Origin of the sequence: Pseudomonas sp. GD04091, assembly GCF_029836165.1 — a bacterium.
Lineage (GTDB): Bacteria > Pseudomonadota > Gammaproteobacteria > Pseudomonadales > Pseudomonadaceae > Aquipseudomonas.
In genome coordinates, this window is sequence record NZ_JAOEBG010000007.1 from 169172 (window position 1) to 226842 (window position 57671).

The window sequence follows — 57671 nt, forward strand, 5'->3', positions numbered from 1 at the left end:
GGCGCTGGAACTACGGCTTCGCTATCATGGCCGGCCTGCTGGCACGGCAGCGGGCTGGTCGAGGATTTGCTGATCTCTCAGTCGAAGTCCGAACGACCGGGTTGTTGCTATGCCACGATTCTTCTGACATGTATGAGAGTGACGATCTGCCGCTACTCCGTGATGCGCTTGAGCAGGTCGTCATTTTGACAGCCTGGGATCGAGAGAATTTTGCGCGGCTGTGGATTGAGCCGTCGCTCGCTGCAGGCAATTCGCACGTATCCGGGCTCTACATGCTGGCGCATGACGAGCACTGGCAGCCGACTGGAGCTGCGCTCGCTTCAGAATGGCTCGTTAATTTTCCCAGTGTCCCCTTGAATGTAGAAGAGCAACTAGTCGATTGCCTAACGCATTCAGGCGCACTTGCATCCTTGGCATCGGTCGCCGCAGCACGCCATAGCATGGTCTTTCGCAATATCGAGCACCTATACACCTGGCTTGCAGTCGACGTTTTGGCCCGTTTTGCTATGGTGCTCCCCGACCTCTCAGGTATCGGTGTCGATCATCCGGAGTTCATTTGGGCTCTGCGCGATCGCTTTCAGTTGGGCGGCCATGGAGCCATGCTTCGTGTCAGCATTGCGCAGGCGAAATGGATTGTTTCGCAGTTTCGTGCGCAATGGCCTTATACGGTTCTTCATGGCAGTGGCTCCGGCGATAAAAATTCCTATCATGCGACAGACTTCCTGCGCGCGATGATCAACCGCATCGCCGACGATACCAGTGCCGAAGCTAGCGAGGCGATGAAGGCACTAGTTACTGAGCCGTCTGACACCTATAGCGACCAAATTCGACACATGGCGGCAGAGCAACGCCAGAAGCGCGCAGAGGAAGACTTCGCACCACTTCTTCCCAGCAATTTGGCCGCCTTGTTGACCGAAAGGCCACCGTCCAACGCGGACGACCTAAAGTCCCTCGTACTCGAAGAGCTTGCGATCGCGCAAAAGATTCTGAGCGGTGACGACCTAGATCAGGTTCGTGATTTCTGGGGCGAATCCGGCGTGCCCTACGACGAGAATCGCTGCCGCGACCGTTTAGCCGCGCTGATCGGGCCTGAACTACAGCGATATGGTATCCAGCGCATTACCGAAGCCGATATGCCCAATACGAAGCGAGCGGACCTCGCCTTTGCATGCAGTCAGCTGCAGCTTCCGATGGAGGTTAAGGGGCAGTGGCACCCCGAAGTATGGCAGGCGGCTACCGAGCAGCTTGATCTCAAATATCTAATCGACTGGCGATCAGAGCAACGCGGAATCTATTGTGTGTTTTGGTTCGGCGATTTGCCGTCCAAGTCGGGGAGGCGGCTGCAGGCACCTCCAGAAGGAGTCAACGCGCCGACGTCAGCCGATGAGATGCGCAAGCTGTTGATCGAACTAATTCCAGAAGCACGGCGTGCAATGATTGATGTTGTAGTGCTCGACCTTACTGCCGGTAAGCCCAAGGTCAAATCATAGGCTCATGCCCTGGGCCGAGGCTGATAGAAGCACTGATTTGGCAACCTTGGGCAAACTAACGTTCTTGCTCACTTAGCCACGTATGAGGATAGCGGGCACAAACTGATCTGGTCGCGCAACAAGGGTGATTGAGTCGCCCTAGCGCGCCACCACATGTGGTGGGGCACTCGCTATGCGATAAACTGCGCCCAACCGGTTTTTTCTGCGATGGCCTCACCTGGAGTCACGCTCGGGGGCAATCGCCAAGTCCCTGTTCAGCTTCAAAAGCTGACATTCGCGCCGATTGAGCAAATCAGGCAGTCGATGGGGCCTAGTGTGCACCAGCGATACCATGCCAGCTGAACAGCAGCGATGTGCAGGAGGTATGCGTCAGGTCTATCGCTTCCATTTTGAGCAATATATGTAGTTGTAGGCCTTGACCGCCCAATAGTACGTCTCGGGAGCGTTCTCTTTCTGCAGTGCAAAGATCAATAGTCTAGTTACCTTTCCCCTTGAACTAGCTAGGTATGCTACCTCGACCGTAAGGAGCTGAATTCCCTCAGCTCCTGCGTGCTGACTGCCTCTTAGGAGTATACTGAGATACTCCCCAAATTTTTGAACTGACGCATATAAAATTCTTTATCTTTGAGGCACTTTTCTAGGGTGTCGAAGGACTGGGCTAAACGTTTAGCGTTGGCAATAATTGAATTGTTTTCTTGGTCCAATGCCTCGTAGATCATTCTGGCAGCATTTATAGGTGTGTTTCGCCGAGAAAAATATATTGCCAACATGCCGAAGCATGCAGCATAAAGCGGGTTCACTGGCCACATATGGGATATTATGGTTTGATTGCCAGCAGCTAATGAGGCAGCAATGCCCCTTGAGTAAGGGTTGCAACTTATCTCCGTTGCCGCTCCATCGCAAATATTCAATATTATGTTCCTGTTTGTACTTTTGCTATGTCGGCACAACCATAGCTTTCCGACATTAACCGTTGAGCCTTCATTGAAGAAGATTTCATCTTCAATAGCCTTGCCCCAGTGGTTGTACTCACCATGCGCCGATATATATATTACGTCGTGTTGCTCTGATGCAAGAATATTTATAAAGAAATCTTCTTGAGGGTCTACATAGATCTCTGCCTTTTTGCCAAATTCCGCAACAATAAATTCATGTTCTAACGTATAAGTGTGTGTGTGGGTTGAAAGAAAGAAAACGAAACGTTTGTCGTCCGGGTCATCCAAGACTTCTTGGTGGCTGACGGATATGAGTGGAGCATTGTTTCCTAGGCTGAATAAGGCTGATTGCAAAGGGAAATTATGAGAAGGGAGAATCGTGAGAGAGTGAAATTCTCCATACAAAGAGTCATTCAGACCAAAGTGAGCAATTACAGCTCCTCTAAGCTCACTCAAATCATCGTCAACGGGCGGGGCTCCGCCTCGGTCAGTATCGATGAATACACCATTGTCATCGAACTCCCCAAGAAGAGTAACATATGTGTTGGTTCCCCGGTTGCACGCGTTTATTAACTCGCGGTAACGCTCGTAGTTTCCGGTCTCTTCAAATACGACTTGGCCTGAACTTGACAAAATCATAAGTTTATTACCGTTTGGCAGTAGGTAGCCATGACCTACGCTAGAAACACCTGGTCCTGTCAAGTTCTTAAACGAGGACACTAAAGAAAATAGAGCATTATAATTATTCTCTTCGTAGAGTTTCCCTAATAAAGGCTTCAAGAATTCGCAATTACCTTTTTGAACTCTTTCGCGCATTTGAGTGCCGCTCAAATAACGCTTTAATTCACTTAAGACGCCATGTTCCGATTTGATGTGGCAGTAATAATGTATAAGAGTTAAGGCAGCATTTGCTCCAGTGTAATGCCGACGGTTTTTATAGGTTCGTTTAATAGAAGGAAGGAAGTCAGGCTGCCCCATGTTAGATACGGTGCAAAGAAATAGGTCTCTTAGTCTTTTGGAGCGCCCGTGCTTCAAGTGGATTCCTTTCAAGTTATCTAAATATTCTGGGTAGTGCTCTTGCCCATAAAAGTAATCCCAGGCTACTAGCTGACACATGGCGTCAACAACTGTCGGCTCATTTTTAATCCTAGCCAAACGAATTATTGCAGTGGCGCTGCTCCATGTGTCGCGTGCCACCTCTGGCATCGCACCCAAGCTCCGAAAGTACGAATATATTACCGCTACCCATTTTACAAAAACTTCTGATTCAGCCAGAAAATAACTGATGATGGGTTCTTGAAAAATTATCTGGGCGTGATGTGGCGAAACGTCTACTCGCCCCCCAGAATATTCTTGACCACTGAAAAAGCCAAATACGTGCGTGCCAACTCCTTGCATATCATTGCTATAGCAGGAGTTTACGGTGTCATAAATTTTTTGAATGTAAAACTCGGGTGTATTGAATAGCACCATGAACGTATGCTCGGTAATTTTCGCTGGAAACTAAGTATGCCAGTCACTCGCGACAGCTGGCGTGCTTTAGCGCATTGAGGGATCGTAGCAAATGGCATCTAGCATCGCGGCTCTACCCATCCAAAGCTGCTGCTCGAACCCTTCGCTGGGCATTTCTTCCTGCCACCAAGGCATCAGCTGCATCGGCGCCACGACTCGATCCCAGTAGTTGTGCAGGTTGAATGTCGAAAAAGACGTTGCGAACACATCAGCCAGTTGCCGCTTATTGGGATTGCAGATACAGACGAAGTAGTCCGGTCTTTTAATCGCCAGCAGGCGGGTGCCAAAGCCAATCCACGTGGCCCTAGCCGTAGGGATACGCTGAAAAATTTCTACGAATGCCTCGTAGTGCCGGCGTTTGACAGGGCCCACTAGCGGGATTTTATCGAGGGCTTGTGATAGGAGAGGGGCGTGTTCTCTGAGTACTCTCTTGAAGCTGCCGTGGGCGCTCATCTGGCCAAAGTATCCCCAGTCCACGCCATTAAGCTCGGTAGGCTGCAGAAGTCCTGTTACGCACTGTTGCTCCGTGACGGTGAAATCCTGAAGGGTGCGGACGCTTGCGAACAGTTGTCTCGCCCTGGCGAGGAGCTCAAGTCGCATATCCTTGGCATCGTCCTTCCTCACTAGCTGAACAAACTGCTTCCACTCCGTCCCATTTAGATCATTGAGGAGTGAGGAGGAGGCAATGTGTCTGGGTTTTTTGACCCAAGTGAAGTTGTCGAGGCCATCAAGAGCGTCCTGGTTGAGCTTTTTGTTGGCCGTGTAGGACTCAATGAGCGGATCGTTTATGTCTAAGGCTCGGGCCGCCTGCTGCTTGATGAACGTGAAGAACGATTGGAGGTTGGGGTTGAGATGGTCACCGCTGAGGAAGACGCCGGCCTCGATGTTTTTGTTCAAGCCAGCATTGGTGCAGTTGGCGCTGCCCACGTAAATGGTGACCTTCTTCTCATGACGGAAGGCGTAAAGCTTGGCGTGAAACAGAGGACCGGAGTCGGGCAGCAGAACCTTGGCCTGGGGGATGTCGACGCACATCTGCAAGCAGGCTGGATCAGTGATGTACATGTGAGTGCCGATGACGAGGCTCTCAAGCTTCGCCTTGGCTTTAATCGCCGCCTGAAACGCTTCATTGGGTGTAATCCATGCGCTGGCCCAAGCAAATGACTGGCACTGAACTATGAGCTGTTGGAGCTTTGCCCCGGTCTCTTTGGAGCCAACAACAGAGGTGATTTCGACAGGCATCGTAGGGCGTTCCTTGCGGACTATGTGCAGCGGTAAGTTAACCGCATTCATGCCAACTGCATCGAGGGAAAAATAAAAAATGTGGTAGCAGGGTTGGGTTCGCCTAGGGCCATCTCGTAATTATCGTCGTCTAGACGTGCCGGCACACAGCACCGGGACAGTCCCGGAATGGTTGATCCGAGAAATAATGCGGTCATCGCTGGTACGGAGGCGGCTAGGGAGGAGCCCAGTAGAGTTTTGCTAGCTCGGCTCCGTTGATGATGAGTTTTTTGATTGCTTCTAGCACTACCTAGGCTTCGGTAGAAGCCAATTAGGAGTGTTAGCTTGCATTAGAGAAAGCCTGCTTTTGGCTGTCTTCTGACCTTCGTTTAGCGGTTGAACTGCCAGGTTTTTCCTAAACGATGAGTGAGTAATTGCATGGTCAGCAAATAGTAATAGCGCGTCGATTCAGTGTGCTGGTTTAGGTAGTTATTCAAAACCCACGCAAGGTGTTTTCTCTGCCAAGTCCATGGATTGTCGCGTTGCCAGCGCTCAGCGATCGCTGTTTGGATAGCCTTCGCCTGACGTAGGTGGCGTTGGCGGGTGGTGTACGATCCGGTCAGGACACCCGCTAGGAACAGCTCCATATCGAATGGCTTGCTCATGCTCGGCCACCGATGTACGCCGATACAACGTCGATACGGCCGTGTCCGAGCTCATAGCTGATTTGTAAGCGTGCCTCTCGATCAAGGCGTGGATTGAGGCGCCAGCATCTGCCACCGTTGATGGGCGCGAGATGATGGGTGATTTGCTCATAGCGTTCGCAAGCATAGGCTGCCCGCAATTCGTGGAAGCCTTTGAGGTTGTGCGTATGGAGGATATCTCGTGCGGGACGGACGATCCCCTGCACGAAATCGAGGTAGCTTTCGTTCGGTGCCAGCAGGTTGCGGCAACCATCGGGCGAAACCTGTTCGGCAACCCTCAGAGCTTTTCGAATATGATGATCTACCACAATCCAACGGGGTGCAGAGGCACCGAAACGACCGCCTTTGGTGCCGTCCTGTATGTTGATCCTGCCGAAATCTTTAGCTTCACTGATCATCCGCGGCAAGTCAGCCAAGATGGCCTCACGCAAGCGCATGCCGGTGGCTCGCGCCAACAGAATGATCGCGGCGGAACGTTGCTGATGATGGCGGCAAAGCGCATTGGCGATCTGCTGAACCTGTTCGCGGTCTTGGCCTTGCGGCACCGAGTGGCGAACCCCGGTGCGCTGCATGCCCAGTGCCTTGCTCGGGCTGGGCAATTTCACGCACTGATCACCGCGAAGCGCAGCCATTGTCCTGTTAACGCTGGATAGCCGGTTTTGTGCGGTGCTGACGGCGAGATCACCGCGCCTAACCATGTCGCGCAGATACGCCGCGTAGTCGGCCAACACCTTTCGATCAATCTGCCGCGCATCATTGATATCGGGCCCCTGGTCGGAGCGGCACCACTTCACGAAAGCCAGCCACCGGTCACAGTGCGCCTTGACTGTGCCGTAGTGGCCACCGCAAAACATGTCTTTCAGCGCCTGCGGCCCTGCATAGCTCAATTGCCTGCCGTAGCCGAAATTACGACCATCGCGTCTACCTACCAATGCCATATGAATCACCTCATCTTCTGCTCTCCAGTCCTCGCCCCACGTCATCCCGCCAAGAATGCTGAGTGTTATCAGGGATCAAGGCCCCTGCGACCTGTGGGGAATGTCCTCTTCGCGGGACTGGCGGCTCCTTACGTCCGGGAGCGAGGACATCTCATGATCTGGCCTCCTGAGCACCGTTACCGGTGGGCGGGTGGAGGCTGCATTGGCTGACGAGACCAGTGCCGCGAGATCCTGAGCCGGGAGCAATGCGATGACCGGGGCATACCTGACTGTCAGTCAGGTGCAGTCCATTCCTTGGTCTGCGGCACCATCATCTACAGCGCTGTTGCTGGTGACATCGGCGTTTGTCACGCCGATTGTCACGAGGGGGAATGCCGCAAAGCCTTGTGCGATCAGGGTTGCAGCAGTGGTAGAAGTGCCCGTCTCTTTCCGAAGAAAGAGACGGGCACAGGTCGGCACAAGATTCGGCCAATCGGATAGGTTGCTGCAGGGCAGCGAGGTACGGTGTAGCTGGCGCACGAGCGCCATATGTGTAAGAGCATCCATCACATGGGTAGTGACCGGGCGAGCTGCCGGATGCGAATCGCCCTTGGGGAGAACCACCGCAGGAGCGGCGTGACCTTTAAGGTTCGGGTCACCTGGGGTGCTGTCATCGACAGCCTTTGCACGACCAGTTCTACGCCTGTGGATAAACCCGGTCAAGGGCCGAAATTCAGCGCTCTTGGGGACGTGAAAAGCGGTTATACATTGGTGGAATTCGGTGGTAAATCCCGGACAACATCGTGGCTTTTAGGTCTTCAAAGTGAGGTCCATCCAAACAGGGCGGCTTTGCAGCCCTGTTTGGATGGACCCGCGCTGACAAGCGGATAAACGAGGCTGCTTTCCCTGAATCTTGAACGTTCAGTTGCTGTCGCCGCCGTTACTGCGCCTGTATAGCGCTAGCGGATCGGCACCACGTTCTTGTCTCTGACTTGGCCATACGCTGAGGCAAGCAAGCTACCGGTCGCGGCTTTCTGTATGTACTCACTCCACCAAGCCATCATCGGTCGCCGACGTTCAATGTAGTCGGCTCGGTTGTAGGCGCTGCGCACCTCATCCTTGTCGACATGCGCCAGTGCGACCTCAATGAGTTCCGGGTCCCAGCCATGCTCATTCAAGATGGTGCTGGCCATCGAGCGCATGCCGTGACTGACCAACCGATCCTGGAAGCCCATGCGTTTCAACGCCATGTTGGCGGTCTGGCTGTTGGCATGGGTACGCGGATTTCTGTCAGCCGGAAAGACGTATTCGCGATGGCCGCTGTGAGTCTTCAGTGATTCCAGCAGCGCGACAGCGTGATCACTCAACGGGATGCTGTGAGGGCGGCGCTTCTTCATCCGCTCCGGTGGGATAGTCCAGACACGCCTTTCAAAATCGATGTCTGCCCAGCGAGTGGTCGCCGCCTCGGCGGGGCGAGTCATCGTGTGCAACTGCCATTCAATCAGGCAGCGGGTGGTGCGTTTGATGCTGGCGTTCGCGATCTCCAGCATGAGCTCCGGGAGCTCTTCGGGCGGAAGTGCAGCCATGTTTTCTTTCTTGGGCTTCTTGAATACTGCCCTGATGCCGGTGAGCGGGTTGGCGAAGATCAGGCCGGAGTTTACTCCGTAGGTCATGATCTCGTTTAGCCGCTGGCTAAGACGCTTGACCGTCTCCAGGCTGCCTTTCGCTTCGATTGGGCGAAGCAATGCGATCACCATTGGCGCGGTGATTTTCACCAGTGGTGTCGTTCTCAAGTCGGGGAACACATGCAGCGTGAGCGACCGCCAGATGTCCTCGGCGTAGGCTGGGGTGACCGAGTCTTTCTTGAGCTCGAACCAAGCGGTGGCCACGTTCTCGAAGGTGTGTTCCGTTTCTGCGCGCTTGGCTTCATTCAGCGTGTTGCGCTGCACCTTCGGATCGATGCCCTGTGCGAGCAGCTCGCGTGCATCGACTGCCATCTTACGTGCATTCGCCAGCGACAGTTCGGGATAGGTCCCGAAGCCGATGTTGATGCGCTTCTTGGTCACCGGTTCGCGATAGTTGAAATTCCACAGCAACGAGCCGTTGCTGCGTACGCGGAGCTGCAAACCGTCACCGTCAGTGAGGACATAATCCTTGGACGCGGGTTTGACTCCCTTGAGCTGTCGATTGGAGAGGCGGAGGTTTTGAGCAGGCATGAGATTGTCCTCAAGCACTGATTCGGTATTCCAAAGATTAGCACCGGGTGAGCTGGAATACCGCCTGGAATACCCGAATGGCTGGAACTCAAAAACTTTTGAAAGACCGCAAAAGCGCTGGAGGCCGCGTATTTACTTGCTTCCAGGCACAAAAAAAGACGTCCGTGGACGTCTTTGATTGATCATTTGGTGGAGCCGGGGGGATTTGAACCCCCGTCCGCCAGTACTCCGCTGTCGGTACTACATGCTTAGCCGTGTCTACTGAGTTAATCCGCAGCCGCCCGACGGGCAGGGTGCTTTGGACGAGTTGGGTAAGTTTTAGTCGCTTCGCCCCCAACGTGCTGCACGACGATCCTGTTCTGTATGACAATCATTTCGGGTTTACAGGCATCCCCTGATGATTGCTGGAGCCGAAGCTACCAGGAGAGCGGGCTCAGCTGCTTACGCAGCGAGAGCGTAGCCCTCGTAGTTTTCGTCATTGGCAACTATAGAAAGTTGCAACAGTGGATTTACGAGTTCTGTTACCAACTCGGCATGCACCTAGAGTTTCGCTACCGGCGTCGAATCCTAATCGGCCCCACACTCAGCTCTAGCTGGCGTCCCTTTTACAGGATGCGAGGTGGAGTATACGCCTTTGCGCGGGCGACGTCGACAGGCGGGCCGCCCGCGCCAGGCTCAGGCACCGCTGCCGCCGGCCGAACCGCCGCCTTTCTCGGTCTTTTGCAGGCGCTCGAGCACCTTGCTGGTGATGGCGATGCATTCCTTGGTGTCGCCCGAGGCCTGGGCGGCCTTGGCCTTGTCGACGTGCTCGGTGATGGCTTTATCCAGGCCTTCTGAGGTGGCGCCGGCGGTGGCCATGGCATCGTCGATCTTCTGCAGGTTGATGGCGCATAGGTCGTCGGCGGCGAACACAGGCGAGGCCAGCAGGGTCGCGGCCGCGAACAGGGCGGATAGCGCAGTGCCTTTCATGGGAGTCTCCTTGTGCAGGCCTCTGGAGGGTGGGCCTGAATGGTGGACGGTCGACAGCGGGCGAGGGTTCAATCGGTGTGATGGGAGGCAAAGCGCCATATCGCCAGGCAAGCCCGCTCCCACGGGTGGCCCTGGGGACTCTCTTAGTCATCATCGTCGCGAGAATAGCGCGACCGTTTGAAAAGCAGCCGGTAGCCTACGAGCACCAACAGCGTTCCCCAGTCCCCGCCATCGAGATGCCACACCTGTTGTTCGCGCAACTGAGTACAGGTGGTGATACCTGTAGCGGTGAGCACAACGTAAAGCACGCATCTGATGGTTCTTGATTTGAAGGCCCAGTCGAGCAAGACGCCCGTGATCATCAAGCAAGTGAGGAAGTAGAGTGTCGTCATGGCGTGCCTGGTTAAATTATGAGGAGCATGGAGGACGTTTGTGGGCCTATGCCGCCATTAACCCGGGCATAAAGGGAAACCAGTACATCACCGGCATGAAACGTGGGGAGCCTGCTTTTGGCCAACTGGCTGGCCGTGGTACCGGCTGCGCCTCCGGCAAGCAATCCGGCAGCAAAACCTGCAGGGCCACCGACGAGTGTCGTTACCGCTTGGCCTACTGATGCACCCAGGAGATTCAAGATGTCGTGGCGCTGCTCATTCAACAGATCGCCCTGCAAGCGACTGAGTGGCCGCGACACGGCGACCCGCATATGGCACGGCAGTTTGCCGGGCAGCATCCTGTCGTAGAGCTCCGCCACTTTTTCGACGACCTGATAATGCCCTTTGTGCACGAACGGCAAGCTCAGGGTTCGCAGGTGACAGCATTGCTCGGGTGCAATCACGAACGCGTGCACGTCGAACGCAATGCCGTACGAGGCAATGACGTGATAGGTCTTGTCGACTTGCATGGGCGCGTCCCTTCGCCGGCCTGTGGGGCCTTGATCCGTGAGGCATCGAACGATGCCATTGGAGGGGATGCGCGGCTATTCAGCTCGGGCTGAATGATCGGTACGAAACGTCTGGAGGCGGTTCGCCGGCAAGCTGGTTCCTACAGTCTGCCGCGATCTGGCAGGAACCCGCCTGCTGGCGCCATGTCATGCCTTGCGCGGTCGGGTCACCCTATCTACCAGGTACACCAACCCGTGATAGTCGATCCCGCTATGGCTCGACAAGCCGATCTCGCAGGTACGGCTGGTGGAGATCCCTTCGCTGCAATACTGCACCGCATCCTTGAGCGTGCGCAGCGAGTGGGCGTTGAGCTCCGGCGTGGTGAAACCCTTGTCGCCGGCGAAGCCGCAGCAGTGGATGCCTTCGGGGATCACCACCTGCTTGCTGCAGCGCCGCGCCAGGTCGATCAGGGCCTGGCTCTCGCCCAGGTGCTGGGTGCTGCAGGTCACGTGGACGGCCACGGGGGCGTCCTGGGGGGTGAACTCCAGTTTGTCGACCAGGTGGGTGCGGATGAAACGCACTGGGTCGTACAGGTCCAGCCGTGTCTCGGCCAGGTCCTGCACCAGGCGCAGGGTGCACGGGCTGGTGTCGCAGTAGATCGGGTCGAGGCCGCCGCGGCTGGCGTGCAGCAGCGCGGTGATCAGTTCCTGACGCTTGTGCTCGGCCTGTTCGGCGTAGCCTTTGGAGGCGAACGGCTGGCCGCAGCACAGGCTGTCGGCGTTATCGGGGAACACGACCTGGTAGCCGGCTTTCTCCAGCAGGGCACGCGTCTTGTCCAGCAGCGAGCTCTGCTCGCGGTCGGCGTAGGCCGGGCCCATCACCCGCGAGACGCAGGCGGCGAGGTAGACAACGCGCGGGCGGGTGTCGTCGTGCGCCGCCGCAAGCGCGATGGCGCGCAGCGGCTGGGGCATGGCTGGGGTCCATTGTGGCAGTCGGCCGTTGCTGGCCTTGCGCAGGCCGGCGCTCAGGCGGCTCAGACGTGGGGCGCCGAGCAGCTTGCGCGCGCCGTTGGCGGCGGCCAGGGTCAGGCGGGCGCCGCGCAGGGTGGCGTGGAAATGCTCGGCCAGCCAATCGGCGGCCTTGGTGTGCTCGGCGGCCTGGCCGCGCAGCTTCTTCACCAGCTCGCCGGTGTTGATGCCCACCGGGCAGCGCTGGGCGCACAGGCCGGTGGCGGCGCAGGTGTCGATGCCCTGGTACTGGTAGGTCTGCAGCAGTTCGCGGGTGTCGATGCCGGCGCGCTTCTTCGCCTGGATGTCGCGCCACATGACGATGCGCTGGCGTGGGCTGAGGGTGAGGCCCTTGGACGGGCACACCGGCTCGCAGAAGCCGCACTCGATGCACTTGTCGACGATCTCGTCGGCGGCCGGCAGCGGCTTGAGGTGCTTCAGGTGGATGTCCGGATCGGTGCTCAGCACCACGTCGGGGTTGAGGATGCCGTTGGGATCGAGCAGGCGCTTGAGCTTCCACATCAGCTGGTAGGCGTCCTTGCCCCATTCGAGCTCGACGAAGGGCGCCATGTTGCGCCCGGTGCCGTGCTCGGCCTTGAGCGAGCCGCCGAACTCCACCGCCACCAGCTGCGCCACGTCGTCCATGAAGGCCTGGTAGCGCGCCACTTCCTCGGCGCTGTTGAAGCCCTGGGTGAAGACGAAGTGCAGGTTGCCTTCCAGGGCGTGGCCGAAAATGATCGCTTCGTCGTAGCGGTGCTTGTCGAACAGCTGGATCAGGCGGTTGACGCCCTCGGCCAGTTGCTCGATGGGGAAGGTGACGTCCTCGATGATCACCGTGGTGCCGGTCTGGCGCACGGCGCCGACGGCGGGGAAGGTGTCCTTGCGGATTTTCCACAGCTGGTTGTACACCGCCGGGTCTTCGCTGAACTCGACCTTCTGTTCCAGTGGGTAGTCGGCAATCGACGCCATCACCTGTTGCAGCTGCTCGTGCAGCAGGCTCTGGCTGGCGGCGCGGCATTCGATCAGCAGGGCGCAGGCGTTGGCCGACAGGTCCTTGACCCAGGCCGGCATGCCAGGCATGGCCTGCACCGAGCGCAGGCTGCGGCGGTCGAGCAGTTCCACGGCCGATACCGGCTGGCGCTTGAGCACGGTCACGGCGCGGCAGCAGCTCTCCACGCTGGGGAACACCAGCAGCGCGCTGGCCTTGTGCGGATGGTCGGGCACGGTGTCGTAGGTGACCGCGCTGATGAAACCGAGGGTGCCTTCGGAGCCGACCAGCAGGTGCTGCAGGATGTCGAGCGGCTGGTCGTAGTCCACCAGGGTGTTGAGCGACAGGCCGGTGGTATTTTTCAGCCGGTACTTGTGCCGGATACGCTCAGCCAGCTCGGTGTTGGCGCGGGTCTCGCGGCCCAGGCGGGCGAGTTCGTCGAGCAGGCTGGCGTGGCTCTGCTCGAAGGCGGCGACGCTGGCCGGGTCCTCGCTGTCCAGGCGCGTGCCGTCGGCCAGCACCAGGCGCAGGCCGGCGAGGGTGTGATAGGTGTTCTGCGCGGTGCCGCAGCACATGCCGCTGGCGTTGTTGGCGACGATGCCGCCGATCTTGCAAGCGTTGATCGAGGCCGGGTCCGGGCCGATCTTGCGCCCGTAGGGGGCCAGCCAGGCGTTGGCCTGGGCACCGATCACGCCGGGCTGCAGGCGGATCTGCTCGCCTTGGCCGCGGATCTCCCGGCCATTCCAGTTGTCGCCGAGCACGATCAGCACCGAGTCGCTGATGGCCTGGCCGGACAGGCTGGTGCCGGCGGCGCGGAAGGTCACCGGCACACGGTCGCGCTGGGCCAGCTGGATCAGTGCGACCACTTCGTCCTCGGACTCGACGCGCACCACCAGCTTGGGAATCAGCCGGTAGAAGCTGGCGTCGGTGCCAAAGGCCAGGGTCGAGGTCGGGTCGTCGAAACGGCGTTCGGCGGGAATCAGGCGCTCGGCATCACGCAGGAACGCGGCGGGCAGGCTCATGCAGTCTCCTCGCGGGGCCGCGGCGTCTGGTGCGCGGCGTGCCCCGGACAATCAGGCGGTGGCGGGCGCTCAGGCGCCCAGTTCGCGGACCAGCGAGTCGCGGGTGATCTCGCTGATGGACTTGGCGCCGGTCAGCACCATGGCCACGCGCATTTCTTTCTCGAACAGTTCCAGCAGGTTCTTCACGCCCGCCTCGCCGTGGGTGGCCAGGGCGTAGAGGAAGGCGCGGCCGATCAGCACGGTGTCGGCGCCCAGGGCGATCATGCGCACCACGTCGAGGCCGTTGCGGATGCCCGAGTCGGCGAGGATCTTGATGTCGCCCTTCACCGCGTCGGCGATCGCCGGCAGGGCGCGGGCGCTGGAGAGCACGCCGTCGAGCTGGCGGCCGCCGTGATTGGAGACGACGATGCCGTCGGCGCCGAACTTGACCGCGTCGCGGGCGTCGTCGGCGTCGAGAATGCCCTTGATGATCATCGGGCCATCCCAGAATTCGCGAATCCACTCCAGGTCTTTCCAGGAAATGGACGGGTCGAAGTTGGCGCCGAGCCAGCCGATGTAGTCGGCAAGGCCGGTGGGGTTGCCACGGTACCTGGAAATGTTGCCCAGATCGTGGGGGCGGCCGAGCAGGCCGACGTCCAGCGCCCACTGTGGGTGAGTCATGGCTTGCCACACACGGCGCAGCGGCGCGTTCGGGCCGCTCATGCCGGCGTGGGCGTCGCGGTAGCGGGCGCCGGGCACGGGCATGTCGACGGTGAACACCAGGGTCTTCACGCCAGCGGCCTTGGCGCGCTCCAGGGCGTTGCGCATGAAACCGCGGTCTTTGAGCACGTAGAGCTGGAACCACATGGGCCGGTCGATGGCCGGGGCCACTTCCTCGATCGGGCACACCGACACGGTGGACATGGTGAACGGAATGCCATGGGCCGCCGCCGCGCGCGCCGCCTGCACTTCGCCACGGCGGGCATACATGCCGGTCAGGCCGACCGGGGCCAGGGCCACGGGCATGCTCAGGGTCTCGTCGAACAGCCGGGTCTCGAGGCTCAGGTCGGACATGTTCTTCAGCACGCGCTGGCGCAGGGCGATGCCGGCCAGGTCCGAGACGTTGTGGCGCAGGGTGTGCTCGGCGTAGGCGCCACCGTCGGCGTAGTGGAAGAGGAAGGGGGGCAGCTTGCGTTGGGCCGCGGCGCGATAGTCGGTGGAGGCGGAAATGATCATGGATTCTCGCAGCGTGGATTGAAGGTGATGCCGGGCGCCTGCTGGCGCCCGGCCCCTTTCACTTTAGTGATGAACCAGCATGCCGGTGAGCCAGTAGGCCTGGACCAGGGTGATCAGGCCGACGATGGTGGCGAAGAACAGGCTGTGCTTGACGGTGAAGCGGAACAGGTCGGATTCCTTGCCAACCAGGCCGGTGGCGGCGCAGGCCACGGCGATCGACTGCGGCGAGATCATCTTGCCGGTCACGCCGCCGCTGGTGTTGGCGGCCACCAGCAGGGTGTCGCTGACGCCGATCTGGTGCGCGGTGGTGGCCTGCAGCGAGCTGAACAGGGCGTTGGACGAGGTGTCGGAGCCGGTCAGGAACACGCCCAGCCAACCCAGGAACGGCGAGAAGAACGGGAACGCCGCACCGGTGCCGGCCAGCACCAGGGCCATGGTCGAGGACATGCCCGAGTAGTTGGTGACGAAGGCGAAGGCCAGCACCATGCCGATCGACAGGATCGGCCAGCGCAGTTCCCAGAAGGTTTCCTTGAAAGTGGTCAGACCAGTTTTGAAATTGATCTTGAGCACGGCCATGGAGATCAGCGCCGAGAGGAAGATCGCGGTGCCGGTGGCGGAGATCGGGTCGAGCTTGAATACCGCCGGCATGGCGGTCGGCGCGGTGACGATCGGCGCGGTCTTGATCACCAGCTGGTCGAGGTGCGGGATGGCGAAGTTGAACACGAAGTTGTACATCGCGCCGCCCGGGGCGAAGGCTGCCTTGAACGGTTTGAGGGTCCAGATGGTGACCAGCACGGTCAGGATCAGGAACGGCGACCAGGCCTTGAAGATTTCGCCGAAGCTGTACGGGCTCGGCTGGCTGCCACCCGACTGCACGACGGCGGCGCCGACGCTGCCCTTGGCTTCGGCGAACGCGCGCTTGGGCTGCCAGACTTTCAGGAACAGGGTCAGGGCGATCAGGCTGGCCAGGGCCGAGGTGATGTCTGGCAGCTCCGGGCCGATGAAGTTCGAGGTGAAGTACTGGGTGACGGCGAAGCTCAGGCCGGCGACCAGGGCGGCTGGCCAGGTCTCCTTCACGCCGCGCACGCCGTCCATCATGAACACCAGCCAGAACGGCACGAACAGCGACAGCAGTGGCAACTGGCGGCCGGTCATGGCGCCGATGTGGAAGGCGTCGATGCCGGTCACCTGCCCGGCGACGATGATCGGGATGCCCAGGGCGCCGAAGGCTACCGGCGCGGTGTTGGCGATCAGGCACAGGCCGGCGGCGTACAGCGGATTGAAGCCCAGGCCCACCAGCAGCGCGGCGGTGATGGCCACGGGGGCGCCGAAGCCGGCCGCGCCTTCGAGGAAGGCGCCGAAGCAGAAGCCGATCAGCAGCACTTGCAGGCGCTGGTCGTCGGTGATCGACAGCACCGAGCTGCGGATCACTTCGAACTGGCCGCTCTTGACCGTGAGTTTGTAGAGGAACACCGCGGCGACGATGATCCAGGCAATCGGCCACAGGCCGTAGAGGAAGCCATAACCCGCGGCGGCCAGCGCCATGTCGACAGGCATCTGGAAGGCGAAGATCGCCACCAGGATCGACAGGGCCAGGGTGATGCTGCCGGCGACGTGGCCTTTGAGGCGGAACACGGCGAGGGCGAGGAAGAAGAACACGATGGGGATGACCGCCGCCAGCGCGGACAGGCCGAGGCTACCAAGTGGGGTATAGAGTTGTTGCCAGGTTTGCATATGGGGTGGCCCCTAATTGTTGTTGGTCAAGGCACTGGCATTGGATAATTGGTAAGACCAATTTACAATGGCTGGTCGCTAGGTTAAAAGCGCCGTTGCGGGTGTGTCAATTTGTCCTGTGGAAAACTTTGCTCGGATGCCGATGAGCGGACGACCGGTGAGCAACGAAAATCGCTGGCCGATGGCTGTCGATACAGGCCGCTTAGGCGCAGAATAGGCGCCCCCGGATCCACATCCCGGGGTTCGTGGAGAGCATGTGATGGTTTTTGATCAGGTCCGCCAGCGGCGCCTGTCCGACGACATCGTCGATCGGTTGGAAGGGATGATTCTCGAAGGCACGCTCACGTCTGGGCAGCGCTTGCCGGCCGAGCGCGCATTGGCCGAGCAGTTCGGCGTGTCCCGGCCGTCGTTGCGCGAGGCGATCCAGAAACTGGTGGCCAAGGGGCTGCTGGTCAGTCGCCAGGGCGGCGGCAACTACGTGGCCGAGTCGCTTGGCTCGACCTTCAGCGATCCGCTGCTCAAGCTGCTCGAGGGCAGTCCCGAGGCGCAGCGCGACCTGCTGGAGTTCCGTCATACGCTGGAGGCGTCCTGTGCCTACTATGCGGCCCAGCGCGCCACCGGGCCGGACCGTGAGCGGCTGAAAGTGGCCTTCGATGCCTTGCAGGATTGCTACAACCGTGTCGACGAAGTCAGCCGGGCGGAAGAGGGCGCGGCCGATGCGCGCTTCCACCTGGCGATTGCCGAGGCCAGTCACAACGCGGTGTTGCTGCATACGATCCGTGGCTTGTTCGACCTGCTCAAGCGCAACGTGGTGACCAACATTGGCGGTATGTACCGGCAGCGCAGCGAGACGCGCGACATGCTGATCAGTCAGCACCGTGAGCTGTACGAAGCGATTGTCGAGGGGCGTGCCGAAGAGGCCAGGGAAGTGTCCAGCCGGCACATTCTGTATGTGCAGGAGGTGCTGGAAGAAGCGCAGCAGGAGGCCCAGCGGGTGGCGCGGGCAGAGCGGCGCAGCGGGCGCTGAGAACGGCTTCATTCGTGGGAGCGGGCTTGCTCCGCGATGGCGATTGCAGGGCCAATCGTGTTGGCCCGCCTGACGCTATCGTGGGGCAAGCCCGCTCCCGCGGGCTGCAAAGGGCAGGGTCTTACTCTTCCTTGCCCTTGTTGCGCATGGTGCGCTGCAGCTCGCGGTTGGAGTCGCGTTCGCGCACGGTGTCGCGCTTGTCGAACTCCTTCTTGCCCTTGCCGAGCGCGATTTCGCACTTGATCAGGTGCTTGCTCCAGTACAGCGACATCGCCACGCAGGTATAACCCTTCTGCGCCACGGCCGCTTCCAGGCGCTCGAGCTCGCGCTTGTTCAGCAGCAGCTTGCGCGTGCGGATCGGGTCGGCGATGACGTGGGTGCTGGCAGTGGTCAGCGGCGTGATATGACTGCCGAACAGCCAGGCTTCGCCATCCTTGAGCAGCACGTAGCTGTCGGTCAGGTGCGCCTTGCCGGCCCGCAGGCTCTTTACTTCCCAGCCGGACAGGACCAGCCCGGCCTCGAACTTGTGTTCGATGAAGTAATCGTGTCGCGCTTTCTTGTTCTGCGCGATGGTCCCGGTCGGATGTTTCTTTTGCTTAGCCATAGGGGCGGCATTATAGGGAGAGTCAGCGTCCTCGGCTATGGGGTTCAGGTGCGCTTGAGCCTGTTGGGTGAATCCCGGACAATGCAAGCCTCGTTCTGCCTTGCGCAACCGTTTCCGAGGCGCTGAGAGGCGCTGCCGCCCAGTTTGGAAGTGACACCTGGATGACTACCCATATTCAACGCTCCGCCCTGCTGCCGTACCCGGCCCAGGCGCTCTACGACCTGGTCAACGATGTGGCCAGCTACCCGGAGTTCCTGCCCTGGTGCTCGGCGTCCACGGTGCTCGAGGCCAGCGACACGCACATGCGTGCCCGGCTTGAAGTGGCCAAGGGCGGCATGAGCCAGCAGTTCGTCACGCGCAATGTGCTGGTGCCGGGGCAGTCGATCGAGATGAATCTGGAGGAAGGGCCGTTCTCCCAGCTGCATGGGCTGTGGGTCTTCAAGCCGCTGGGCGACAAGGCCTGCAAGATCAGCCTTGACCTGTCCTTCGACTACGCGGGGGCGTTGGTGCGTGCCACCTTGGGGCCGCTGTTCAACCAGGCGGCCAATACCATGGTCGATGCATTCTGCCAGCGCGCCAAGCAGCTCTATACTTAAGCCGCGCACGAGCAGGGCCTGGTAGTCGATCGGCGAAACAGGCGCCCATTAAAAAGCCCGGACCATGTCCGGGCTTTTTCGTTGTCGCGCCGTGCTTATTGCGGCGAGGTTTCCAGCGGGGCCGGCGTCGGCACCGGAGTGGTCTCGATGTTGTCGATTTCTTTTTGCAGGGTGTCTTCCAGCGAGCCTGGCTTGGCCGGTTTTTCCGGTTGGGTCGGCTGTTTGTCCGGGCTGACGGTGGTGTCGCCGCTGCCACCGAGGATTTCCTGGTCGCGGCTGACGCCCGGCATGAAGTCGCCGGACAGGCTGACCAGTTGGTCGCTTTCGTTGAAGAAGATGCTCATGCGCTCTTGCTGGCGCTGGCCGCCACCGGGCTGCAGGCTGTACAGGTAATCCCAGCGATTGGTGTGGAAGGTATCCTGGATCAGCGGGTTGCCCATGATAAACCTTACTTGCCGGCGGGTCATTCCGGGGCGCAATTGGTCTATCATGTCCTGCGTGACGACATTGCCCTGCTGGATGTCGATTTTGTAAACCCCGGGAAACGAGCAACCGGCGAGTGCGAGCAGTCCCACGAAGGTGAGGCTGGTTAGCAAGAGCTTGGTGTTTTGCATCGGTGGGCGACTTCCACTATCTTGGCTGGACAACGTAAACCCCGATCATACCCGTATTAAGAGAAGCTGCGAAGCAGCATCGGCGAGAAAGCTGACCATGGTTGAAAATAGCGAATTGCGCAAAGCGGGCCTCAAGGTAACCCTGCCTCGAGTCAAGATTCTTCAGATGCTCGACTCCACCGAGCAGCGTCACATGAGCGCCGAGGATGTCTACAAGGCGCTGATGGAGGCTGGCGAGGATGTCGGTCTGGCAACCGTGTATCGCGTACTGACCCAGTTCGAAGCGGCGGGTCTGGTGGTTCGCCACAACTTCGACGGCGGTCATGCGGTGTTCGAGCTGGCTGACGGCGGCCACCACGACCATATGGTCAACGTGGAGACCAGTGAAGTCATCGAGTTCATGGATGCCGAGATCGAGCGACGCCAGAAAGAGATCGTGGCCGAGCATGGCTACGAGCTGGTGGACCACAATCTGGTCCTGTATGTGCGTAAGAAGAAGTAACGATTTCGATCGTTATTGATGACAAAGGCGACCCTCGGGTCGCCTTTGTGTTTTCTGCCCCGCTCCCACAGGTGCAGCGCGTGGGCTTGCCTCGGTGTCAGGCCTTGCTGCTGACCACCATCTTGCGCGCATGGGCCAGCGATTCCTTGGTGAGATCGATCCCACCCAGCATGCGCGCCACTTCCTCGACCCGCTCGCGCTTGCCCAGGCTGGCGACAGCGGTGTGAGTGGTGTCGCTGTTGCGTACCTTGTGCACGAACAGGTGGTGGTGCCCTTGGGCCGCCACTTGCGGCAGGTGGGTCACGGTCAGCACCTGGCCGCGCTCGCCCAGGCGGCGGAGCAATTGGCCGACGATTTCTGCCGTGGGGCCGCCGATGCCGACGTCCACTTCGTCGAACACCAGGGTGGGGATGCGCGAGGTCTGGGCGGTGATCACCTGGATCGCCAGGCTGATGCGTGACAGTTCTCCGCCCGACGCGACCTTGGCCAGGCCCTTGAGTGGCTGGCCGGGGTTGGCGCTGACCAGCAGTTCGACCTGCTCCAGCCCGTGGGGTGACAGTTCAGCATTTTCGAAGGGGGTGAGTTCGATGCAGAACCGCCCGCCGGGCATGCCCAGGCGCTGGATCTCCTGCTCGACAGCGCTGGCCAGCTGTTTCGCTGCCTGCTGGCGCAGTGCGCTCAGCTCGCGGGCTTTCTCTTTATAGTGCTGGGCGTATGCGGCCAGCTCCTCGCCCAGTCGCTCGATCGACTCGTCACTGGCGTTCAGCCCTTCGAGTTCCTCCATCAGGCGTTGCTGCAGGAGTGGCAGTTCCGTGGGGTGCACGCGGTGCTTGCGGGCGAGGGTGTAGATGGTATCGAGGCGCTCCTCGAGCGCTTGCAGGCGCATGGGGTCGGCGTCGAAATGATCGAGGAAGCGGTTCAGCTCGCCCACGGCCTCTTCTACCTGGATTTGCGCGCTGGCAATCAGATTGACGGCCTCGTCCAGCGCCTTGGGGGCGTTGCTGACGGCGGTGAGGCGGTTGAGGCTGACGGTCAGGGCGCTGAGCACGTTGCCAGAGTCGCTTTCGCTGCACTGCTCGATGACCTGGCGGCAGATGCCGAACAGGGCTTCGGCATTGGTCAGGTTCTTGTGTTCCTGCTCCAGGTGCTCCAGCTCATGCTCGCCCAGGCCCAGGTTGTCCAGCTCTTCCAGCTGGTAGCTGAGCAGCTGGTGGCGCGCCCGTTGTTCGTCACCGGAGTTGCGCAGCCTGTCCAGCTCCAGGCGGGTCTGGTTCCAGCGCTTGGCGGCGAGTTGCACCTGGCGGGCCAGGTCGACGGCGCCGGCGTACTCGTCCACCAGGCGGCGATGGGTGTCGATCTTGAGCAGCGACTGGTGCTCATGCTGGCTGTGAATGTCGATCAGCAGCTCGCCCAGCGCCTTGAGATCGCCAAGCGGGCAGGGGGTGCCGTTGATGTAGCCGCGGCTGCGGCCTTCGGCGGTGATCACTCGGCGCAGGATGCACGGGCCGTCGCTTTCCAGGTCGCGCTCGGCGAGCCAGGCGTGCGCCTCGGGGATGTCGATCAGGTCGAAGGTGGCGAGGATATCGGCCTTGTCCGTGCCTGGGCGCACCACGCCACTGTCGGCGCGATCGCCAAGGGCCAGGCCCAGGGCGTCGAGCATGATCGACTTGCCGGCCCCGGTCTCGCCGGTGATGACGGACATGCCGCGGGCGATCTCGAGGTCGAGGTGTTCGACGATGGCGTAGTTGTGAATGGACAGGTGCACCAGCATGGGTCGGCTCCCGGAGGGTCGTGTCTGGATATTTATACAGTGCTTTTCGACGTGCTGACAATGCCCGGCCGATGAATGTGGAAACGCCCTTGCCCCTTGAACCTGGATTTTCCGGCCCCATATAGCCGGCAAGACATGGCGAGCCTGGCTCGTACGACAGAAATTGCGGAGGAGAAACCTAATGGCTGACGAACAGCTGGATGAGAAGAACCTGAATTCCGAAGAAGTTGGCGCAGCGAATGCCGATGCCCGCGTCCTGGAGCTCGAGGAGCAGCTGGCCGCCGCCAAGGACCAGTCCCTGCGCGCCGCCGCCGACCTGCAGAATATTCGCCGTCGCGCCGAACAGGATGTCGAGAAGGCCCACAAGTTCGCCCTGGAGAAGTTCGCCGGCGACCTGCTGCCGATCATCGACAGCCTGGAGCGTGGCCTGGAGCTGTCCAGCGCCGACGACGAGACCATCAAGCCGATGCGCGAAGGCATCGAGCTGACCCTGAAGATGTTCCACGACACCCTCAAGCGCTACAACCTCGAGGCCCTGGAGCCGCACGGCGAGCCGTTCAACGCCGAGCACCACCAGGCCATGGCCATGCAGGAGAGCGCCGATATCGAGCCCAACAGCGTGCTCAAGGTGTTCCAGAAGGGCTACCTGCTCAACGGTCGTCTGCTGCGCCCCGCGATGGTGGTGGTCAGCAAGGCGCCTTCGGCACCTCAGCCTTCCATTGATGAAAAGGCTTGAAATCCTTCCGGGCATCCCCATCTAGGTGTCAAGCACTCAAGTATTACCGCAGTTGGCCAATGTAGCCGCTGCCACCCAATTCAAGTTTCGGGAGAGTTAACATGGGCAAAATCATCGGTATCGACCTGGGGACCACCAACTCCTGCGTCTCCGTGCTGGAAAACGGCACCGCCAAGGTCATCGAGAACGCCGAAGGCGCGCGTACCACCCCTTCGATCGTGGCCTACGCCAACGACGGTGAAATCCTGGTCGGCCAGTCGGCCAAGCGCCAGGCTGTCACCAACCCGCACAACACCCTGTTCGCGGTGAAGCGCCTGATCGGTCGCCGCTTCGAAGAAGACGTCGTGCAGAAAGACATCAAGCTGGTGCCGTACAAGATCGTCAAGGCCGGCAACGGTGACGCCTGGGTCGAGGCTGCCGGCAAGGAAATGGCTCCGCCGCAGATCAGCGCCGAAGTCCTGAAGAAGATGAAGAAGACCGCCGAAGACTACCTCGGCGAGCCGGTCACCGAAGCGGTCATCACCGTTCCGGCCTACTTCAACGACAGTCAGCGTCAGGCTACCAAGGACGCCGGCCGCATCGCTGGCCTGGAAGTAAAACGTATCATCAACGAACCGACCGCCGCCGCGCTGGCCTACGGCATGGACAAGGGCAAGGGCGACCACACCGTGATCGTCTATGACCTGGGTGGTGGTACTTTCGACGTTTCGGTCATCGAAATCGCCGAAGTCGACGGTGAGCACCAGTTCGAAGTACTGGCCACCAACGGTGACACCTTCCTGGGTGGCGAAGACTTCGACATGCGCCTGATCGACTACCTCGTCGACGAGTTCAAGAAAGAGTCCGGCATGGACCTGAAGAACGATCCCCTGGCCCTGCAGCGTCTGAAAGAGGCCGCGGAGAAGGCCAAGATCGAGCTGTCCTCCGCCCAGTCGACCGACGTCAACCTGCCGTACATCACTGCGGACGCGACCGGTCCTAAGCACCTGAACGTCAAGATTTCCCGCGCCAAGCTGGAGTCGCTGGTCGAGGACCTGGTCAACCGTACCATCGAGCCTTGCCGCATCGCCCTGAAGGACGCCGGCATCGACGCCAGCAAGATCGACGACGTGATCCTGGTCGGTGGCCAGACCCGTATGCCGATGGTGCAGAAAGCCGTTGCCGACTTCTTCGGTAAAGAAGCGCGCAAGGACGTCAACCCGGACGAAGCCGTCGCCATGGGCGCCGCCATCCAGGGCGCCGTTCTGGCCGGTGACGTGAAGGACGTACTGCTGCTGGACGTCAGCCCGCTGACCCTGGGCATCGAAACCATGGGTGGCGTGATGACCGCGCTGATCGAGAAGAACACCACCATCCCGACCAAGAAGTCGCAGGTGTTCTCGACCGCCGACGACAACCAGGGCGCCGTGACCATCCACGTGCTGCAGGGCGAGCGCAAGCAAGCTTCGCAGAACAAGTCGCTGGGCAAGTTCGACCTGGCCGACATTCCGCCGGCACCGCGCGGCGTACCGCAGATCGAAGTGACCTTCGACATCGACGCCAACGGCATCCTGCACGTCGGCGCGAAGGACAAGGCCACTGGCAAGGCGCAGTCGATCGTGATCAAGGCCAACTCCGGCCTGTCCGACGAAGAGATCGAGAAAATGGTGCGTGACGCCGAGGCCAACGCCGAGGAAGACCGCAAGTTCGAAGAGCTGGCCGCCGCCCGCAACCAGGGTGACGCGCTGGTTCACTCGACCCGCAAGATGGTCAATGAGGCCGGTGACAAGGTCACCGCTGAAGAGAAGACCGCCATCGAGGCTGCCGTGGTTGCCCTGGAAGCCGCTGTCAAAGGCGACGACAAGGCTGCCATCGAGGCCAAGGTCGAAGAGCTGTCCAAGGTCTCGGCTCCGGTTGCCCAGAAGATGTACGCCGAGCAAGCCGAGCCGGCCCAGGGTGGCGCGCAACAGCAGCAGGCCGAGCCAGAAGCCAAGCACGATGACGTGGTTGACGCCGAGTTCGAAGAAGTGAAAGGCGACGACAAGAAGTAATCGTTGCGTGTTGTCGGCCAGTTCACCGCCATTTGGCGGTGAACTGGTAGGATGTCGCCGCGCGGGGGCTTGCTCCCGCGTTGGCGTATCTGGAATTCGAGAATTTTTTACAGCACCTGTCGGGCTCAAGTGTGACTGGCAGGCAGGTGTTGATGGCGCGGCGCGGATGCCGGACGCCCAACAAGGTGCAAATGACCTATGTCCAAGCGTGATTATTATGAGGTCCTGGGTGTCGAGCGCGGCGCCAGTGAAGCTGACCTGAAAAAGGCTTATCGCCGGTTGGCGATGAAGTACCACCCGGACCGCAACCCGGGCGACAAAGAGTCGGAAGACAAGTTCAAGGAGGCCAACGAGGCCTACGAAGTGCTGTCCGATGCCAGCAAGCGCGCGGCATTCGACCAGTACGGCCATGCCGGCGTCGACCCGAGCATGGGCGGCGGCGGTGCCGGCTTCGGTGGCGCCAACTTCTCCGACATCTTCGGTGACGTGTTCAGCGACTTCTTTGGTGGCGGGCGTGGCGGTGGTCGTGGTGGTGCCCAGCGCGGCAGCGACCTGCGCTACACCCTCGAGCTCAATCTCGAAGAGGCGGTGCGTGGCACCACGGTCAACATTCGCGTTCCCACGCTGGTCAACTGCAAGCCTTGCGATGGCTCCGGTGCCAAGAAGGGCTCGACGCCATCGACCTGTCCGACCTGTGGCGGTATCGGTCAGGTGCGTATGCAGCAGGGCTTCTTCGCCGTGCAGCAGACCTGCCCGCGCTGCCATGGCCAGGGCAAGATCATTACCGATCCCTGCACCTCGTGCCACGGCGAAGGCCGTGTCGAGGAGTACAAGACACTGTCGGTCAAGGTGCCGGCGGGCGTCGATACCGGTGATCGCATTCGCCTGTCGGGCGAAGGCGAGGCGGGCGCCCATGGCGGCCCGACCGGTGACCTGTACGTGGTTGTCAGCGTGCGCGAGCACCCGATCTTCCAGCGTGACGGCAAGCACCTGTATTGCGAGGTGCCGATCAGCTACACCGATGCCGCCCTGGGTGGCGAGCTGGAAGTGCCGACCCTCGATGGTCGGGTGAAGCTGAAGATCCCCGAAGGCACCCAGACCGGCAAGCAGTTCCGTCTGCGCGGCAAGGGTGTGGCTCCGGTGCGTGGTGGTGCTGCGGGCGATCTGCTGTGCCGCGTGGCCGTGGAAACGCCGGTCAATCTGAGCCGCCGCCAGCGCGAGCTGCTCGAAGAGCTGCGTGACTCGCTGGAAGGCGACAGTTCCCATTCGCCCAAGGCCAGTGGCTGGTTCGAGGGTATGAAGCGCTTCTTCGGCGATCTCTGAGAAGGAACAGGCTATGCGACGTATTGCGGTAATGGGCGCGGCGGGGCGGATGGGCAAGACCCTCGTCGAGGCCGTGCAGCAGCAGGCGCCCCAGACGGGCCTGACGGCGGCGATCGATCGTCCTGACAGTTCGCTGGTCGGGGCCGATGCCGGCGAGCTGGCGGCCCTGGGGCGCATCGGCGTGCCGATCTCCGACGACCTGGCCAAGGTTGTCGACGAGTTCGACGTGCTGATCGATTTCACTCATCCGTCGGTGACCCTGAAGAACCTGGCGTTCTGCCGCAAGGCGGGCAAGGCCATGGTCATCGGAACCACGGGCTTCACGCCGGAAGAGAAGGAGCTGCTGGCCGAGGCGGGCAAGGAGATTCCGATCGTCTTCGCCGCCAACTTCAGCGTGGGCGTGAATCTCAGCCTCAAGCTGCTGGACATGGCGGCCCGGGTGCTGGGCGATGATGTGGATATCGAGATCATCGAGGCCCATCACCGGCACAAGGTCGATGCGCCGTCGGGCACTGCGCTGCGCATGGGTGAAGTGGTCGCCAATGCGCTGGGGCGCGACCTGCAGGAAGTGGCGGTCTATGGTCGCGAAGGCCAGACCGGTGCGCGTGATCGCAAGACCATCGGTTTCGCCACCGTGCGTGCCGGTGATGTGGTCGGCGACCACACGGTGCTGTTCGCCGCCGAGGGCGAGCGCCTGGAGATCACCCACAAGGCCTCGAGCCGCATGACCTTCGCCAAGGGCGCGGTGCGTGCCGCGCTGTGGCTGGATGGGCGCGAGCCGGGGCTGTACGACATGCAGGATGTGCTGGAGCTGCGTTGATCTGTTCGATCAGTGTTGGCTTCTTCGCGGGCAAGCCCGCTCCCACAGGTAGAGCATGGCTTTCGGGCATGGTGCGGTCCCTGTGGGGGCGGGATTGTCGGCGAGGCAGGTGCCGTCGATGTCTACCTGTCGCAATCCTGGGTTTTGGAGACACATTCCCGGTAGACCAAAAACGCATTTTTCTGTAAGCTACAGCTTTAGTGTGTCCACTAAAAGCGCGCAGACTAATTCAGCATAAAAGCGGGGTGACGTGTCCATACGTCATTCCGCTTTTTTGCAACCTGCGATCGCCCTTTCAGGCTTGATTTACGGGAGGTCTTCTTGACTAAGCCAGCCATACTCGCCCTTGCCGATGGCAGCATTTTTCGCGGTGAAGCCATTGGAGCCGACGGTCAGACCGTTGGTGAGGTCGTGTTCAATACTGCAATGACCGGCTACCAGGAAATTCTCACAGACCCTTCCTACGCCCAGCAAATCGTTACCCTGACTTACCCGCACATCGGCAACACCGGCACCACCGCCGAAGACGCCGAATCGAATCGCGTCTGGTCCGCGGGCCTGGTGATTCGCGATCTGCCGCTGCTGGCCAGCAACTGGCGCAACACCCAGTCCCTGCCTGAATACCTGAAAGCCAACAATGTCGTCGCCATCGCCGGTATCGATACCCGTCGCCTGACCCGCATCCTGCGTGAGAAGGGCGCCCAGAACGGCTGCATCCTGGCGGGCGATGACATCAGCGAAGAAGCCGCCATCGCCGCGGCCCGCGCCTTCCCAGGCCTGAAGGGCATGGACCTGGCCAAGGTCGTCTCCACCAAGGAGCGCTACGAGTGGCGTTCCAGCGTGTGGGAGCTGAAGACCGACAGCCACCCGACCATCGATGCCGCCGACCTGCCGTACCATGTCGTGGCCTTCGACTACGGCGTCAAGCTGAACATCCTGCGCATGCTGGTCGCTCGCGGCTGCCGCGTGACCGTCGTGCCAGCCCAGACCCCGGCCAGCGAAGTGCTGGCGCTCAATCCGGACGGCGTGTTCCTGTCCAACGGTCCTGGCGATCCCGAGCCGTGCGACTACGCGATCCAGGCGATCAAGGAAATCCTCGAGACCGAGATCCCGGTATTCGGCATCTGCCTCGGCCACCAGCTGCTGGCCCTGGCCTCCGGCGCCAAGACCGTGAAGATGGGCCACGGCCACCACGGTGCCAACCACCCGGTCCAGGACCTGGACAGCGGCGTGGTCATGATCACCAGCCAGAACCACGGCTTCGCCGTCGACGAAGCCACCCTTCCGAGCAACGTCCGCGCCATCCACAAGTCGCTGTTCGACGGCACCCTGCAGGGCATCGAGCGCACCGACAAGAGCGCGTTCAGCTTCCAGGGCCACCCTGAAGCGAGCCCAGGCCCGACCGACGTCGCGCCACTGTTCGATCGTTTCACCGATGCCATGGCCAAGCGCCGCTGAGCATCCTGCTTCAAGGCCCCGGGCCGGCGCCTGCCGCGCCCGGCAGCGCCTGACCCAGATTGTTCAAAGCGGCTTGCCGACTGACCCCGGATTTGAGTGACAACCATGCCAAAACGTACAGATATCAAAAGCATCCTGATTCTTGGCGCCGGCCCGATCGTGATCGGCCAGGCCTGCGAGTTCGACTACTCCGGCGCCCAGGCCTGCAAGGCCCTGCGCGAGGAAGGTTTCCGCGTCATCCTGGTGAACTCCAACCCGGCCACCATCATGACCGACCCGGCCATGGCCGACGCCACCTACATCGAGCCGATCAAGTGGCAGTCGGTGGCCAAGATCATCGAGAAAGAGCGCCCTGACGCCGTCTTGCCGACCATGGGTGGCCAGACCGCACTGAACTGCGCCCTGGACCTGGAGCGCCACGGCGTTCTGGAGAAGTTCGGCGTGGAGATGATCGGTGCCAATGCCGACACCATCGACAAGGCCGAAGACCGCTCGCGCTTCGACAAGGCCATGAAGGACATCGGCCTGGAGTGCCCGCGCTCCGGGATCGCCCACAGCATGGAAGAGGCCAATGCGGTGCTCGAGAAGCTCGGCTTCCCGTGCATCATCCGCCCGTCGTTCACCATGGGCGGCACTGGCGGTGGCATCGCCTACAACCGTGAAGAGTTCGAAGAGATCTGCACCCGTGGTCTGGACCTGTCGCCGACCAAGGAACTGCTGATCGACGAATCGCTGATCGGCTGGAAGGAATACGAGATGGAGGTGGTCCGCGACAAGAAGGACAACTGCATCATCGTCTGCTCCATCGAGAACTTCGACCCGATGGGCGTGCACACCGGTGACTCGATCACCGTGGCTCCGGCACAGACCCTGACCGACAAGGAATACCAGATCATGCGCAACGCCTCGCTGGCGGTGCTGCGTGAAATCGGTGTCGAAACCGGCGGTTCCAACGTGCAGTTCGGCATTTGCCCGAACACTGGCCGCATGGTCGTGATCGAGATGAACCCGCGCGTTTCGCGTTCCTCGGCCCTGGCCTCCAAGGCCACCGGCTTCCCGATCGCCAAGATCGCCGCCAAGCTGGCCATCGGCTACACCCTCGACGAATTGCAGAACGACATCACCGGCGGCCGTACCCCGGCCTCCTTCGAGCCGTCGATCGACTACGTCGTCACCAAGCTGCCGCGCTTCGCCTTCGAAAAATTCCCGAAAGCCGACGCCCGCCTGACCACCCAGATGAAATCCGTGGGTGAAGTCATGGCCATCGGTCGTACCTTCCAGGAGTCCCTGCAGAAAGCCCTGCGCGGCCTGGAAGTCGGTGCCTGCGGCCTCGATCCGAAAGTCGACCTGGCCAGCCCGGAAGCCGCCGGCATCCTCAAGCGCGAGCTGACCGTGCCGGGCGCCGAGCGTATCTGGTACGTGGCCGACGCCATGCGTTCGGGCATGACCTGCGAAGAGATCTTCGCCCTGACCGGCATCGACATGTGGTTCCTGGTGCAGATGGAAGATCTGATCAAGGAAGAAGAGAAGGTCAAGACCCTGGCGCTGTCGGCCATCGACAAGGACTACATGCTGCGCCTCAAGCGCAAGGGCTTCTCGGACCAGCGTCTGGCCAAGCTGCTGGGTATCACCGACAAGAACCTGCGCCGTCACCGCCACAAGCTGGAAGTGTTCCCGGTGTACAAGCGCGTCGACACCTGCGCCGCCGAGTTCGCCACCGACACCGCCTACCTGTACTCCACCTACGAGGAAGAGTGCGAGGCCAACCCGTCGACCCGCGACAAGATCATGATCCTCGGTGGCGGGCCGAACCGTATCGGCCAAGGCATCGAGTTCGACTACTGCTGCGTGCACGCCGCACTGGCGCTGCGTGAAGACGGTTACGAGACCATCATGGTCAACTGCAACCCGGAAACCGTCTCCACCGACTACGACACCTCCGACCGTCTGTATTTCGAGCCGCTGACCCTGGAAGACGTGCTGGAAGTCTGCCGCGTCGAGAAGCCGAAGGGCGTCATCGTCCACTACGGCGGCCAGACCCCGCTGAAACTGGCCCGCGCCCTGGAAGAAGCCGGCGTGCCGATCATCGGTACCAGCCCGGACGCCATCGACCGCGCCGAAGACCGTGAGCGCTTCCAGCAGATGGTGCAGCGCCTGAACCTGCTGCAGCCGCCAAACGCCACCGTGCGCAGCGAGGAAGAAGCCATCAGCGCCGCTGGCGGCATTGGCTACCCGCTGGTGGTGCGCCCGTCCTACGTACTGGGCGGCCGTGCCATGGAAATCGTCTATGAACTGGACGAGCTCAAGCGCTACCTGCGCGAAGCCGTGCAGGTATCCAACGACAGCCCGGTACTGCTCGACCACTTCCTCAACTGCGCCATCGAGATGGACGTGGATGCGGTCTGCGACGGTACCGACGTGGTGATCGGCGCGATCATGCAGCACATCGAGCAGGCCGGTGTTCACTCCGGTGACTCGGCGTGTTCGCTGCCACCTTACTCGCTGAGCAAGGAAGTGCAGGACGAAGTCCGCGCGCAGGTCAAGAAGATGGCCCTGGAACTGGGCGTGGTCGGCCTGATGAACGTGCAGCTGGCCCTGCAGGGCGACAAGATCTACGTGATCGAAGTCAACCCGCGTGCCTCGCGTACCGTGCCGTTCGTGTCCAAGTGCATCGGCACCTCGCTGGCGATGATCGCGGCCCGCGTCATGGCTGGCAAAACCTTGAAAGAGCTGGGCTTCACCCAGGAAATCATCCCGAACTTCTACAGCGTCAAGGAAGCCGTCTTCCCGTTCGCCAAGTTCCCGGGGGTTGACCCGATCCTCGGCCCTGAGATGAAATCCACCGGTGAAGTCATGGGTGTCGGCGACAGCTTCGGCGAAGCCTTCGCCAAGGCCCAGATGGGCGCCAGCGAAGTGCTGCCGACCGGTGGTACGGCCTTCATCAGCGTGCGTGACGACGACAAGCCGCAAGTGGCTGGCGTTGCCCGCGACCTGATCGCCCTGGGCTTCGAAGTGGTCGCCACCGCCGGCACCGCCAAGGTGATCGAAGCGGCCGGCCTGAAAGTGCGTCGCGTGAACAAGGTGACCGAAGGTCGCCCGCACGTGGTCGACATGATCAAGAACGACGAAGTGTCGCTGATCATCAACACCACCGAAGGCCGCCAGTCGATCGCCGACTCCTACTCGATTCGTCGCAATGCGTTGCAGCACAAGATCTACTGCACGACGACCATTGCGGCAGGTGAAGCCATCTGCGAGGCGCTGAAATTCGGTCCTGAGAAGACCGTTCGTCGCCTGCAGGATCTGCATGCAGGACTCAAAGCATGAGCATTACCAAGTACCCGATGACCGTCCAGGGCGCTCGCGCCCTGGAAGAAGAGCACCTGTTCCTGAGCAAGACCGAACGCCCGCGCCTGAGCCAGGCGATCGGTGAGGCCCGCGAGCTGGGCGACCTCAAGGAGAACGCCGAATACCATGCCGCTCGTGAGGAGCAGGGCATGGTCGAGGCGCGTATCCGCGATATCGAGGGTCGTCTGCAGAACTCGGTGGTGATCGACGTCACCACCATCGCTCACACCGGCAAGGTGATCTTCGGTACCACCGTGGACCTGGAGAACACCGAGACGGGTGACCAGGTGACCTACCAGATCGTTGGCGAAGACGAAGCTGACATCAAGAAGGGCAAGCTCTCGGCGAGTGCGCCGATTGCCCGTGCCATCATCGGCAAGGAAGAAGGTGATATCGTCGTCGTCAAGACGCCAAGCGGCACGGTCGAGTACGAGATTGTCGAAGTCAAGCACATCTGACCGGCGCCTGCGGGCGCCATCCCTCGAGGGGATCCTCTGGCAGCTGGCCCAGGTTTTCTGGGTCGGCGGCCTCTGGGTGTTCCATGTGGGGCTGGTGCCGGCGCTGAAAGTCAGTGGCCTGGCGCCGCTGCTGGTGCACGATGTCGCCGCGCAGATCGACCGTTGGTTGATCGGCGTGGCAATGCTCGGGCTGCTGACCCAGCTGGCGGTGTTGGCGAGGGTGGACGGCCTGGCGGCCTGGTGGCGGCAATTCCGTGGTCAGATGCTGCTGCTCGGCTTTGGCGCCTGCGTCAGCTACTACGCGCTGCGCTACGGAATCTCCGTGGGCGAGCGTTGGCAGATGTTCTGCTTCCTGGTGCTGGGCTTCTCCGGCATCGTGCTGGTGGCCCAGCCGGTCCCGGTCAGGGCGCGGCGGTAAGCGGCTCAAGATCACCGGGACCGTTTTGCGGCCCTTTCATGACTCAAGGCCGCTCCCACAGGGATTGCGCCGACCCGCGGGTCAACACGATCCCTGTGGGAGCGGCCTTGTGTCGCGATGGGCTGCGCGGCAGCCCTGCTACCGTTACTTGTAACGGTGGATGTTGGACAGCTGCTTGTTCGGCTGCGGATTCTTGCGATAGATCAGCGCTTTCTTGCCGATGGTCTGCACCAGCTCGGCGCGACCGACCTTGCACAGCTCGGCGATGGCGGCGGCGCGCTCTTCACGGTCTTCCGAACGGATTTCGACCTTGATCAGCTCGTGATCGGCCAAGGCCCGCTCCAGTTCGGCGATGACGCCTTCGTTCAAACCATTGCCCGCGACGATCAGAACCGGCTTCAGGTCATGACCAATGGACTTGTATTGCTTCTTCTGCTCGTTGTTGAGCGGCATAATCTGACCCTTTTCGTCTGATTCTGTAAAATTGACGGGCATTTTACCCGAGGGCCTGTGGCTCCGCCCAGTCAAACACGACGCATATCATCGAGGTGCCCCGTGGTACAACGTTCCAAAAGCAGCGCAAACTGGCTGCGAGAGCATTTCAACGACCCCTTCGTCAAGCAGGCGCAGAAGGATGGCTACCGCTCGCGCGCGAGCTACAAGCTGCTGGAGATCCAGGAGAAGGACAAGCTGATCCGCCCCGGCATGAGTGTGATCGACCTCGGCGCGGCGCCCGGTGGCTGGTCCCAGGTGACCAGTCGTCTGATTGGCGGCCAGGGTCGCCTGATCGCCTCGGACATCCTGGAAATGGACGCGATCGCCGACGTGACCTTCATCCAGGGCGACTTCACCAAGGACGAAGTGCTCGCGAACATCCTGCAGGCAGTGGGCGATTCACACGTGGACCTTGTGATTTCCGACATGGCCCCCAATATGAGTGGTACGCCCGCGGTGGATATACCGCGCGCCATGTTCCTCTGCGAACTGGCTCTGGACCTGGCGACCCGTGTGCTCAAGCCTGGCGGGGATTTCCTGATCAAGATCTTCCAGGGCGAAGGTTTCGACGTGTACCTCAAGGACGTGCGTGGCAAGTTCGACAAGGTACAGATGCGCAAGCCATCGTCGTCGCGGGATCGGTCCCGCGAGCAGTATCTGCTGGCGAGAGGGTTCAAAGGGGCGTGAGTGGCGTTTTGCGGGGCTCCGATAGTTATTTCCAATCGGCCGCCCCGTCTGGATCGTCCGAACTTCGTGTAGTCTAGCTTTCACAAAGGGTTACAGACGGTGCCTGCGGATGCGTAGGTAATGTAGTAAGTTAGGGCGATGAATATCATGCGAGGCACGGCTGCGTCGTGCGCCGGCCTCAGAGGGTAGCGAATTGAACGACATGGCAAAGAATCTGATCCTGTGGTTGATCATCGCCGCCGTCCTGGTGACGGTGATGAACAACTTCTCCAGCCCTAACGAGCCGCAGACCCTCAACTATTCCGACTTCATCCAGCAGGTCAAGGATGGCAAGGTCGAGCGCGTGACCGTCGACGGTTACATCATTACCGGCAAGCGTACCGACGGCGACAACTTCAAGACCGTGCGGCCGGCCATCACCGACAACGGCCTGATCGGCGACCTGGTCGACAATCACGTGACCGTCGAAGGCAAGCAGCCAGAGCAGCAGAGCATCTGGACCCAGCTGCTGGTGGCCAGCTTCCCGATCCTGGTGATCATCGCCGTGTTCATGTTCTTCATGCGCCAGATGCAGGGCGGTGCCGGTGGCAAGGGCGGCCCGATGAGCTTTGGCAAGAGCAAGGCGCGCCTGCTGTCCGAGGACCAGGTGAAGACCACCCTGGCTGACGTCGCCGGTTGCGACGAGGCCAAGGAAGAGGTCGGCGAGCTGGTCGAGTTCCTGCGTGATCCGGGCAAGTTCCAGCGCCTGGGCGGGCGCATCCCGCGTGGCGTGCTGATGGTTGGCCCGCCCGGTACCGGCAAGACCCTGCTGGCCAAGGCCATCGCTGGTGAAGCCAAGGTGCCGTTCTTCACCATTTCCGGCTCGGACTTCGTCGAGATGTTCGTGGGTGTCGGCGCCAGCCGTGTCCGCGACATGTTCGAACAAGCCAAGAAACACGCGCCATGCATCATTTTCATCGACGAGATCGACGCCGTCGGCCGCCACCGTGGCGCCGGCATGGGTGGTGGTCACGACGAGCGCGAGCAGACCCTCAACCAGTTGCTGGTCGAGATGGATGGCTTCGAGATGAACGATGGCATCATCGTCATCGCCGCCACCAACCGTCCTGACGTGCTTGACCCGGCGCTGCTGCGTCCTGGTCGCTTCGACCGCCAGGTGGTGGTCGGCCTGCCGGATATCCGTGGTCGCGAGCAGATCCTGAAAGTGCACATGCGCAAGGTGCCGGTCGGCGAGAACGTCAATGCCGCCGTCATCGCCCGTGGTACTCCTGGCTTCTCCGGTGCCGACCTGGCCAACCTGGTGAACGAGGCCTCGCTGTTCGCCGCGCGTTCCAGCAAGCGCGTGGTCGAAATGAAGGAGTTCGAGCTGGCCAAGGACAAGATCATGATGGGCGCCGAGCGCAAGACCATGGTCATGTCCGAGAAGGAGAAGCAGAACACTGCCTATCACGAAGCGGGCCATGCCATCGTCGGTCGCGTCGTTCCAGAGCACGACCCAGTCTACAAGGTGTCGATCATTCCCCGTGGTCGCGCCCTGGGTGTGACCATGTTCCTGCCGGAAGAAGACCGCTACAGCCTGTCCAAGCGCGCGCTGATCAGCCAGATCTGCTCGCTGTATGGTGGTCGTATCGCCGAGGAGATGACCCTGGGCTTCGATGGTGTCACTACTGGCGCCTCCAACGACATCATGCGTGCCAGCCAGATTGCCCGGAACATGGTCACCAAGTGGGGCTTGTCCGAGAAGCTGGGTCCGCTGATGTACGCCGAAGAAGAGGGCGAGGTGTTCCTCGGTCGCAGCGCCGCCAGCCAGCACGCCAGCGTGTCGGGCGAGACCGCCAAGATGATCGACTCGGAAGTGCGCAGCATCATCGATCACTGCTACGCTACGGCCAAGCAGATCCTGACCGACAACCGCGACAAGCTCGACGCGATGGCCGAGGCCTTGATGAAGTACGAAACCATCGATGCCGACCAGATCGACGACATCATGGCTGGTCGTACACCGCGTGAGCCGCGCGACTGGGACAACGATGCCGGCACCTCCGGCAAGCCTGCCTCCCAGGATGATCGTCCGGAGTCGCCGATCGGCGGTCCAGCGGCTCAACACTAAGGGCTTCTATGACCTCACAGCAGTACCCGACCCGGTTGCCTTGCGGCAACCGGGTTCTTGATTTGTCCCGTACCCATGTCATGGGTATCCTCAACGTCACCCCCGATTCCTTCTCTGACGGTGGGCGCTTCAGTCAGCGCGACGAGGCGTTGCGCCATGCCGAGGCAATGGTGGCTGCCGGTGCGACGCTCGTCGACGTGGGTGGCGAATCCACGCGGCCAGGTGCCCGTGCCGTTTCGCCTACCGAAGAGCTGGAGCGCGTGGCGCCCATCGTCGAAGCGATCAGCAGCAGGCTCGATGTTGTCATTTCAGTGGATACCTCGACGCCCGCGGTCATGCGCGAGTCGGCTCGCCTTGGGGCCGGCCTGATCAACGACGTGCGCGCCCTCGAGCGTGATGGCGCTCTTGATGCCGCTGCCGACACGGGGCTGCCGGTATGCTTGATGCACATGCGTGGCGAGCCTGGCAACATGCAGGACGATCCGCATTACGACGATGTGACTGTCGATGTGACGCGCTATCTTGAACAGCGTATGGCCGCCTGTGCGGCGGCGGGCATCGGCGTCGAACGCATCGTCCTCGACCCTGGCTTCGGTTTTGCCAAGACCCTTGAGCACAACCTGAGCCTGTTCAAACACATGGAAGCGCTCTATCGCCTGGGGCGCCCGCTGCTGGTGGGTGTTTCGCGCAAGAGCATGATCGGCCTCACGCTGGGGCGTCCGGTCGATGAGCGGCTCTACGGCAGCCTGGCATTGGCCGCCCTGGCCGTGACCAAGGGTGCAAGCATCCTGCGTGTGCATGATGTCGCCGAGACCGTCGACGTGGTGCGCATGATTGCCGCCGTGCAGAACGCCGAATAAGAACACTGGAGTCACTATGAGCAGAAAATACTTTGGTACCGATGGTATCCGTGGCCGCGTTGGCCAATATCCCATCACCCCTGACTTCATGCTGAAACTCGGCTGGGCCGCAGGCATGGCCTTTCGCAAGCAGGGCAATTGCCGGGTGCTGGTGGGCAAGGACACCCGGATCTCCGGCTACATGTTCGAATCCGCTCTGGAGGCCGGCCTGTCCGCGGCTGGGGCGGACGTGATGCTGCTCGGGCCGATGCCGACCCCGGCCATTGCCTACCTGACCCGCACCTTCCATGCCGAAGCCGGTATCGTCATCAGTGCCTCGCACAATCCCCATGACGACAACGGCATCAAGTTCTTCTCTGGTGCCGGCACCAAGCTGCCGGACGAAGTCGAGCTGATGATCGAGGAGCTGCTCGATCAGCCGATGAATGTCGTCGACTCAAGCAAGCTGGGCAAGGTTTCGCGCATCAATGATGCCGCCGGACGCTACATCGAGTTCTGCAAGAGCAGCGTGCCCAGCAGCACCAGCTTCGAAGGTCTGAAAATCGTCGTGGATTGCGCCCATGGCGCCACCTACAAGGTCGCGCCCAGCGTATTCCGTGAGCTGGGCGCCGATGTCACGGTGCTGCATGCCGCGCCGGATGGCCTGAACATCAACGAAAACTGTGGCTCGACGCACATCGAGTCGCTGCAGGCGGCAGTTCTGGTCGGGCATGCGGACCTCGGTATCGCCTTCGATGGCGACGGTGATCGCGTGCTGATGGTCGATCACACTGGCGCCATCGTCGATGGTGACGAGTTGCTGTTCATCATCGGTCGCGACCTGCAGGAGCGTGGCAAGCTGCAGGGCGGCGTTGTCGGCACTCTGATGAGCAACCTCGGGCTTGAGCTGGCGTTCAAGGAGCTGGATATCCCGTTCGTGCGGGCGAAGGTCGGCGACCGTTACGTCATGGCCGAGCTGCTCGAGCGCGAGTGGCTGCTTGGTGGCGAGAATTCCGGGCATGTCGTGTGCGCCAGTCACACCACCACCGGGGATGCGATCATCGCTGCGCTGCAGGTGCTGATGGCCCTCAAGCGTCGCGGCGAGAACCTGGCTCAGGCTCGTCAGGCGGTGCGCAAGTGCCCGCAGGTGCTGATCAACGTGCGTTTCGCGGCGGGCAAGAGCGATCCGCTGGAAAACCCATTGGTCAAGGAAGCCAGTGCCAAGGCGACCGAGGCCATGGCGGGGCGTGGGCGCGTGCTGTTGCGCAAGTCCGGTACCGAGCCGCTGGTGCGGGTGATGGTCGAAGGTGACGATGAAAGCCAGGTGCGCGGCCATGCCGAGGCCTTGGCCAAGCTCGTCGAAAAAGTTTGTGCCTGAAAGAGGCTTGCCAGCGCAGATCGTGTTGGGTAAGATCTGCGCCCACTTTGACCGAGAGGTAAAGCATGCGTCGCCCCATGGTAGCTGGTAACTGGAAGATGCACGGTACCCGCGCCAGCGTCGCTGAGCTGACTCAGGGCTTGGGCGAAATGCTCATTCCCGACGGTATCGAAGTCGCGGTGTTTCCACCGACCCTGTTCATCAATGAAGTCGTTGATGGACTGAAAGGGAAGGGGGTCATCGTAGGCGCACAGAATTCCGCGGTACAGCCTGAACAAGGCGCGCTGACTGGTGAAGTTGCACCGAGTCAGTTGCTGGAAGCGGGTTGCAAGTTGGTGTTGATTGGTCACTCCGAGCGTCGCCAGATTATCGGTGAAAGCGAAGAAGTGTTGAATCGCAAGTTTGCAGCCGCTCAAAAAAGTGGTTTGACGCCGGTGCTCTGCGTAGGGGAAACTCTCGAAGAGCGCGAGGCAGGCAAGACGCTCGAAGTTGTAGGGCGTCAACTAAGCAGTGTTATCGACGCGTTCGGTATCGCCGCTTTTGCCAATGCGGTAATTGCCTATGAGCCTGTATGGGCCATCGGTACTGGTTTGACGGCCTCGCCACAGCAAGCCCAGGATGTGCATGCAGCCATCCGCAAGCAGTTGGCGGCGAAGGACGCCGAAGTTGCAGAAAATGTGCAACTTCTCTACGGCGGCAGCGTGAAGGCGGCCAATGCGGCCGAACTGTTCGGCATGCCGGATATCGATGGGGGGCTCATTGGTGGAGCGTCCCTGAACGCAGACGAATTCGGTGCAATTTGTCGCGCCGCAGGAAACTGAACAAATGCTGGAAACAGTCATAGTTGTTTTTCATCTGTTGGCAGCGTTGGCACTGGTTGTAATGGTGCTGCTGCAACAGGGTAAAGGTGCGGAAGCAGGTGCATCTTTCGGCGCAGGTGCTTCAAATACTGTGTTCGGAAGCCAAGGTTCCGCTACCTTTTTGAGTAAAGTTACTGCTATACTTGCCGCCACTTTCTTTTTGACTGCACTTGGGTTAGGATACTTCGCCAAGCAGCAGGCTCACCAGCTGACTCAAGCTGGCTTGCCAGATCCAGCAGTGCTGGAAGTCAAAGAGCCAAAGCCGGCAGTAAATGATGATGTACCGGTGCTCCAGCAGCAGAAGAGTGAAACCACCAACTCTGGTGACGTACCTCCTCCAGCCAAAGAGCAGCAGTAACGGGTTTCAAGAAGTAGTATTGCCGAGGTGGTGGAATTGGTAGACACGCAACCTTGAGGTGGTTGTGCCCATAGGGTGTAGGGGTTCGAGTCCCCTTCTCGGTACCAATTGAAGCATGAGAGCCCGCTTTGAGCGGGCTTTCTTGCAGGTGGAGGTCGGATTGACCCAGCAAAGGGTTCAGTCTTATACTTTCGCCCCAGCTTTGTCGCGGGGTGGAGCAGCTTGGTAGCTCGTCGGGCTCATAACCCGAAGGTCGTTGGTTCAAATCCAGCCCCCGCAACCAGCTTCAGCGGAGCCCCTTTTCAGGGGCTTTTTGCTAGCCGAACAGTTTTGGCGTCGTTGTCCAACGGCGCTTTCAGGGATGGGCGCTTCGCCCATTTTTTATTTGCACAGCATGCACGAGGGGGTTCAGGTGTCGAGCAAGCTAGAACAGTTGCAGGCCTTGTTGGCCCCGGTTGTCGAGGGTCTGGGCTACCAATGCTGGGGGATCGAATACGTCTCCCAGGGCAAGCATTCGGTACTGCGTATCTACATCGACAAGGAAGGCGGCATCCTGGTGGACGACTGCGAAGCCGTCAGCCGTCAGGCCAGCGCCATCCTCGATGTGGAAGATCCGATCAGCTCTGAATATACCCTCGAGGTATCCTCTCCAGGCATGGACCGCCCGCTGTTCACCCTTGAACAGTTTGCTTCGCATGCCGGCGAGCAGGTGAAGATCAAGCTGCGTACGCCCTTCGAGGGTCGTCGTAACTTCCAGGGCCTTCTCCGTGGTGTGGAGGAGCAGGATGTGGTGGTGCAGGTGGACCAACACGAGTTCCTGTTGCCGATCGACTCGATCGACAAGGCCAATATTATTCCCAGTTTTGACTGAGACGTGCCGGGCCCGGCGGACTTTCCGGGCCCAATGGCTTGCGCAAGGCGAGGCGTACGATGAGCAAAGAAGTACTGCTGGTTGTTGAATCGGTATCCAACGAAAAGGGTGTACCGCCCGGCGTCATTTTCGAAGCGCTGGAAGTGGCCCTGGCCACTGCAACCAAAAAACGTTTTGAGGACGAAGTCGACCTGCGTGTGGAGATCAACCGCCACACCGGTAGCTACGAGACCTTCCGCCGCTGGACCGTGGTCGACGAGAACGACCTGGACGATCCGGCAATCGAAACCTGGTTGAGCAAGATCCAGGACACGCACCCGGATGCCAAGATCGGTGACGTGATCGAAGAGAAGATCGAGTCGATCGAGTTCGGCCGCATCGCCGCCCAGACCGCCAAGCAGGTCATCGTGCAGAAGGTCCGCGAGGCCGAGCGCGCCCAGGTGGTCGACGCCTACCGCGAGCGCGTCGGTGAGATCATCTCCGGCACCGTGAAGAAGGTCACCCGCGACAACGTCATCGTCGACCTGGGCAACAACGCCGAAGCGCTGCTGGCCCGCGAAGACATCATCCCGCGCGAGACTTTCCGCGTCGGCGTGCGTCTGCGTGCGCTGCTCAAGGAAATCCGCACCGAGAACCGCGGCCCTCAGCTGATCCTGTCGCGCACCGCGCCGCAGATGCTGATCGAGCTGTTCCGCATCGAAGTGCCGGAAATCGCCGAAGGCCTCATCGAAGTCATGGCCGCCTCCCGTGATCCGGGATCGCGAGCCAAGATCGCCGTCCGCTCCAAGGACAAGCGCATCGACCCGCAAGGTGCCTGCATCGGCATGCGTGGTTCGCGCGTCCAGGCCGTATCCGGCGAGCTGGGTGGCGAGCGTGTGGATATCGTCCTGTGGGACGAGAACCCGGCGCAGTTCGTCATCAACGCCATGTCGCCGGCAGAGGTTGCCGCGATCATCGTTGACGAGGACGCCCATGCGATGGACATCGCCGTGGCCGAGGACAACCTGGCCCAGGCCATCGGCCGTGGCGGCCAGAACGTCCGCCTGGCCAGCCAGCTGACCGCCTGGACCCTGAACGTGATGACCGAGAAGGACATCCAGGCCAAGCAGCAAGCGGAAACAGGCGACATCCTGCGTAACTTCATCGAGGAACTGGAAGTCGACGAGGAGCTGGCACAAGTGCTGGTCGACGAAGGCTTCACCAGCCTCGAAGAAATTGCTTACGTACCGTTGGAAGAAATGCTCAACATCGATGGCTTTGACGAGGAAATCGTCAATGAGCTCCGCGCTCGCGCCAAGGACCGCTTGTTGACCAAGGCCATCGCTACCGAAGAAAAACTGGCAGACGCCCATCCGGCCGAAGACCTGCTCTCCCTCGAGGGCATGGACAAGGATCTGGCGGCGGAACTGGCGGTGCGCGGCGTGGTTAACCGCGAAGACCTGGCCGAGCAGTCGATCGACGATCTGCTCGACATCGACGGCATCGACGAAGAGCGTGCCGGCAAGTTGATCATGGCCGCCCGAGCCCATTGGTTCGAGTAATTAGGCGCGGCCTGAGGAGAGAAGTGCATGACGCAAGTCACGGTGAAAGAACTGGCCCAAGAGGTCGAGGCACCGGTAGAGCGCCTGCTGCAGCAGATGCGTGAGGCAGGTCTGCCGCACACCGACGCCGGTCAGGTAGTGACCGACAATGAGAAGCAGACCCTGCTGACCCATTTGAAAAGCAGCCACAAGAGCAAGGCGGAAGAGCCGCGCAAGATCACCTTGCAGCGCAAGACCACCAGCACTCTGCGTGTCGCCGGTAGCAAGAGCATCAGCGTAGAAGTACGCAAGAAGAAAGTATTCGTGCAACGCAGCCCGGAAGAGATCCAGGCCGAGCAGAAACGCGAGCAGGAAGAGCGCCGCGCGGCTGAAAACGCCGCCCGCGAAAAGGCCGAGGCCGAAGCACGCCAGCGCACCGAGGAACAGGCCCGTCGTCAGGCGCCCGAAGCTCCGGCTGCGGCGCCTGCGCCGAAGTCCGAGCCTGCGCCGGCTCCGGTAGTGGCCGAAGCGCCGGTTTCGGAAGACGCCGCTGCCCGTGCCGCCGAGCGCAAGAAGGAAGAGACCCGCCGCAACGAAAGCCGTGCCCGCGACGACGATCGTCGTGGTGGTGGCGCGGCTGGCGAGCGTCGAGGCGAAGCACCGCGCGTGTCGATCAAGGTCAAGGTCAAGGAGAAGGAAAAAGCACCGACTCCACGCGCCGCGCCACGCACCACCGATGAAGAGAGCGATGGTTTCCGTCGCGGTCGCGGTGGCAAGGGCAAGCCGAAGAAGCGCAACCAGCACGGCTTCCAGAACCCGACCGGTCCGGTCATCCGTGACGTGACCATCGGCGAGACCATCACCGTCTCGGAACTGGCGCAACAGATGTCGGTCAAGGCCGCCGAAGTCGTCAAGTTCATGTTCAAGCTGGGTACCCCGGTCACCATCAACCAGGTGCTGGACCAGGAGACCGCTCAACTGGTCGCCGAAGAGCTGGGCCACAAGGTCACCCTGATCAGCGACACCGCCCTGGAAGACTCCCTGGCCGAATCGCTGAAGTTCGAAGGTGAAGTCGAGTCCCGCGCGCCGGTCGTGACCGTCATGGGCCACGTCGACCACGGCAAGACCTCGCTGCTCGACTACATCCGTCGTGCCAAGGTCGCTGCTGGCGAGGCCGGTGGCATCACCCAGCACATCGGTGCCTACCACGTGGAAACCGACCGCGGCATGGTCACCTTCCTCGACACCCCTGGCCACGCTGCGTTCACCCAGATGCGTGCCCGTGGTGCCAAGGCCACCGACATCGTCATCCTGGTGGTGGCGGCGGACGACGGCGTGATGCCGCAGACCCGCGAAGCCGTTCAGCACGCCAAGGCTGCCGGCGTTCCGCTGGTCGTCGCGGTCAACAAGATCGACAAGCCGGGTGCCGACCTCGATCGCATCCGCAACGAACTGGCCGTCGAAGGCGTGACCTCCGAGGACTGGGGTGGCGACACCCCATTCGTCAAGGTTTCGGCGAAGATGGGTACCGGTGTCGACGAACTGCTCGAAGCGGTCCTGCTGCAGGCCGAGATCCTCGAGCTGACCGCCACGCCGACCGCTCCAGGTCGTGGTGTCGTGGTCGAGTCGCGCCTGGACAAGGGCCGTGGCCCGGTCGCCACCATCCTGGTTCAGGACGGTACCCTGCGTCAGGGCGACATGGTCCTGGTCGGTTCGAACTATGGCCGCGTGCGTGCCATGCTCGACGAGAACGGCAAGCCTGTGAAGGAAGCCGGCCCGTCGATCCCGGTCGAGATCCTCGGCCTGGATGGCACGCCGGAAGCCGGTGACGAGCTGTCGGTGGTCGCCGACGAGAAGAAGGCCCGTGAGGTTGCCCTGTTCCGTCAAGGCAAGTACCGCGAGGTCAAGCTGGCCCGTGCTCACGCCGGCAAGCTGGAAAACATCTTCGAGACCATGGGTCAGGAAGAGAAGAAGACCCTCAACATCGTCCTCAAGACCGATGTGCGTGGTTCGCTCGAAGCGCTGCAGGGTTCGCTCGGCGGCCTGGGCAACGACGAAGTTCAGGTACGCGTCATCGGTGGCGGCGTCGGTGGTATCACCGAGAGCGACGCCAACCTGGCCCTGGCCTCGAACGCGGTGCTGTTCGGCTTCAACGTGCGTGCCGATGCCGGCGCGCGCAAGATCGTCGAGCAGGAAGGTCTGGATATGCGTTACTACAACGTGATCTACGACATCATCGAAGACGTCAAGAAGGCCCTGACCGGCATGCTCGGCAGCGATGTTCGCGAGAACATCCTGGGTGTCGCGGAAGTGCGTGACGTGTTCCGTTCGCCGAAGTTCGGCGCTATCGCCGGCTGTATGGTCATCGAGGGTACCGTGTACCGCAACCGTCCGATCCGCGTACTGCGCGAGGACGTGGTGATCTTCGAAGGCGAGCTGGAATCGCTGCGTCGCTTCAAGGACGACGCCGCCGAAGTGCGTAACGGCATGGAGTGCGGTATCGGCGTCAAGAGCTACAACGACGTCAAGGTCGGCGACAAGATCGAAGTCTTCGAGAAAGTCCAGGTGGCTCGTACCCTGTAAGGGTCGAGCCTGGCGCAGCCCCCGCCGCAAGGCGGTTGGTGGCGCCTCTGCAGGTAGCGCCCGGTCAGGTTTACACCTGACCGGGCGTTTGCCGCTTTACGTAACAGGTAGCAAAAATGGCAAAAGAATACAGCCGTACCCAACGCATCGGCGATCAGATGCAGCGTGAGCTGTCGGAATTGATCCGTCGTGAAGTCAAAGATCCGCGCGTCGGCCTGGTGACCATTACCGCCGTTGACGTCAGTCGCGACCTGGGCCACGCCAAGGTCTTCATCACCGTGATGGGCCAGGACGGCGCCGACGCCGTGCCGCAGACCCTCAAGGCCCTGACCAGTGCCGCGAGCTTCCTGCGCCTGCACCTTGGCCGCGTCATGCAACTGCGCAGCGTGCCGCAGCTGCATTTCCACTTCGATGAAAGCGTCAGCCGTGGTGCCCACCTGTCGGCACTGATCGAGCGTGCGGTGGCCGAAGATCGCCAGCACAAGGATGCCGACGAGCTGGACACCAAGGAGTAAGCGGTGGCCCAGGTCAAACGTATCCGCCGCAATGTCAGCGGCATCATCCTGCTCGACAAGCCACTGGGGTTCACCTCCAACGCCGCGCTGCAGAAAGTCCGCTGGTTGCTCAACGCGGAAAAGGCCGGCCACACTGGCAGCCTCGATCCGCTGGCCACTGGCGTGTTGCCGCTGTGTTTCGGCGAGGCGACCAAGTTCTCCCAGTACCTGCTCGATTCCGACAAGGGCTACGAAACGGTCATGCAGTTGGGGCAGACTACCAGCACCGCGGATGCTGAAGGCGAAGTCCTGCAGACCCGCGAAGTGACCGTCGGTCGCGCCGATATCGAAGCCGTGATCCCGCGTTTTCGCGGTGAAATCCTTCAGGTACCGCCGATGTACTCGGCCCTCAAGCGTGACGGCCAGCCGTTGTACAAGCTGGCGCGTGCAGGAGAGGTAGTGGAGCGCGAGGCGCGTTCTGTTACTATTGGCCGCTTGGAGTTGCTCGAGAGCGAAGGCACCCGGGCGCGCCTGTCGGTTGGCTGCAGCAAGGGCACCTATATCCGTACGCTGGTCGAGGATATCGGTGAGGCGTTGGGCTGTGGTGCCTACGTCGCCGAGCTGCGTCGCACCCAGGCAGGCCCCTTCGAGCTGGCACAGACGGTGACGCTCGAGGAACTCGAACAGGCCCACGCCGAAGGTGGCAACGAAGCGCTCGATCGCTTCCTGATGCCGTCCGACAGCGGGCTGCAGGACTGGCCGCTGGTAGGCCTCTCCGAGCACAGCGCGTTCTACTGGCTGCATGGCCAGGCGGTGCGTGCCCCGGAGGCGCCGCAGTTCGGCATGGTCCGGGTACAGGATCACACTGGTCGCTTCATCGGTATCGGTGAAGTGAGCGAAGACGGGCGCATCGCGCCGCGTCGACTGATTCGGTCGGAATGACCGAAACCACGGGTAGAGGCTTTGGCTGAAACCGGTGGTATCGAGGGTGGCTGTTATTAGGCACGGTCACGCCTCTTCTTATTAATACGGGGACTCGTCCCTGGCCTATTGGAGACCGTTCGCGGGATCCGTTTATCAGGAGAAGCCAAATGGCCCTCAGCGTCGAAGAAAAAGCTCAGATCGTTGCCGATTACCAGCAAGCCGCCGGCGATACCGGTAGCCCGGAAGTGCAGGTTGCTCTGCTGACCGCCAACATCAACAAGCTGCAAGGCCACTTCAAGGCCAACGAAAAAGACCACCACTCCCGTCGTGGTCTGATCCGTATGGTCAACCAGCGTCGTAAGCTGCTGGACTACCTGAAGGGCAAGGACACCACTCGTTACAGCGCCCTGATCGGTCGCCTGGGTCTGCGTCGCTAATAGCGGCCTGGCCAGTGGTGTTGCATGGTGTGTCGCATTCTTCGGCAACGCTGCCTGTCAGCGCTGTCGTTGGGCACGCCACGCGATCTGCGAGGTTGGCAGCCTGGTCTGCCGAGCGGTTCAACCGCCCGGCACCAGGTTCCCAGCCTCGTGTTGTATCTGGACGGTCAATGGGGCCGACTCCCCGTTCTGCCCAAGAATTCGCAAGAACCAGTTCCCCCAAGAGCCACTGAAAAAGGTAGGAAACCGTGAACCCGGTAATCAAGACGTTCCAGTTCGGTCAGTCGACCGTTACTCTCGAAACGGGCCGCATTGCCCGTCAGGCCACCGGCGCCGTGCTGGTCACCGTCGACAACGATGTCACCGTGCTGGTGACCGTGGTCGGTGCCAAGCAAGCCGATCCGGGCAAGGGCTTCTTCCCGCTGTCCGTGCACTACCAGGAAAAAACCTACGCTGCCGGCAAGATCCCAGGCGGTTTCTTCAAGCGTGAAGGCCGTCCTTCCGAGAAGGAAACCCTGACCTCGCGCCTGATCGACCGTCCGATCCGTCCGCTGTTCCCTGAAGGCTTCATGAACGAAGTCCAGGTCGTCTGCACCGTGGTTTCCACCAGCAAGAAGACCGATCCGGACATCGCCGCGATGATCGGTACCTCGGCTGCCCTGGCCATTTCCGGCATTCCGTTCGAAGGCCCGATCGGCGCCGCCCGCGTTGCCTTCCACGAAAGCACTGGCTACCTGCTGAATCCGACCTACGAGCAACTGGCTGCCTCGAGCCTGGACATGGTCGTCGCCGGTACCGAATCCGCCGTGCTGATGGTCGAATCGGAAGCCCAGGAGCTGACCGAAGACCAGATGCTGGGCGCCGTGCTGTTCGCCCACGACGAATTCCAGGCCGTGATCAAGGCCGTCAAGGAGCTGGCTGCCGAAGCCGCCAAGCCAACCTGGGACTGGAAACCTGCCGTTGCCAACACCGCGCTGTTCGACGCCATCCGCGCCGAGTTCGGCGAGGCTGTTTCCCAGGGCTACACCATCACCGTCAAGGCCGACCGCTACGCGCGCCTGGGCGAGCTGCGCGATCAGGCGATCGCCAAGTTCTCCGGTGAAGAAGGCCAGCCATCGGCTGCTGAAGTCAAAGACATCTTCGGCGAGATCGAATATCGCACCGTTCGCGAAAACATCGTCAACGGCAAGCCACGTATCGACGGTCGTGACACCAAGACCGTGCGTCCGCTGAACATCGAAGTCGGCGTTCTGCCGAAGACTCACGGTTCGGCGCTGTTCACCCGTGGCGAAACCCAGGCTCTGGTGGTCGCGACCCTCGGTACCGCCCGTGACGCCCAGCTGCTGGACACGCTCGAAGGCGAGAAGAAAGACCCCTTCATGCTGCACTACAACTTCCCGCCGTTCTCGGTGGGCGAGTGTGGCCGCATGGGTGGCGCCGGTCGTCGTGAAATCGGCCACGGCCGTCTGGCTCGCCGTTCGGTCCAGGCCATGCTGCCTGCCGCCGACGTGTTCCCGTACACCATCCGCGTGGTGTCGGAAATCACCGAATCCAACGGTTCCAGCTCCATGGCTTCGGTCTGCGGCGCCTCGCTGGCCCTGATGGACGCCGGTGTACCGATGAAAGCCCCGGTCGCCGGTATCGCCATGGGTCTGGTCAAGGAAGGTGACAAGTTCGCCGTTCTGACCGACATCCTGGGTGACGAAGACCACCTGGGCGACATGGACTTCAAGGTAGCCGGTACCGCCAAGGGCGTCACCGCGCTGCAGATGGACATCAAGATCAACGGCATCACCGAAGAGATCATGGAAATCGCCCTGGGCCAGGCCCTGGAAGCGCGCCTGAACATCCTCGGCCAGATGAACCAGATCATCGGCGAGTCGCGTACCGAGCTGTCGGCCAACGCCCCGACCATGATCGCGATGAAGATCGACACCGACAAGATCCGTGACGTCATCGGTAAAGGCGGCGCCACCATCCGCGCCATCTGCGAAGAAACCAAGGCCTCGATCGATATCGAGGACGACGGTTCGATCAAGATCTTCGGCGAAACCAAGGAAGCGGCTGACGCTGCCAAGCAGCGCATCCTGGGCATCACCGCCGAGGCCGAGATCGGCAAGATCTACGTCGGCAAGGTCGAGCGCATCGTCGACTTCGGCGCCTTCGTCAACATCCTGCCGGGCAAGGACGGCCTGGTGCACATCTCCATGCTGAGCGATGCTCGCGTCGAGAAAGTCACCGACGTGCTGAAGGAAGGTCAGGAAGTCGAAGTGCTGGTACTGGACGTGGACAACCGCGGCCGTATCAAGCTGTCGATCAAGGACGTCGCCGCTGCCAAGGCATCGGGCGTCTAAGCCTTCCCAGGCTGAGAAGAAGGACCCTTCGGGGTCCTTTTTTTATGCCTGCGCCTTTTTCTTGTGGACTTGCATCTTGCATGCAGCAATTTGCCCGGACTTGCAAAATGCACGATCACCGGCCCTTGCGTTAATTGGTAAGTAATTGATTTTTAAGGGTTAATTTTAGATCCGAAAACTGGCATACGCTGTGCAACATCACTTCTACCTGACGCCAGGAACCAAGGCGCAGACCTTTCGAAAAACAGGAGTGACCCACATGAAGAAGTTCGCCATTGCTGCCGCTACTGCTACCGCTCTGACCCTGACCATGGCCAACGCGGCGTTCGCTGCCCAGTCCACCCAGGCCCCGATGACGCTGGCGGCCGGTGAGGTGACCAAAGCCAAGGAAGCTACTTCCGACACCTGGATCACCACCAAGGTGAAAGCCGACCTGATGACTGAGAAAGGCGTGCCAGGCAGTGACATCAAGGTCGAAACCAACAAAGGCGTGGTATCGCTGTCCTCGGACGTGGCCATTACCGACGCTCAGAAGGAAATGGCAGTCGCCATCGCCAAGAAGATCAAAGGCGTGCAGGCCGTCTCGGCTGATGGCCTGAAGTCCGAATAAGGGATGTCCCGTCGGCCAAAGGGAGTTGGCCACCCCTTCAAGCAAAAGCCCCGGCACTCGCCGGGGCTTTTGTTTTGGCCATGCACCAGCGGCGCTGTGAACAGCTTCAGTGCACCGGATTACGGGCGATCACGTCGCTCTCGAAACACACCTGCTCCACGATCAAAGGCTCCACCACGGGCCGGCTGTCGCGAAAGTGCGCGGTCTGGGTGTGGGCCTCATACGCTGCGTCATCCCGGTAGATCTCGTACAGGTAGATCACCTCCGCCTCTTCTCGGTCCTGAGATACATCGAACACCAGGCAACCTGGCTCGGTGGCTACCGAGGCGGCGGCGTTGGCCCTGATGGCTGTCAGGAAGGCATCGGCGGTACCGGGTTTGACGCGAGTCTTGATAAACAGACAGTACACAGGAAGCTCCTTTTGTTTTAAATTCGTTTGTGAATTGTATACAAAAAAGGAGACCTGCCCATGTCCGATCTACCTGCTCGCCCAGGCCGCCTGAATGGCTTGCGCCACATCGCCCTGCTGGTGCCCAACCTCGAGGAGTGCGAGCGCTTCTACGTCGATGTACTGGGCATGGAGGTGCTCAACCGTGCCAACGAAGACCTGGTGTATCTCACCTGTGGCAATGACAACCTTTCGCTGGGACGTGGCGCAGGTGCCTCGAACGGTTTCCAGACCCTGGACCACTATGGCTTCATCGTCGACAGCGTGGAGGAGCTGGAGGCCTGGTACCAGTACTTCAAGGCCCGTGGCGTGACGTTGCTGGATCGGCCGTTCAACCACGGCGACGGCGCACGCAGTTTCCACTTGCTGGATCCGGCGGGGAACAAGGTGCAGCCGCTGTATCACCCGTCAGTGTCGGGGCAGCGGCTGGTCTGAAGTCATCGCGGGCACGCTCCGGTGGGAGCGTGCCCGCGACAGAGGTCTTACTCGGCGTCCAGATGCATCGGCGTCACCACCCGCCCGTCGCTTTCAGCCTGGCCGAGATTGGTATCGATGAAGTACACCCGGTCATCTTCCAGCTGCCCTTTGTCCACCAGGTAGTCCTTGATGCTGCTGGCCCGTTCCTGGCCAAGGTTGCGCAGCAGGGCGGGGCTTTCGGCCCACGACTTGATCACGGCCTCGCGCAGCTTGGTGGTACGCTCGTCGCGGCCCAGCTTCTCCCACTCAGCCGGCGGCTGCTGCTTGAGGCGAGTGCGGTAGATGCCTTCGAGCATCGCCGGCTTGTCGCTGTCGTCGACCACCAGCAGCGAGGCGTTGGCTGGCACCTTGTCGCCACGGCGCTGCAGGATCTTGTACCAGGTGGCCTGGTATTCGCGCTCAAGGCGTTGCTGGGCGATCAACGGGCCATCGCTGCCCTGGGCGGCGGTACCTTCGATCTCCAGGCGCAGCTCGGGACGCTCCTTCAGTGCGGAGGCGAGCTTGTCCAGGGACGATTGCACCTCTGGCGTGAGGTCGCTGGAGCCCGGTGCGAAGGACACATTGCCCAGGTCCTCTGCGCCGCCGCCCGCGACCAGCCCGCCAAGCAGCTTGAACGGCGCCTGGGCCGCGCGCAGCACCAGGTTGCGCAGGGTCTGCCAGACAATCGGCATCACGCTGAACTGCGGATTGTTGAGATCGCCCGACACCGGCAGCTCGATGGAGATCTTGCCCTCGGTGTCCTTGAGCAGCGCGACCGCCAGGCGAATCGGCAGGTCGACGGCGTCCGGGCTGTCGACCTTCTCGCCCAGTTGCAGTTGCTCGACCACCACCTTGTTCTCGGCCTTGAGCTGGCCGTTGGTGATCAGGTAGTGCAGGTCGAGGTTCAAGCGCCCCTTGCGAATGCGGAAACCGGCGAACTTGCCGGAGTAAGGAGTGAGGTTGGTCAGCTCGACGCGCTTGAAGCTGGTGGCGATGTCGAGGCTGGCCAGCGGGTTGAACGGATTGAGCGCGCCCTTGATGGTCACTGGCGCGTAGCGGTCCACCTTGCCCTTGATATCGACCTTGGCTGGCAGCGGCTTGCGGTTGTCGATGGTGCCGATCTGGCCGTTGAGCTGCTGCACCGCCGTGGCGAAGTTGGGGGTGAGGGTCAGGTCGGCGAAGTTGGCCGAGCCATCATTGATGCTGATCTGCCCGATATGGATGCCCAGCGGTTTCTCGCCACTGGCAGGCTTGCCCTTCGCGGCAGGCGCGTCAGCCGGTTGCGGGATTAGCAAGTCATCGACGTTGGTGGTGCGGTCTTCGTTGATGATGAAGCGCGCGTAGGGTTGCAGCAGAGTGACCTTGTCGATCGACAACGCATCGCCGTGTACATACGAAAGGCCATCGACGTTGACCTGTTGCCATTTGACGAAGTCGCGATTCTTGATGGTGTCCAGCGTGTGCAGCTGGTTGGCCTGGGCCTTGCCGGTGATGCTGAAGGCCAGTGGCTCGGTGCTCTTGAGGTCGACCTTGAGGTCGCTGGAAAGCATGCCGCTGCGCAGTTCCAGGCGGATGAACGGGCTGATGTAGGCCTGGGCGACGCGCAGGTCGATGTCTCGGGTGGCGACATCCAGCTTGGCGCTCACCGGCGCCAGGTTGACCTGGCCTGCGGCCTGCAGCTTGCCCTGTTTGCCCACGCCGGTGTCCAGCTTCAGGCTGAAGGGCGACTGGTTGAGGCTGTCGAAGTTCTGCAGGTCGAGGTTGAGCGGGCCAACGTCCAGCGCCACGGGCTCCTTCTGGCTACGGTCGGCCAGGTGGACCATGTAGTTGCGCGCCTGTACGTCCTTGAGCAGCACCTGCCAGGGCTTGCCGGGTTCCTTGGCGGCCTGTTCTTGCGGTGCGGGTTCGGCGGCGGCGGGTTCGGCCTTTTCCTTCGGCGTGGCCTTGGCCGGCTGGCTGGCGAACAGTTTCTGCCAGTCGATCTGGCCGTCCTTTTCCAGTGCTGCCCAGGTTTCCAGCTTCTCGCTGCGGATCTTGCCGACGATGACCTGTTGCTTGGCCAGGTCGATCGAGGTTTCGCTCACTTCCAGGCTGGCCAGGCGGGCCAGCGGCCGGCCGTCCGGGGCCTTGATGGCGAACGGCGCGACCCGCACGGAGGTATTGTCGAGCAGCAGCTCGGTTTCCTTGGCGAGGTTGAGCTTGTAGTGGGTGTCCAGGCTGACTTTGCCGTCCTCCAGCACCAGTGGCACGGCATCCCGCACATAGGGCCAGAACAGCTTCATCTGGCCGTCGGTGACTTTAAGGGTACCTTCGGAGGCGATCGGGGTCAGGCTGAGGGTGCCGCTCCAGTCGATGCGCCCACCTGCCGGGCCGTTGGCTACCAGAGTCATGTCGGCGTTGTCGTCAGGCAGGGTGCTGAGGTTCTTCAGCTCCAGGTTCATCGAATCGTAGAGAAACTCGATGGGCTCGCTGGGGCGCAGGTCCTGGAAGTGCAGATAGCCTTCGCTGAGCTTGATGCTGGCGATGCGCAGCGGGAACGGATCGCTCGGCGGTTCCTCCGGCTTGGCTTCGCTGGGCGGAATCTTGAACAGTTGCGCCAGGTTGAGGCTGCCGTCCTTGGCGAACAGCAGTTCGGTGCGCGGCTTGTCCAGTTCCACTGCGTCCAGGCGCAGGGCCTTGGTCCACAGGCTGTCGAGGGACAGGTTGGCGTACAAGCGCTCGAAGCCGACCTGTTCCTTGCCAGGCTCGCCGATCTGCAAGCCCCAGAGGGTCAGCTCCAGGCTGAACGGGTTGAGTTCGATGCGTTGCAGGTGCGCGGGCACCGTGGCGTATTGCGCCAGTTGCTGGTTGGCGATGCGCAGGGCGACGCCGGGGAGAATGAAAAAGCCGAGCAGGCCATACAGGGCCACGAGGGCCAGCAGTGCGCCGAGGGCGCGGGTCAATCCTTTGGGCATGTGTCGCTTCGTCTGTATCAGGCTGGAGTGCTTGGAGTATGGCACGTTAAATCGGTTCCGATGCGGCGACCAAAATACCTCATTCGATGCCCATCCGCCGCCTGGCGCGGTGCGCCGAGCCATTGCGCATGGCCCAACGCAGCACCGGGGCGGTATTGCTCAAGCCCAGGCGGATCATGTGTCGCGTCAATGAACCTTGGTGCAATCCGAGCATTTCGCTCGCCCATTCCGGCAGCAGATCCATGCCGGCCCTGAGCATCAGCTTGCCCACGGGCGTGGCCATCCGACTGGGGGCCGGCGCTTTCAGCAGGATCTGCACCACTTCCAGGCTGCGGGCATCGCAGCGCAGTTGCGGGCGCATACGTCGCAGGTAGTCGTCCACCTCGGTGCAGGAGCGTGGCACGTCGCGTGCGCCGAGACGCTCGGCGATCAGGGCGATCTCGTCGTAGTAGGCGTCCTGGTCGGCGCGCGGCAGGTGAGGGTTGCGGTAACGCAGATGGGCGGCGAGGAAGCTGCTGACCTCGGCCACGTGCACCCAGGTCAGCAGGTCGGGGTCGCTGGCCGCGTAGGACCGTCCGTCGGGCGCGGTGCCGACCACCTGAAGATGAATGGTGCGGACCTTGTCGATCAGCCATTCGGCGTCGCGGGTGGAGCCGAAGGTGGTACCGGAGATGAACTGGCTGGTGCGGCGCAGGCGGCCGAGCAGGTCTTCGCGAAAGTTCGAATGGTCCCACACACCGGCCAGGGCCAGGGGATGCAGCAGTTGCAGCAGCAACGCGCTGATACCGCCGACCAGCATGCTGGGAAAGTCGCCATGCACCTGCCAGCTGATGCTCTGTGGACCGAACAGGCCGGGGTCACCTTTGGGTGATTCCAGGTCGAGCTGGCCGAGGGCCACCCCGGTAAGGCTCATGACCTGGGTTTCTATGCGACGACGTAAGGCTTCCATGGCGACCTGTGCTGGCCGCCATGGCGGCCGTCTATGGGTTGAGGCGTTTGTCCAGCGGCCGGGGATCACCGGGACCGGTGGGCGCGCCCGTCTCGAACGCGCCACCCTGGACATGATAAACCCTGGGCTCCTGGGAAAAATATGGCGTCAGGTGGGTCATGAAGATCTGATGGTCTTCACTCGCCTCGAAGCCTGGCGTGTGATCCTCGAGCGATTGCCACTGCACGATCAGGTTGAAGCGATGGGGTGTTTCGATTCCCTGCGCGAGCACATGGCTGACGTGGCCCTTGGCCCGGCTGAGCAAGCAGGCTACCTCGGCAAAGGCGTGCCTGAACGAGTCGACGCGCTCGGGGCGAATCGGGAGTATGGCGATTTCGTAGATCATGGCGGTCCTTGAAATTGAGCTGAGCGATGGGCGTGTCAAGCGCTGGTGAGGTCGGCCACGGGCCCGACCGCAATGGCGATCTTCCCCTGAAGGCCAGGATCGCGGCTTTGCAGCCGGGCATGGGCGAGCGGAACGTCGGCAAGCGCATAGATGGCGCCCACGTGTGGCCTCAGTTGCCCGCGCTCGACCAGCGCGCTCAACTCGTCGAGCTTGCCGCGTTGCTGCCGGGTGAAGACGAAGTGGTAGCTGGCGTTCTTGCCCCAGGCCTGAATGAGGTTTTGCGGTTGCGCGATGTCCACGATCGAGACCACCCGCCCCAGCTGTGCAAGGGCGTCCGGGCTGCGAGACAGGGCATCGCCACCGATGGTGTCGAACACCACATCGACGCCGCGGCCCGCTGTTTCCCGCAGGATGACATCGACATAGTCCAGCTGCTCGTAGTCGATGATCACATCGGCGCCCATGCGCCGTGCGAACTCGGCGTTCGCTGCGCGCACCGTGGTGAACACCCTGGCGCCCATGGCTTTGGCCATTTGAATGGCGACATGGCCGACGCCTCCGGCGCCGCCGTGGATCAGGATGCTCTCGCCTACCCTGAGTGCCGCGCGCACGACCAGGGCCTCCCAGGCCGTTCCACCAACCAGGCTCAGGCTTGCCGCCTCGAGGTGGCTCAGAGATGGCGGCTTCATGCCGATGATGCTTTCGGCGGCGACGTGGTACTCGGCATAGCTGCCCGCCCCGTCGAAAATCTGCGGGGTGTACCACACCTCGTCGCCGGCCCTGAACGCCGTTACGCCTGGCCCGACGTCCTCGACGATACCGGAGACGTCATGCCCGGTGATGGCGGGAAGCGGCACCAGGTCGGGATAGTCGCCACGACGGACCTGATAATCCAATGGATTGATGGAGGTGGCCTGCACTCGGACCAGCACCTGTCCGGCTTGTGGCACCGGCTTGGGGACGTCGCGATATTCGAATGACTCCGGGCCGCCAAATGATTCAAGTATCAATGCTTTCATGGTGTGTTCTCGCTTCGATAAAAAGGGATATCGGGAAATATCGATTTAAAAGATTAAATGAAGTGGCTTTTCTCGTTCGGCACGCTCGGTAAGCGCGTTGATCACTGCCTCCATGGTTTCGTTAAAACGGGATATCGGGAAAACTCGATTTAAAGCCTCAAAAAGAACCTTTACAGCTCTCTCCCGATCAGCTCGGCAAGTGCGCTGATGTTGGCTTCGTTGCGCTTGTAGTACGTCCACTGACCAATGCGCCGGACCTCCACGAGGCCTGCGCGTTGCAGGGTGGCCAAGTAGTCGGACACCGTTGACTGCGACAGTCCCACGCCCTCCTGGATACTGCTCACGCAGACCCCCACCGTGTGAACGTCACCTTCGTCCTGTGGAGGAAAGTGTTTCACCGGGTCTTTCAGGCCTTTGAGGATCTCGAGGCGGGTGCGGTTCGAGAGTGCCTTGAATATGTCGAGCAGTTCCATCGCGCGATAATATCGGTATTTACCGATATGTCAAACCGGCGTGTCATGCTCGGAGCGGCCAACACTGGCCGCCCCGAACGCGCTTACTGGTTGAGGCGCTTGTCGATCAGCCCCTGGACCACGCTCGGGTCGGCGAGGGTGGAGGTGTCTCCCAGGTTGTCCAGTTCGTTGCAGGCGATCTTGCGCAGGATACGCCGCATGATCTTGCCCGAGCGGGTCTTGGGCAGGGCCGGCGCCCACTGGATCAACTCGGGCTTGGCGAAGCTGCCGATTTCCTTGCTGACCAGCGCCAGCAGCTCGGCCTTGAGCGCATCGTCGGGCTCGACACCGTTCATGGGGGTGACGAAGGCGTACACGCCCTGGCCCTTGAGGTCGTGTGGGTAGCCGACCACGGCCGCTTCGGCGACGCTGTCGTGCAGCACCAGGGCGCTTTCCACCTCGGCGGTGCCGATACGGTGGCCGGAAACGTTGATCACATCGTCGATACGCCCGGTGATCCAGTAGTCGCCATCGGCATCGCGGCGCGCGCCGTCGCCGGTGAAATAGTAGCCGGGCATGGGTTTGAAATAGGTATCGACCATGCGCTGGTGGTCGCCGTAGACGCTACGGATCTGCCCGGGCCAGCTGGCCTTGATCGCCAGCAGGCCGGCCCCGGGACCGTCGATGAGCTTGCCCTTTTCATCCAGCAGCACGGGCTGCACGCCGAACATCGGTTGGGTGGCGCAACCCGGCTTGAGGCGTGGCGTGCCGGGGAGGGGGGTGAGCATGATGCCGCCGGTCTCGGTCTGCCACCAGGTATCGACGATCGGGCAGCGCTTTTGCCCGACCTCCTCGAAGTACCATTCCCAGGCTTCCGGATTGATCGGTTCGCCAACGCTGCCGAGCAGGCGCAGACTCTTGCGCGAGGTGCCCTGCAACGGCCCCGAGCCTTCGCGCATCAGTGCCCGCAGCGCGGTGGGCGCGGTGTAGAAGATGTTCACCTGGTGCTTGTCCACGACCTGCCAGAAGCGCGAGGTGTCGGGGTAGTTGGGCACGCCCTCGAACATCAGCGAGATCGCGCCGTTGGCCAGCGGGCCGTAGACGATGTAGCTGTGACCGGTGACCCAGCCGACGTCGGCGGTGCACCAGAACACCTCGCCGTCACGGTAGTCGAACACCACCTTGAAGGTCATCGTGGCCTGCAGCAGGTAGCCGCCGGTAGTGTGCAGCACGCCTTTGGGTTTGCCTGTGCTGCCGGAGGTATAGAGGATGAACAACGGGTCTTCGGCGTTCATCGGCTCGGGTGGGCAGTCGTCCCCGGCCTTCTCCGTGGCTTCGTGGTACCAGAGGTCACGCCCTTCGCTCCAGGCCACGTCGGCGCCCGTGCGCTTGACCACCAGCACGCTGCTGACAGCGGGGCAACTGGCGAGCGCCTTGTCGACGTTCTGCTTGAGCGGGATGCGCTTGCCGCCGCGCACGCCTTCGTCGGCGGTGATCACAGTGCGGCAGTCGGCATCGAGAATACGGTCGCGCAGGGCATCGGGGGAAAAGCCGCCGAACACCACCGAGTGGATGGCGCCGATGCGCGTGCAGGCGAGCATGGCGTAGGCGGCTTCGGGGATCATCGGCATGTAGATGCACACCCGGTCGCCCTTTTTCACTCCACGCGCCTTGAGCGCGTTGGCCAGCCGGCAGACTTCGCGGTGCAGCTGGCGATAGCTGATGGCCTTGCTGTCCTTGGGATCGTCGCCCTCCCACAGCAGGGCGGTCTGCTCGCCGCGCTGGGCCAGGTGACGGTCGATGCAGTTGTGGCTGACGTTGAGCTGGGCGCCGTCGAACCAGCGGGCGCTGCCGGTGTTCAGATCGCACTGCTGCACGCTGGACCAGGGTCTGATCCAGTCCAGACGTTTGGCCTGCTCGGCCCAGAAGGTATCGGGATCCTCCACCGACTGGCGGTAGAGGCGGCGGTAGTCGT

At 61.4% G+C, this 57671-nt stretch carries 49 protein-coding genes, 2 tRNA genes and 1 other RNA gene (2 of these 52 running past the window's edge); 29 read left to right on the forward strand and 23 right to left on the reverse strand.

Annotation, left to right across the window (positions count from 1 at the left end; translation table 11 throughout):
- On the forward strand, positions 1 to 1490 hold the 3' end of the coding sequence (locus tag N7422_RS11685) for a hypothetical protein (RefSeq protein ID WP_279806680.1). It extends 2554 nt beyond the left edge of the window; the window shows 1490 of its 4044 coding nt (coding positions 2555-4044); its start codon lies beyond the left edge, outside the window; it ends in the stop codon at positions 1488 to 1490.
- Between the two features lie 563 nt (positions 1491 to 2053).
- On the opposite strand, the gene N7422_RS11690 is transcribed toward N7422_RS11685, so the two are convergent.
- The 12 genes from N7422_RS11690 to N7422_RS11745 form a co-directional block, all read right to left on the reverse strand.
- Positions 2054 to 3898, reverse strand: coding sequence for a hypothetical protein (locus tag N7422_RS11690; RefSeq protein WP_279806681.1), 1845 nt, complete (start codon positions 3896 to 3898; stop codon positions 2054 to 2056).
- Positions 3899 to 3964: 66 nt separating this feature from the next.
- Positions 3965 to 5176, reverse strand: a complete 1212-nt coding sequence (locus N7422_RS11695) for a phospholipase D family protein (protein ID WP_279806682.1) — start codon at positions 5174 to 5176, stop codon at positions 3965 to 3967.
- A 368-nt stretch (positions 5177 to 5544) separates the two neighbouring features.
- The gene (locus N7422_RS11700; protein ID WP_279806683.1) at positions 5545 to 5820 is read right to left on the reverse strand and encodes a hypothetical protein; all 276 of its coding nucleotides are present in this window, start codon (positions 5818 to 5820) and stop codon (positions 5545 to 5547) included.
- A complete protein-coding gene (locus tag N7422_RS11705) occupies positions 5817 to 6797 on the reverse strand; it encodes an integrase domain-containing protein (RefSeq protein WP_279806684.1) in 981 nt (326 codons plus the stop codon). Before N7422_RS11705 ends, N7422_RS11700 begins: the two co-directional genes overlap by 4 nt.
- Positions 6798 to 7735: 938 nt before the next feature.
- Positions 7736 to 8992 carry an integrase domain-containing protein gene (locus N7422_RS11710; protein ID WP_279806685.1) on the reverse strand — a complete coding sequence of 419 codons (1257 nt, stop codon included), beginning with the start codon at positions 8990 to 8992 and terminating at the stop codon, positions 7736 to 7738.
- Between the two features lie 187 nt (positions 8993 to 9179).
- Positions 9180 to 9571, reverse strand: a transfer-messenger RNA (tmRNA) gene (ssrA, locus tag N7422_RS11715).
- Between the two features lie 96 nt (positions 9572 to 9667).
- Positions 9668 to 9961: a hypothetical protein gene (locus tag N7422_RS11720; RefSeq protein ID WP_279806686.1), complete on the reverse strand. Its 294-nt coding sequence runs from the start codon at positions 9959 to 9961 to the stop codon at positions 9668 to 9670.
- Positions 9962 to 10104: 143 nt separating this feature from the next.
- Complete coding sequence (locus tag N7422_RS11725; RefSeq protein WP_279806687.1) at positions 10105 to 10353, reverse strand: hypothetical protein; 249 nt, start codon at positions 10351 to 10353, stop codon at positions 10105 to 10107.
- A gap of 11 nt (positions 10354 to 10364) precedes the next feature.
- Positions 10365 to 10862 (reverse strand): hypothetical protein, encoded by a 498-nt coding sequence (locus tag N7422_RS11730; protein ID WP_279806688.1) that lies wholly within the window; start codon positions 10860 to 10862, stop codon positions 10365 to 10367.
- 186 nt (positions 10863 to 11048) lie between these two features.
- On the reverse strand, positions 11049 to 13859 hold the full coding sequence (locus tag N7422_RS11735) for an FAD-binding and (Fe-S)-binding domain-containing protein (RefSeq protein ID WP_279806689.1): 2811 nt from the start codon (positions 13857 to 13859) through the stop codon (positions 11049 to 11051).
- Between the two features lie 69 nt (positions 13860 to 13928).
- On the reverse strand, positions 13929 to 15074 hold the full coding sequence (gene lldD, locus N7422_RS11740) for an FMN-dependent L-lactate dehydrogenase LldD (protein ID WP_279806690.1): 1146 nt from the start codon (positions 15072 to 15074) through the stop codon (positions 13929 to 13931).
- Between the two features lie 63 nt (positions 15075 to 15137).
- Positions 15138 to 16808, reverse strand: a complete 1671-nt coding sequence (locus tag N7422_RS11745) for a lactate permease LctP family transporter (protein WP_279806691.1) — start codon at positions 16806 to 16808, stop codon at positions 15138 to 15140.
- A 259-nt stretch (positions 16809 to 17067) separates the two neighbouring features.
- Here N7422_RS11745 and N7422_RS11750 point away from each other — a divergent pair, with 259 nt between their 5' ends.
- Positions 17068 to 17835 (forward strand): FCD domain-containing protein, encoded by a 768-nt coding sequence (locus N7422_RS11750; RefSeq protein ID WP_279806692.1) that lies wholly within the window; start codon positions 17068 to 17070, stop codon positions 17833 to 17835.
- Between the two features lie 121 nt (positions 17836 to 17956).
- Here the strand turns inward: N7422_RS11750 and smpB are convergent, their stop codons facing one another.
- Positions 17957 to 18439 carry an SsrA-binding protein SmpB gene (gene smpB / locus N7422_RS11755; RefSeq protein WP_011532120.1) on the reverse strand — a complete coding sequence of 161 codons (483 nt, stop codon included), beginning with the start codon at positions 18437 to 18439 and terminating at the stop codon, positions 17957 to 17959.
- 161 nt (positions 18440 to 18600) lie between these two features.
- Here smpB and N7422_RS11760 point away from each other — a divergent pair, with 161 nt between their 5' ends.
- The gene (locus tag N7422_RS11760) at positions 18601 to 19035 is read left to right on the forward strand and encodes a type II toxin-antitoxin system RatA family toxin (RefSeq protein WP_279806693.1); all 435 of its coding nucleotides are present in this window, start codon (positions 18601 to 18603) and stop codon (positions 19033 to 19035) included.
- Positions 19036 to 19130: 95 nt separating this feature from the next.
- On the opposite strand, the gene N7422_RS11765 is transcribed toward N7422_RS11760, so the two are convergent.
- Entirely contained in the window at positions 19131 to 19649 is a 519-nt protein-coding gene (locus N7422_RS11765; protein ID WP_279806751.1) for an outer membrane protein assembly factor BamE, read from the reverse strand.
- 97 nt (positions 19650 to 19746) lie between these two features.
- On the opposite strand from N7422_RS11765, the gene fur reads away from it, so the two are divergent.
- On the forward strand, positions 19747 to 20151 hold the full coding sequence (gene fur, locus N7422_RS11770; RefSeq protein WP_008096237.1) for a ferric iron uptake transcriptional regulator: 405 nt from the start codon (positions 19747 to 19749) through the stop codon (positions 20149 to 20151).
- Between the two features lie 97 nt (positions 20152 to 20248).
- On the opposite strand, the gene recN is transcribed toward fur, so the two are convergent.
- Positions 20249 to 21922 carry a DNA repair protein RecN gene (gene recN, locus N7422_RS11775; RefSeq protein WP_279806694.1) on the reverse strand — a complete coding sequence of 558 codons (1674 nt, stop codon included), beginning with the start codon at positions 21920 to 21922 and terminating at the stop codon, positions 20249 to 20251.
- A gap of 181 nt (positions 21923 to 22103) precedes the next feature.
- On the opposite strand from recN, the gene grpE reads away from it, so the two are divergent.
- From grpE to N7422_RS11815, 8 genes are all read left to right on the forward strand, one after another.
- A complete protein-coding gene (gene grpE / locus N7422_RS11780) occupies positions 22104 to 22658 on the forward strand; it encodes a nucleotide exchange factor GrpE (protein ID WP_279806695.1) in 555 nt (184 codons plus the stop codon).
- A 101-nt stretch (positions 22659 to 22759) separates the two neighbouring features.
- Positions 22760 to 24688 (forward strand): molecular chaperone DnaK, encoded by a 1929-nt coding sequence (gene dnaK / locus N7422_RS11785; protein WP_279806696.1) that lies wholly within the window; start codon positions 22760 to 22762, stop codon positions 24686 to 24688.
- A gap of 198 nt (positions 24689 to 24886) precedes the next feature.
- Positions 24887 to 26011 carry a molecular chaperone DnaJ gene (gene dnaJ / locus N7422_RS11790; protein WP_279806697.1) on the forward strand — a complete coding sequence of 375 codons (1125 nt, stop codon included), beginning with the start codon at positions 24887 to 24889 and terminating at the stop codon, positions 26009 to 26011.
- 13 nt (positions 26012 to 26024) lie between these two features.
- The gene (gene dapB / locus N7422_RS11795) at positions 26025 to 26831 is read left to right on the forward strand and encodes a 4-hydroxy-tetrahydrodipicolinate reductase (protein WP_279806698.1); all 807 of its coding nucleotides are present in this window, start codon (positions 26025 to 26027) and stop codon (positions 26829 to 26831) included.
- Between the two features lie 321 nt (positions 26832 to 27152).
- Positions 27153 to 28289 (forward strand): glutamine-hydrolyzing carbamoyl-phosphate synthase small subunit, encoded by a 1137-nt coding sequence (gene carA, locus N7422_RS11800; RefSeq protein WP_279806699.1) that lies wholly within the window; start codon positions 27153 to 27155, stop codon positions 28287 to 28289.
- Positions 28290 to 28394: 105 nt separating this feature from the next.
- On the forward strand, positions 28395 to 31616 hold the full coding sequence (gene carB / locus N7422_RS11805) for a carbamoyl-phosphate synthase large subunit (RefSeq protein ID WP_279806700.1): 3222 nt from the start codon (positions 28395 to 28397) through the stop codon (positions 31614 to 31616).
- Complete coding sequence (greA, locus tag N7422_RS11810; RefSeq protein ID WP_082056730.1) at positions 31613 to 32095, forward strand: transcription elongation factor GreA; 483 nt, start codon at positions 31613 to 31615, stop codon at positions 32093 to 32095. The genes carB and greA overlap by 4 nt, the downstream gene beginning before the upstream one ends.
- Entirely contained in the window at positions 32073 to 32513 is a 441-nt protein-coding gene (locus tag N7422_RS11815) for an MFS transporter (protein ID WP_279806701.1), read from the forward strand. The genes greA and N7422_RS11815 overlap by 23 nt, the downstream gene beginning before the upstream one ends.
- A 144-nt stretch (positions 32514 to 32657) precedes the next feature.
- Here N7422_RS11815 and N7422_RS11820 read toward each other — a convergent pair whose 3' ends face one another.
- Positions 32658 to 32966, reverse strand: a complete 309-nt coding sequence (locus N7422_RS11820; RefSeq protein WP_085677204.1) for a YhbY family RNA-binding protein — start codon at positions 32964 to 32966, stop codon at positions 32658 to 32660.
- Between the two features lie 102 nt (positions 32967 to 33068).
- Between N7422_RS11820 and rlmE the strand changes: the two genes are divergently transcribed.
- The 16 genes from rlmE to N7422_RS11900 all read left to right on the forward strand — a co-directional run bounded on the left by rlmE (position 33069) and on the right by N7422_RS11900 (position 49033).
- Positions 33069 to 33695, forward strand: coding sequence for a 23S rRNA (uridine(2552)-2'-O)-methyltransferase RlmE (gene rlmE, locus N7422_RS11825; protein WP_279806702.1), 627 nt, complete (start codon positions 33069 to 33071; stop codon positions 33693 to 33695).
- A 202-nt stretch (positions 33696 to 33897) separates the two neighbouring features.
- Positions 33898 to 35805: an ATP-dependent zinc metalloprotease FtsH gene (ftsH, locus tag N7422_RS11830; protein WP_279806703.1), complete on the forward strand. Its 1908-nt coding sequence runs from the start codon at positions 33898 to 33900 to the stop codon at positions 35803 to 35805.
- A gap of 8 nt (positions 35806 to 35813) precedes the next feature.
- Positions 35814 to 36665 carry a dihydropteroate synthase gene (folP, locus tag N7422_RS11835; RefSeq protein WP_279806704.1) on the forward strand — a complete coding sequence of 284 codons (852 nt, stop codon included), beginning with the start codon at positions 35814 to 35816 and terminating at the stop codon, positions 36663 to 36665.
- A gap of 16 nt (positions 36666 to 36681) precedes the next feature.
- A complete protein-coding gene (gene glmM, locus N7422_RS11840) occupies positions 36682 to 38022 on the forward strand; it encodes a phosphoglucosamine mutase (RefSeq protein ID WP_279806705.1) in 1341 nt (446 codons plus the stop codon).
- A gap of 65 nt (positions 38023 to 38087) precedes the next feature.
- Positions 38088 to 38843 carry a triose-phosphate isomerase gene (gene tpiA, locus N7422_RS11845; protein ID WP_279806706.1) on the forward strand — a complete coding sequence of 252 codons (756 nt, stop codon included), beginning with the start codon at positions 38088 to 38090 and terminating at the stop codon, positions 38841 to 38843.
- Between the two features lie 4 nt (positions 38844 to 38847).
- A complete protein-coding gene (gene secG / locus N7422_RS11850; RefSeq protein WP_279806707.1) occupies positions 38848 to 39240 on the forward strand; it encodes a preprotein translocase subunit SecG in 393 nt (130 codons plus the stop codon).
- A 21-nt stretch (positions 39241 to 39261) separates the two neighbouring features.
- Positions 39262 to 39347, forward strand: a tRNA-Leu gene (locus N7422_RS11855).
- 99 nt (positions 39348 to 39446) lie between these two features.
- Positions 39447 to 39523: transfer RNA gene (locus tag N7422_RS11860), tRNA-Met, on the forward strand.
- Between the two features lie 129 nt (positions 39524 to 39652).
- Entirely contained in the window at positions 39653 to 40111 is a 459-nt protein-coding gene (gene rimP / locus N7422_RS11865) for a ribosome maturation factor RimP (protein WP_279806752.1), read from the forward strand.
- Between the two features lie 59 nt (positions 40112 to 40170).
- Positions 40171 to 41652, forward strand: a complete 1482-nt coding sequence (nusA, locus tag N7422_RS11870) for a transcription termination factor NusA (RefSeq protein WP_279806708.1) — start codon at positions 40171 to 40173, stop codon at positions 41650 to 41652.
- Positions 41653 to 41679: 27 nt separating this feature from the next.
- Positions 41680 to 44214, forward strand: a complete 2535-nt coding sequence (gene infB / locus N7422_RS11875) for a translation initiation factor IF-2 (RefSeq protein ID WP_279806709.1) — start codon at positions 41680 to 41682, stop codon at positions 44212 to 44214.
- Positions 44215 to 44330: 116 nt separating this feature from the next.
- Complete coding sequence (gene rbfA / locus N7422_RS11880; RefSeq protein ID WP_279806710.1) at positions 44331 to 44729, forward strand: 30S ribosome-binding factor RbfA; 399 nt, start codon at positions 44331 to 44333, stop codon at positions 44727 to 44729.
- Between the two features lie 3 nt (positions 44730 to 44732).
- Positions 44733 to 45650 (forward strand): tRNA pseudouridine(55) synthase TruB, encoded by a 918-nt coding sequence (truB, locus tag N7422_RS11885; RefSeq protein ID WP_279806711.1) that lies wholly within the window; start codon positions 44733 to 44735, stop codon positions 45648 to 45650.
- 149 nt (positions 45651 to 45799) lie between these two features.
- A complete protein-coding gene (rpsO, locus tag N7422_RS11890; protein WP_029613930.1) occupies positions 45800 to 46069 on the forward strand; it encodes a 30S ribosomal protein S15 in 270 nt (89 codons plus the stop codon).
- 248 nt (positions 46070 to 46317) lie between these two features.
- Positions 46318 to 48423, forward strand: a complete 2106-nt coding sequence (gene pnp / locus N7422_RS11895; RefSeq protein WP_279806712.1) for a polyribonucleotide nucleotidyltransferase — start codon at positions 46318 to 46320, stop codon at positions 48421 to 48423.
- 259 nt (positions 48424 to 48682) lie between these two features.
- Positions 48683 to 49033 (forward strand): BON domain-containing protein, encoded by a 351-nt coding sequence (locus N7422_RS11900; RefSeq protein WP_028691248.1) that lies wholly within the window; start codon positions 48683 to 48685, stop codon positions 49031 to 49033.
- 106 nt (positions 49034 to 49139) lie between these two features.
- Here the strand turns inward: N7422_RS11900 and N7422_RS11905 are convergent, their stop codons facing one another.
- Positions 49140 to 49442 carry a putative quinol monooxygenase gene (locus tag N7422_RS11905; protein WP_279806713.1) on the reverse strand — a complete coding sequence of 101 codons (303 nt, stop codon included), beginning with the start codon at positions 49440 to 49442 and terminating at the stop codon, positions 49140 to 49142.
- 60 nt (positions 49443 to 49502) lie between these two features.
- On the opposite strand from N7422_RS11905, the gene N7422_RS11910 reads away from it, so the two are divergent.
- Positions 49503 to 49916, forward strand: a complete 414-nt coding sequence (locus N7422_RS11910) for a VOC family protein (RefSeq protein ID WP_279806714.1) — start codon at positions 49503 to 49505, stop codon at positions 49914 to 49916.
- Positions 49917 to 49963: 47 nt separating this feature from the next.
- On the opposite strand, the gene N7422_RS11915 is transcribed toward N7422_RS11910, so the two are convergent.
- The 6 genes from N7422_RS11915 to acs form a co-directional block, all read right to left on the reverse strand.
- Entirely contained in the window at positions 49964 to 52891 is a 2928-nt protein-coding gene (locus N7422_RS11915) for a DUF748 domain-containing protein (RefSeq protein ID WP_279806715.1), read from the reverse strand.
- A gap of 79 nt (positions 52892 to 52970) precedes the next feature.
- Positions 52971 to 53840, reverse strand: a complete 870-nt coding sequence (locus N7422_RS11920; protein WP_279806716.1) for an oxygenase MpaB family protein — start codon at positions 53838 to 53840, stop codon at positions 52971 to 52973.
- Positions 53841 to 53871: 31 nt separating this feature from the next.
- Positions 53872 to 54225: an antibiotic biosynthesis monooxygenase gene (locus N7422_RS11925; RefSeq protein ID WP_279806717.1), complete on the reverse strand. Its 354-nt coding sequence runs from the start codon at positions 54223 to 54225 to the stop codon at positions 53872 to 53874.
- 35 nt (positions 54226 to 54260) lie between these two features.
- Positions 54261 to 55244 carry a zinc-dependent alcohol dehydrogenase family protein gene (locus tag N7422_RS11930; RefSeq protein WP_279806718.1) on the reverse strand — a complete coding sequence of 328 codons (984 nt, stop codon included), beginning with the start codon at positions 55242 to 55244 and terminating at the stop codon, positions 54261 to 54263.
- A 170-nt stretch (positions 55245 to 55414) separates the two neighbouring features.
- On the reverse strand, positions 55415 to 55717 hold the full coding sequence (locus N7422_RS11935; RefSeq protein WP_279806719.1) for a metalloregulator ArsR/SmtB family transcription factor: 303 nt from the start codon (positions 55715 to 55717) through the stop codon (positions 55415 to 55417).
- A gap of 83 nt (positions 55718 to 55800) precedes the next feature.
- A protein-coding gene (acs, locus tag N7422_RS11940; RefSeq protein WP_279806720.1) for an acetate--CoA ligase crosses the window boundary here: on the reverse strand, positions 55801 to 57671 show its 3' portion. The gene runs 64 nt beyond the window's last position; the window shows 1871 of its 1935 coding nt (coding positions 65-1935); the start codon falls outside the window, past its right edge; the stop codon is at positions 55801 to 55803.

Excerpts from the sequence above, each read along its gene's own strand:
- tpiA (WP_279806706.1), top strand. The coding sequence starts at position 38,088 with ATGCGTCGCCCCATGGTAGCTGGTAACTGGAAGATGCACGGTACCCGC.
- lldD (WP_279806690.1), bottom strand. The coding sequence starts at position 15,074 with ATGATCATTTCCGCCTCCACCGACTATCGCGCCGCGGCCCAACGCAAG.
- N7422_RS11930 (WP_279806718.1), bottom strand. The coding sequence starts at position 55,244 with ATGAAAGCATTGATACTTGAATCATTTGGCGGCCCGGAGTCATTCGAA.
- rpsO (WP_029613930.1), top strand. The coding sequence starts at position 45,800 with ATGGCCCTCAGCGTCGAAGAAAAAGCTCAGATCGTTGCCGATTACCAG.
- infB (WP_279806709.1), top strand. The coding sequence starts at position 41,680 with ATGACGCAAGTCACGGTGAAAGAACTGGCCCAAGAGGTCGAGGCACCG.
- dapB (WP_279806698.1), top strand. The coding sequence starts at position 26,025 with ATGCGACGTATTGCGGTAATGGGCGCGGCGGGGCGGATGGGCAAGACC.
- N7422_RS11935 (WP_279806719.1), bottom strand. The coding sequence starts at position 55,717 with ATGGAACTGCTCGACATATTCAAGGCACTCTCGAACCGCACCCGCCTC.
- N7422_RS11750 (WP_279806692.1), top strand. The coding sequence starts at position 17,068 with ATGGTTTTTGATCAGGTCCGCCAGCGGCGCCTGTCCGACGACATCGTC.
- folP (WP_279806704.1), top strand. The coding sequence starts at position 35,814 with ATGACCTCACAGCAGTACCCGACCCGGTTGCCTTGCGGCAACCGGGTT.
- N7422_RS11925 (WP_279806717.1), bottom strand. The coding sequence starts at position 54,225 with ATGATCTACGAAATCGCCATACTCCCGATTCGCCCCGAGCGCGTCGAC.
- carB (WP_279806700.1), top strand. The coding sequence starts at position 28,395 with ATGCCAAAACGTACAGATATCAAAAGCATCCTGATTCTTGGCGCCGGC.
- N7422_RS11920 (WP_279806716.1), bottom strand. The coding sequence starts at position 53,840 with ATGGAAGCCTTACGTCGTCGCATAGAAACCCAGGTCATGAGCCTTACC.
- N7422_RS11820 (WP_085677204.1), bottom strand. The coding sequence starts at position 32,966 with ATGCCGCTCAACAACGAGCAGAAGAAGCAATACAAGTCCATTGGTCAT.
- N7422_RS11700 (WP_279806683.1), bottom strand. The coding sequence starts at position 5,820 with ATGAGCAAGCCATTCGATATGGAGCTGTTCCTAGCGGGTGTCCTGACC.
- fur (WP_008096237.1), top strand. The coding sequence starts at position 19,747 with ATGGTTGAAAATAGCGAATTGCGCAAAGCGGGCCTCAAGGTAACCCTG.
- N7422_RS11735 (WP_279806689.1), bottom strand. The coding sequence starts at position 13,859 with ATGAGCCTGCCCGCCGCGTTCCTGCGTGATGCCGAGCGCCTGATTCCC.
- N7422_RS11720 (WP_279806686.1), bottom strand. The coding sequence starts at position 9,961 with ATGAAAGGCACTGCGCTATCCGCCCTGTTCGCGGCCGCGACCCTGCTG.
- smpB (WP_011532120.1), bottom strand. The coding sequence starts at position 18,439 with ATGGCTAAGCAAAAGAAACATCCGACCGGGACCATCGCGCAGAACAAG.
- dnaK (WP_279806696.1), top strand. The coding sequence starts at position 22,760 with ATGGGCAAAATCATCGGTATCGACCTGGGGACCACCAACTCCTGCGTC.
- N7422_RS11910 (WP_279806714.1), top strand. The coding sequence starts at position 49,503 with ATGTCCGATCTACCTGCTCGCCCAGGCCGCCTGAATGGCTTGCGCCAC.
- N7422_RS11710 (WP_279806685.1), bottom strand. The coding sequence starts at position 8,992 with ATGCCTGCTCAAAACCTCCGCCTCTCCAATCGACAGCTCAAGGGAGTC.
- N7422_RS11765 (WP_279806751.1), bottom strand. The coding sequence starts at position 19,649 with ATGCAAAACACCAAGCTCTTGCTAACCAGCCTCACCTTCGTGGGACTG.
- nusA (WP_279806708.1), top strand. The coding sequence starts at position 40,171 with ATGAGCAAAGAAGTACTGCTGGTTGTTGAATCGGTATCCAACGAAAAG.
- N7422_RS11760 (WP_279806693.1), top strand. The coding sequence starts at position 18,601 with ATGACTACCCATATTCAACGCTCCGCCCTGCTGCCGTACCCGGCCCAG.
- N7422_RS11900 (WP_028691248.1), top strand. The coding sequence starts at position 48,683 with ATGAAGAAGTTCGCCATTGCTGCCGCTACTGCTACCGCTCTGACCCTG.
- N7422_RS11695 (WP_279806682.1), bottom strand. The coding sequence starts at position 5,176 with ATGCCTGTCGAAATCACCTCTGTTGTTGGCTCCAAAGAGACCGGGGCA.
- N7422_RS11915 (WP_279806715.1), bottom strand. The coding sequence starts at position 52,891 with ATGCCCAAAGGATTGACCCGCGCCCTCGGCGCACTGCTGGCCCTCGTG.
- N7422_RS11730 (WP_279806688.1), bottom strand. The coding sequence starts at position 10,862 with ATGCAAGTCGACAAGACCTATCACGTCATTGCCTCGTACGGCATTGCG.
- recN (WP_279806694.1), bottom strand. The coding sequence starts at position 21,922 with ATGCTGGTGCACCTGTCCATTCACAACTACGCCATCGTCGAACACCTC.
- glmM (WP_279806705.1), top strand. The coding sequence starts at position 36,682 with ATGAGCAGAAAATACTTTGGTACCGATGGTATCCGTGGCCGCGTTGGC.
- N7422_RS11690 (WP_279806681.1), bottom strand. The coding sequence starts at position 3,898 with ATGGTGCTATTCAATACACCCGAGTTTTACATTCAAAAAATTTATGAC.
- grpE (WP_279806695.1), top strand. The coding sequence starts at position 22,104 with ATGGCTGACGAACAGCTGGATGAGAAGAACCTGAATTCCGAAGAAGTT.
- N7422_RS11725 (WP_279806687.1), bottom strand. The coding sequence starts at position 10,353 with ATGACGACACTCTACTTCCTCACTTGCTTGATGATCACGGGCGTCTTG.
- N7422_RS11705 (WP_279806684.1), bottom strand. The coding sequence starts at position 6,797 with ATGGCATTGGTAGGTAGACGCGATGGTCGTAATTTCGGCTACGGCAGG.
- ftsH (WP_279806703.1), top strand. The coding sequence starts at position 33,898 with ATGGCAAAGAATCTGATCCTGTGGTTGATCATCGCCGCCGTCCTGGTG.
- N7422_RS11745 (WP_279806691.1), bottom strand. The coding sequence starts at position 16,808 with ATGCAAACCTGGCAACAACTCTATACCCCACTTGGTAGCCTCGGCCTG.
- greA (WP_082056730.1), top strand. The coding sequence starts at position 31,613 with ATGAGCATTACCAAGTACCCGATGACCGTCCAGGGCGCTCGCGCCCTG.
- dnaJ (WP_279806697.1), top strand. The coding sequence starts at position 24,887 with ATGTCCAAGCGTGATTATTATGAGGTCCTGGGTGTCGAGCGCGGCGCC.
- secG (WP_279806707.1), top strand. The coding sequence starts at position 38,848 with ATGCTGGAAACAGTCATAGTTGTTTTTCATCTGTTGGCAGCGTTGGCA.
- rbfA (WP_279806710.1), top strand. The coding sequence starts at position 44,331 with ATGGCAAAAGAATACAGCCGTACCCAACGCATCGGCGATCAGATGCAG.